This window comes from Halobacillus naozhouensis (assembly GCF_029714185.1).
Classification (GTDB): domain Bacteria; phylum Bacillota; class Bacilli; order Bacillales; family Halobacillaceae; genus Halobacillus_A; species Halobacillus_A naozhouensis.
In genome coordinates, this window is the sequence record NZ_CP121671.1 from 3,920,424 (window position 1) to 3,978,094 (window position 57,671).

Below are 57,671 nucleotides of genomic sequence, written 5' to 3' on the forward strand. Positions count from 1 at the left end.
CGGTAATTTACACTGCTGCATCAGACTTAAAATAAAGTGAACCATGTCTGTTGTAAAAATGAACAGTAAGGACAGGGTAGCAAAAGCGAACATTCGAAACACTAGAGAAAAGGCTGCCACAACATCTTCCTGCGGCAGTTCCCACAAAAGCAAATGAACTGTTTGACCGGGATGATCTGGTGCGTCAGCAAATACTATCGTGGTCCACAGCATTCCTAAAGAAATGATCATGAATGGAAGTAAAAACAGAAGGTAAGATCTTATCTTTACTTTTCCAAACAGAAAAGTAACGGTTATCGTCCATATACTAAATAACAGTGGAGTGATAGGATCAAAGATGAGCGCCAGTCCAATAACCGCAGTAATTATCGTCAAGGCTTTGAGGCTTGGGTTAAGCTTATGAAGATACATACAACCCCTCCTTTTCCATCTGTTGCTGTAATTGAACTCGAACTGGGTATTGAAGCTGCCATTTCGCTAACGAGTGATCTCGCCATAGATGATGAGGATGTCCATCTGCCACCACTTCCCCTTCATGTACAACAAAGGCGCGGTCAGCATATTCATCCACGAGCTCCATATCATGTGTCACCATGACAATCGTGGCGCCGCTTTTCTGTCGTTGAGCCAACAAATTCATTAATTGTTTTGTTGATTGGGCATCCTGGCCAAACGTGGGTTCATCCAGAATCAGCAAATCCTGATGCTCTACTATCATCGTAGCCACACTCAGCCTACGCTTTTGCCCCTGACTTAATGTGTAGGGATGGCGTTCTGCCACCCCTTCAAGCTGGCACATGTTAAGAACTTCCCGCACCTGTTGGTCGATTTTACGTTCATCGATATCTTGAATCCTCAGACTAAAAGCGATCTCCTCAAAAACTGTATCTGCAATCAGCTGATGTTCAGGGTTTTGAAAAACGTAGCCGATGTGCTGTCTTAAGTCTATTTCTTTCCAAGACGATAGCGGTTTTCCATGAAACAAACATTCGCCTTCAGTCGGCATTTGCAGACCTGCCATGACTCTGGAAAGAGAGGTTTTCCCACTGCCATTCCCGCCAATTATAGCTATGAATTCTCCTTTTCTGATTTGCATGGATACGCCGGAAATAATCCTGGTGTTGCTTTTACTCCATGAAATCGATGATAATTGAAGAATGGTTGAAGGAGGTAGACTTTCCTTTGCCAGAGAAGAAAGCATAACCTGCTCTTTCGAACCCTTCCACCCAGTAATAACATCATGAACGGTCAACGGGAAGTATTCACATTGATGGAGCCATCCACTTTCCATAACCAATTCAGTTACAGCCGGCATCGCTATTCCCTGACTCTGTAAGGTACGTGAGTGCATGGCCATCCCGTGTCTTATGGGACCGTCATAAAATATCCCGCCGCTTCGATTTATCATCAATCCCCGTTCAATAAAAGAGACCCATCCATCTAATTGATGTTCAATAACAAGCAGCGCAAAGCCCTTTTCCTTTTGAAGAATTTCGATGGTCTGGATAAAATCACGTGTAGCGATCGGGTCCAGATTAGCGGTTGGTTCATCCAAAATTAACAGCTCAGGCTCCATCGCAAGAACACAGGCTAAAGCAAGCTTTTGTTTTTGCCCGCCTGATAATGTTTGTATCGATCGCTGTCTTACTCCTTTTAAACCTACAAGCTGGAGAGCATAATCAATACGGGCAGAGATCCTCTCAACCGGTGTATTGATATTTTCCAGACCAAATGCCACTTCATCTTCCACTGTGATCATACAGAATTGACTTTCAGGATCTTGAAAAACTACCCCCACATGCTGACTCATTTCCCCAGGGAAATAACTTTCCACAGGAATGTCCCTGAACTTGATTTCACCCGTCATCATTCCGTCCAATTCTCGTGGATAAATGCCATTTAAAGCATACGTTAACGTACTTTTACCGCATCCACTTGGCCCTAATAACAGCAGCCGTTCCCCCTCATCTATTGAAAAGTTTATTTCTGATAAAACATGGTCATTTTCTTGTTCAAACTGGATATTTAGTTGATGAACATCTAATAACCTCATGCCGTCTTCTTCCTTCGCTGTTCTTTTCCAAGAGCAAATCCAGTCAGGACGCCCGTTTTCGCCAGGGCATCACCTATGGCCTTCCCTAACAAACCAGAAAGGAGCGCACCACTTATCATCCGAACGATAAGCATACTAACAAGGTACCCCGTTCCAAATACAGCATACCCGGAACGAAAGTACCCCCATATGAAACTAAACACAGCTGCTCCAACCCCGGCCAACATTAATACAGCTAGATTATATGATTTATACCTTGTTACGGCAAAGGCAGCCTCTGCCCCAAGCCCCTGGATGATCCCTGTTAGGATTAAAATCGGCCCCATTGCATTTCCGAGCAGCATTTCTACAGTTGCTGCAATCGTTTCCGATAAAAACGCTGCTCCTTTTTTCCGTATAATATAGGCAGCTATGACAGAGACGATAAACCAAATTCCGAAGATCACATCATATCCAATTGGACCAAATAGTCCAGCCAGCAGCTTTCCAACAGGCAGAAATGCTAAATAAACAACAGCAAATACTACGGAAAGTACGGACATCACAACAATTTCTTTCAATTTCCAATTTTCCAGTCCCATTTTATTTTCCTCCTTTTTTAGATGGACTGTTTGCAGAGATCGTAACGGTCATCACCGTATGAGAAGAACCTTGCTCATCTGTCTGCTGGAATACTTGCTCCAACCCATTAAACACTCGGTTTCCATCTCCATCTAAACGCGTAGAATAATGAGCCTCACCTACCTCAACTCCCCGCTTCTTCATGTCTTCAATCTGACTATAAATAACATCCATATAGTTTCCGCCACCCATAGGGTATAAGGAAAATTTGGCCGCCACCTCTTGATCGATCAACCCGCTTGTGGAAACATTTTGCGCTAGATTATCCTCAGCCATGTACACATCGCCGGCCGAATCACCTGGACATCCTATTGAATAGGTTGCTTGAAAAACTACATGTTCCCCTGTTTTTGCTGCTTGTAAAAATATCGCTTTTGTTACATCAAACACATGAATCATCCGTCCTCTTACTGTCGTTGTCACATCATCTGTCTTCATCCAGACTTTCGAAGTTTCCACCTCATTTAGCGAGGACTTGATAATCTCTACAAAACGATCAGACATCGGGTAGATCGAAAATGAACTTCCTGCAATTCGATTACTGGATCCACAAACTTCACTCATGTTTAACTTCCTCCTTATTAGTAAGCAAAAGCATAAAAAAACTGCACCCCAGGGGAGTGCAGTTACGAACGTATGTATATGTGTATATCATTACCATTCTACGATCGACTCCACTTCCCCACGCTAGTATTATCTAGTTCGGGTTCTAAGGGTCGGAAACAGTTTCCTCTCAGCCGCGTACGCAGCTCCCCTAGTGTTGTTAGCTCTATGCAATTTTGTCACACTTACATCGTAATCAATGGTTATTAATTTGTAAAGCCTATTCTTTTTCCCTGACAAGCTCCTGAACTTCTTGAACTACCTGCTCAAGTTCATGTAATCCTTGATCTGGGCTCGATAAAAATACACGTTCCATTCTTTTAGTAATATCGGTTGGTTTAATATTCATTTCATCCAAAGTCTGTTGCTGCCATTTGAAGTCAGGGTGATGGACATACATGCAATTTAACCCATATAATATTCCCATCAAATGACGCTGCATCGTTGTCATGACCGAATAAAGCATCAACCAATCTTCTCGTTCTAGTAAAACCCTTCGGTTCTTCCATTGATTCCCAAAATCTGAATATGCATCAATCATCACGTGTCCCAATTGTTCAGGGTACACCTGGACTTTGGCCTTGAAACCATCCATCAATTCAGCGCCTGCTACAGGAACGCCGTAGTGAATCGATGAAATCAAACATTGACCAGCTAAACTAATATCAAATTCTTTTGTTACACGATTGATCACCTTACGAATTGTTTCGGTGAGAAAGCTGCTTATTTCGAACTTAACACCCTCAAACTTAAATGTTTCGGACCATTCATCATCTTCAAATCCATAGAAATCTAGCAGCTCTCCATTCACCTGTTCAATTACTGATAACCTGTCTTGATCTGTCGGCCCCTCAGACCATAGGACGTTCAACTCGATATCTGAGAAACTATCCTCCCAGCCACGTGCAACAGAGCCAGCAATATAAACAGCTTCCACCTTAGCATTTTGCTCATATACCTTTGCCACTTTTCTAGCCAATTCTTCTAGATTCATCACCTAATCACCACCACCTTTTGCTGACTTCCCTCCACGGGTCTTTCAAAGATGAATACATACTAACATAAGCGGAGTTATTAGCTTCTCCTGTAAACGTAAATTTACAAAAGACTTTCCTCATCAGACCAGCCAAGAAACGTGGAGTTTACCCTAACTCCGTTATACTTTAAATTAATCAAGCAAACATGACCTTATGAACACTTTAATGTTACCAAAGATTAGTAGATGAAGCGAAATAGATATATACCCATTAAACACATTCGACGATATCCGATTAATAATCTATCTCATTTTCCTTTTATACAAGTTGCTTCGGTCTACTTCTCTACACCCATTGTAATCAAATACCTTTAGCATTGGTTCGTTTCGGCAGCTGGTCGAGCCAATATAATATTCAGCACCGACTTTATCTCGCAGAACAGATAAGGCTTGGCGGTGCAAAGCCTTGCTTTTCCCTTTCCCCCGCTCGTCGGGAATAAGCCCGAAATAGAACAATCGCCCTTCTACTGCTGTTCCAGGTTCAATATGCGGCATCACTACCCCAATCGGCCTCCCCTTTTCATATACCATTTGACATGTATGCCTAAAGTCAGGGCCGAGTTCTTTTTCTACACTTCTAAATTGTTCATCAATCGTCAAACTCGAGGAACCATTTAATGAACCTTTCATAGATTGAGACCATACTTGTTTAAATGACTCTTCCATTCCTTCTTCCAGTGGTTGTAAGGTAAACGGCCCTTCTGCCCCATTCATTTCTGATAGCTCCCTTTTTACAGAAACTATAACATCATTTAGAATAAACCCATTTTCCTCCAGTCTCTCTTCTACTTCTTTTGAAGGAGAGGGTAACAAAATAGAGAGTGTAGCTACTTTATTAAAGTGATCATCGTGAACAAGATATTCTATCAACTGAAAAAACTGCTGTCGTGATAATGGAGTGATGTTCTCTACCGTTGCGAAATTTTCTCCCTCAACAAACTTTACTTTTTTATACAAATTCGACTTATCAAAGGCGTTTTCCTTCATAGTATCCTCCTCAATAATCAGAATTATCGTTTGATTCAAGCCTATCCTTTTCATCCCACCCTTGGGTTACGATACAATGGGAATGTAAATAATGGAAAGGATGAGGATAATGAACAGGGAAATTCAACTGATTCAAAGACCGGATGGAACTCCCACCCATGAACATTTAGATATTGTCGAGGCTGATGCACAGCAGCCCGAAAATGGCGAAGTACTAGTTCAACTGCTGTATGTATCGGTTGACCCCTATATGAGAGGCCGCATGAATGATGCGAAGTCGTATGTCGCACCATTTCAATTACATGAACCTATCGAAGGCGGAGTAGTGGCACAAGTTGTCGAATCAAAAGCAGAAGCATTTTCCGTCGGTGACATCGTGACAGGATCCCTTCAGTGGAGAGAAGTAACCGTTGCGTCTGCTGATTCAATTAGAAAAGTAGACCCATCTCTAGGTTCTGTAACAACATCATTGGGAATTCTTGGAATGCCTGGGCTTACTGCTTATTTTGGCCTTATCGATATTGGGAAACCAACAGAAGGAGAAACTCTTGTTGTTTCTGGTGCTGCAGGGGCTGTGGGTTCTACTGTTGTCCAAATCGGAAAACTTCTCGGCTGCTACGTAGTGGGGATTGCCGGAAGTGATGATAAGACAAGCTATATTGTAAATGAATTAGGAGCAGATGCAGCTATCAACTATAAAACAGAAGATGTTGCTGAGTCTCTCCAGAACGCCTGCCCAAATGGTGTAGACATTTATTTTGATAACGTCGGAGGACAGATTTCTGATCACGTTTATCCATTGTTAAATAAATTTGCACGTATTACACAATGTGGTGCAATTGCTTCTTACAATGTTCCCAATGATCAAGGGCCGCGGATGCAAATGCATCTGATTAAATCCAGTGCTACGATTAAAGGGTTCGTAGTTGGAGATTACCAGAACCGTTTTAAAGAAGGATTTGAGCACCTTTCTAAGTGGCTGAAAGGTGGAAAACTGACTTATGAAGAGACGATTCATGAAGGATTTGAAAACATTCCGGATGCCTTCTTCGGCCTCTTTAAAGGGGACAATACAGGCAAACAACTCATCAAAGTTAGCAACTCACAATAATCTCTAACTGTTGGAATTCAGCATTTATAAAACAAAGCGCAAGGTGATTTATTCCCTTGCGTTTTGCTTTGTCGTTAGGTAGTCAATTCAAACTGTCTGAAGAGCCTGGGGCATAATGACCTGTGTTTAAACCTAGCCGAGCATCACACTGGGCAAGCCAGATGACCTTTGAATCACTCTTATTATTGGTATCGAGGCTGTTCATATTGACCAAACCATTGATATCGATGCCTGGAAAACCACTTATAAAATGGAGAGCCAAGTCGGTCCATTCCTGGAAGATATAAAATCAGCCCCATCCAGGAAAGTGGGGGTAAAAGTAATAATAGCTCGCGAATTGTGTGAAATCCTGCTTTTAATTCACCTTGTTTCGTGAGCATATGAATCTCGTCCCGTGTATTACGCCCGTTCAAGTAAGGATACTTTCCATTCTCCCTTTCTACCTCTTGAACTGATACCCATTTCAGCTGATTCAACCAGTCAACCTTACGCAAAATCCGTTTTACATTAAAACAAAAAGGACACGTTGCATCATAAAAAACGACATGTTTCATCATTTATCCTCCTCTACTCGGGCTTTTATCCAGCCTCTTAATCCATTGACCATCCATACCTCTTCAAATGAGGCGAGATCATCTTTATATAAAATTTGCTCTTTAACCTGGCCCCGGGCTATCAATTCCTCTCTAAGAGTTCCTGCCAGCAGGCCGCTCGAAATAGGAGGGGTACTATATTCTCCTTTATGCTTCACAACTAAGTTTGCTGTTGTAAACTCGGTCAGCTCCCCTCTTTCGTTCCACAATAGAACTGCGAAACTTCCGTCAGAAGCATTATTCTGGTGTTGCTCATAGATCCTCCGATGGGTCGTTTTATGAAAAAGAAACGGATCAGTATGGTCTACCGGTCTGTGAGCCACTGTACAATAGACCTCTTCAGGAGATACATTGAGGGCATCCGTCTCCAGTTCAACGTCACCCCATTGGTCATTGAGCATTCGTACTTTATATAACCCCTGAGGGTGACTTCGCGCCAGCTGCTGAAGTTTAGCCGAAGCATGTTTTTCATCAAACGAATAGTTAAAGTAACGTGCCGATTGGCCGATCCGATTCAAATGACAGTTCAGGAGTGAATACTTCCCATCGCTAAGCTTCATCGTCTCCAAAAGTTTAAACGAAGGCCTCTCTTCTGTTAACAGCCTGGCTTTCGTATGAAGCTCTTCATATTCACCTTCTGTCGTTGAATCCCACGTTATTCCTCCACCAGCTCCATATACAGCTTTTCCTTGATTCAGCAAAACGGTTCTAATAGGAACATTGAAGACGGCCTCTTGATGTGGCGTCATATAACCAATAGCCCCACAATAGATATCCCTTGGAGACGACTCAAGAGACGCAATGTACTCCATCGTACTTACCTTTGGGGCACCTGTTATAGATCCACAAGGAAATAGGGCTTGGAAAATTTGATACATGCTTGTACCTTTAGGCAATTTCCCCTCTACGGTGGAAGTCATCTGATGGAGAGTGGGATATGTTTCAATATCGAATAACTTTGGTGTTTGAACAGTGCCTGTTACTGCTAGTCTTCCCACATCATTTCGCAATAAATCGACGATCATCAAGTTCTCTGACTGCTCCTTACTGGATCCACTCAATTCTCGTCTGCTTACTTCATCTTCTTCCAGCGTTCTGCCTCTTTTAGCCGTCCCTTTCATGGGCTTTGTGACGAGATGTTCCCCATTTTTACGAAAAAACAACTCTGGCGAGGCTGATAAAATCTTACGTTGATCATCAAGAGACAGATAAGCGCTATACGAAGATTGTTGATTCCCGGCTAACTGTTTATAGAAAGAGAAAGCATCCCCCTCAAAAGCTGTTTCAAGCCTTGTCGTGTAATTAACTTGATAGGTGTCCCCGCGTTCGATGGCTGCTTTAATCTTTTCGATTCCTCCCTGATACTCATCAAAAGTTGCATCCATTTTCCACGATGAAACTGAAAATTCCTCGGATGGAACAGCAGAAGTTTCAAACTGCAGTTCAGGTTCAGTAAACACCCCAAACCAAATTAGCGGCCAATCTCCTTTTGGCTTCACTTCAAGTGCTTCATCAAATGCCGGAGCTGCTTCATAGGAAACACAACCTGCCACATAAAAGCCTTCTGCTAAAGCGGCTTCCACCTGGGCAAAAGCACTTTGGACTTCGTCTAAAACATTCGCTTTTATGATGTGATGAGGATGAGTGAAGAGCATCGGCTGGTTCACCCCATACTGATTGGCAAAATCAAAGAACAGGTGAGGTTCATTCATACGGTCACTCCCTCCCTCTTTGCTTCATGAAACGATAAGGCCTGCTCATAAGCGTTGCTTAACATTTGAAAACCATGTTCTGTCAAAATAGACTCCGGGTGAAACTGAATTCCTTCTACAGGGTGGATATGGTGGCGAACAGCCATGACCACGGAATCCTCCGACATCGCACTAATTTCTAAGGACAATGGGAGATCGTCGGCTGGTGTTTGAAGCGAATGATACCTGGTCACCTGGACTACACACGGAACCCTCTGGAAAATAGACTTTCCATCATGGGTTATCATGGTCACTTTACCATGCATAGGACGTTTTCCATTCGTTATCTTCCCTCCAAAAAAATCAACAATAATCTGGTGGCCCAGACAAATCCCCAGAACCGGGGTCGTTCTGTAAAAATGGTTCAATAGCTCATAGCAAACCCCTGACTCGCAAGGATGTCCCGGACCTGGCGAAATGACAAGCAAATCTGGAGCTAACCGCTCTATCTCCTCAATGGTTACTGCATCATTCCGAAAAACAACTACTTCTTCATCCAGAAGTTGAAAATATTGAGACAGGTTATAAGTAAATGAATCATAGTTATCAATCATTACTATCATAGTAAACTCCTTTTTACGCATAAGTCCCTCTCCTACTATTGTACCTCTTCGCCACTATAAATTCACGAAACAACTGTACAGGTTATGAACCTATGAAAAGAAGAATGGTTGACTTAATCTTTTGATAAGTCTGTCAACTTAATTGAAATTGACTGAAAATTTATAGTATAATACTTATGAAGTGTAAGCGTATACATGCAAAATAGCGCCTACAACTTAAGGAGGGATTTTATGAGTGGTATTTGGCTAGCCATTGCTGGAATTATCATCTTTACACTAGGTTATAAGTACTATTCAAAGTTCATTGCTGAAAAGATCTATCGTTTGGATCCAAACTATGTAACCCCTGCCCATAAGTACGAAGATGGGGTCGATTTTGTCCCTACCAATAAATTTGTCTTATGGGGACATCATTTTACATCCGTTGCCGGAGCAGCCCCCATAGTCGGACCAGCTATAGCTGTTTACTGGGGTTGGCTTCCAGCGATCCTTTGGGTACTGCTCGGAACTGTATTTGCGGCTGGTGTTCACGACTTTGGAACATTGGTTTTATCTGTTCGAAACAAGGGTCAATCCATGGGTACATTAGCAAGCAAGCTGATTGGCGAACGAGCAAAGAAATTATTTTTATTCATTATTTTATTATTAGTACTGATGGTTAACGCTGTTTTTGCCTGGGTAATTGCAAACTTATTCATTTCGTTTCCGGCAAGTGTTGTATCAGTCTTTATTCAAATTCCCCTTGCGATTTGGATTGGATATAGCGTCTATAAGAAAAAAGGCAGTATGTTACTTCCATCGATCGTTGCCCTTGCCGTTATGTACTTAGCGGCTATTGTCGCCAGTTATGTTCCCGTTTTACAAATTGATTTAGTTAAATATTTCGGCGGGGAAGGTGCCACTACGTTCCTTGGGGCAAATGCCACTTCAATGGCCTTCTTTGTTTGGATCATTGTGTTAATGGTGTATGTATATATTGCTTCTACCCTACCTGTTTGGAAGCTCTTGCAGCCGCGAGATTACATTAACTCGCACCAGCTATTGGTCGGTTTAGGACTATTATATCTAGGTTTGCTGTTTACAAACCCGCAAGTAACAGCACCAGTAACAAATGGGCAAGCAGATGTTTCCTGGTTCCCGCTCTTATTTATTACCATTGCCTGCGGAGCCATTTCTGGTTTCCACGGATTGGTGTCATCTGGAACTACCTCCAAGCAGCTGAGCAATGAGAAAGAGGCCCGTTTCGTAGGCTACCTGGGTGCTGTCGGCGAAGGGTCCTTAGCTTTAATAGCGATCATTGCCGTAATTACGTTTTTCCCGTCAGCAGGAGAATTTTCAGCTACGTACAGCAGTTTTACAGAAGCGAGCGGGGCCGGTCTTACCGTGTTTATCCAAGGAGCAGCCCAATTAGCTACAGGTCTTGGTATCCCGTCCGTTGTGGCATCAACGATTGTATCAGTTATCATTGTTAGTTTTGCCGCTACCACCCTGGATTCTTCTGTTCGACTAATGCGCTACATTATTTCGGAATTAGGAACAGAATATAACTTTAAACCTATAACAAAAGTACACGTGGCAACATCAGTGGCCGTTGTTTCCAGTGCAGCCTTAACATTGATCCCGCAAGGACCAAAAGGGTTTGGATCCGGTGGTTACCTGCTTTGGCCCCTGTTCGGTACATCTAACCAACTGCTGGCAGGAATTAGTTTGCTGCTGATCTCTATCTGGTTAAAACGGCTTGGCCGAAACTATTGGCCGACCCTCATCCCTATGCTGTTTATCATGTTTATGACATTATGGGCCATGATTGACCAGGTGATCACAGAATGGGCACCTTGGGCAGCGGGAAGTGATTGGCTGCTGTTCAGCTTTGGTGCGATCATCCTAGTCTTTACCATTTGGATCTTATTAACTGCTGCCTCGGCCCTTCTTAACGGAAAAGATAACGATATTGAGAAAAGTGCTTAAAAATGAAACAAGAGGGTCGCACCCATTATGTGCGGCTTTCTCTTGTTTTAGGAGGTAAATAAATGATAAACCTCATGATTATACGTGCTGAAAAAGAAATTGGAATGGGATGCTGTGGAGGAATATGCGGAGATGGGTTTATCGAAATGACCGAAGAATTCAAACACCATGACCCAGACAGGCTGCTTATGGGTGAATTTTATCGAAATATGAAGAAAAAGTATGGAGAGCACATATCGATTACCTTTCTTGATCCAAGAAATATTCTGGCTATTGGAATGTATTTTCTGCAACGAGTGAGAGACCGACACATTACTGTGATGGAAGCCATGAAACATTTCACTCTTCACATTAAGTACAATGCGGTCTTTATCAATGGTAAATTGACGGAGAACTTAGAAAGCTGTGATACACTAATAAAAAAGATCCTGCATTCATAAGGGGGAAAAGGAATCTATGAGTAACAAAAAACTATCTTTAAAACGACTCGTTCAATTTTATGATGAAGTCTTGAGCCTCCCCCACAAAAATGAAATTGCCAGAGAGCTCAGAGATGAAGACGACTTGTTTCTATTGCTCGTCTATTCTGATATGCTCGGCATCCCCAATCCTGCCTTTTATTACACCCTTGAATTGTATCCTTACATTATTGAGAAGTTCCACGACTGGCACTTAAGAATGGGGATGGAAAAATCACCGCTAGATGGAATACGCTGCTGTTAAGCTGCTAATACTCCAACATACTAAACTGATTGATTTATAAAGGGGTCTTAAAATGAATGATCTACACCATAACAAAATCCTATTTGTCGGCGGTAAAGGTGGGGTCGGAAAGTCAACTTCTTCCGCTGCAATGGCCGTTGCTTTTGCCCGGGCTGGTCATAAAACGTTAGTCGTTTCGACCGATCCCGCTCATAATCTCGGAGATATTTTTCATAAAAAGATCAAGCATGAGAAAACCAGTCTAGAAGAAAATTTATGGGGGATGGAAGTTGATCCAGATCGTGAATCCAAACGCTACATTGAAGGTGTGAAAGATAATCTGCAAGGGTTAGTCAAATCGAAAATGGTTGAAGAGGTTCATAGGCAAATAGATATGGCCAGCGCTTCCCCTGGAGCAGACGAGGCCGCTTTATTCGACCGGCTGATCTCCATCATCCTGGAAGAATCAGACGAGTTTGATAAAATCATATTTGATACCGCCCCCACTGGTCACACGATCAGATTATTAACCTTGCCAGAGTTAATGAGTGTTTGGATAGACGGAATGCTTGAACGCAGGAAGAAAATCAATGACAATTATACAGAGCTTCTTAATGACGGGGAGCCAATAGATGATCCGATCTATGAGATTCTGCAAAAGCGGAAAGAGAAATTTTCAGCCGTTCGAAAGATTATATTAGATGAGAAGCAGACAGGGTTCATTTTTGTTCTCATCCCTGAACGTCTTCCGATTTTAGAAACACAACAGGCCATCAAGCAGTTAGATAAACACCATCTTCACATTAAAACATTGATCGTCAACAAAGTATTGCCTGATCATGCAGACGGAGCATTCTTGCAAAAACGCAGAAAGCAAGAACGAGACTACTTAAACCAAATCGAAGAAGGCTTTTCAAACCAACAATCGATTAACGTGCCATTGTTCGAAGAAGATGTAGCAGATATGGACAAACTTTCTATTTTTGCTGCTCATTTGCAACCACTGACTAAGGAGGAGACGCACAAATGAAAGCCATTGTACATGCAGAGCAAGAAGGATTAACAGGACTATTATTACAAGATATAGACGCCCCGTCTATTCAAAGCAATATGGTAAAAGTGAAACTGAAAACAGCAGGGATGAACCGCAGAGACATTGCTGTCACCTTAAGACACAAAACGGATCAGCCGCCCCTCGTGCTAGGTTCAGACGGGGCTGGGATCATAGAGGAAATGGGTGAACAGGTTCAAGGGTTCGCTAAAGGGGATGAAGTGATTATCAACCCAGGGCTAGGTTGGAAGCATACTAGTGATGCCCCACCTGAAGGATTTGAAATCCTGGGATTACCTGACAACGGAACATTTGGAGAGTATATCTCTGTACCTGCTGACAATATCGTTTCAAAGCCTGATCACTTGTCGTGGGAGGAGGCAGGAGTTCTGCCTCTTGCAGCGTTAACGGCTTACCGTGTCCTGTTTACACGAGGAAAAATTAAACCAGAAGACACGGTCATGCTTCCAGGGATCGGAAGCGGTGTACTCACTTTTGCATTGAAATTCGCGAAGGCTGTTGGAGCGAGAGTCATCGTTACCTCTAGACATGAAGAGAAACTAGAGAAAGCAAAAGATCTGGGAGCTGACATCGCCATCCCGACCAACTCGGACTGGAATGAGGAATTAAAGAATGAGAAAGTGGATTTGCTAATAGAAAGCGTAGGTCGTGCAACGTTTGATCAGTCCCTCTCAATCATTCGAAAAGGTGGTACAATTGTAACGTTTGGAGCCACTACAGAAGATGAAGTCACGATTAATATCCGTAAGTTTTTCTATGGTCAATTCAACTTACTCGGTTCAACGATGGGAAGCGCCGATGAATTCGCTGACATGCTTTCGTTTGTTGAACAATACAACATTAAGCCCGAACTTGATCGGATGTTCAGCTTATCTCAATATAAAGAAGCCTTTGAATACCTCAAGGAGACGAAGAATTTTGGGAAAATAGGTTTTTCAATAGGTTGAAGAAGCAGCCCCGCGGTACTCACCGTGGGGCTGTTTACATATAAAATCTTCCCGTCTATAACTTCAATAGTTTTATATAATTTAACCGTTGCGAGCAACGCCGCTGCATTATACTATTAATAGTATTAATACTTCAACGTAACAATGAGGACCGTTTGGGATTTTCTGAGAGAGGGTGAAATCATGAAAGTCTTGATTGTGGACGATGATCCATTATTAACTACTTTTCTAAGGGAATTATGTGAAAGAGACGGGCTTGAGGCGGCAACTGCACCCAATGGGCGTGAGGGACTCAACCAGCTTAGTAAACACGATTATGATATTATAATCGCGGACTATCATATGCCTATTATTAATGGATTGGAGTTAGTTCAGAAAGTGCGTCTTGAAAATCAGCAAATTCCAATCCTTATCTTAACGGAAGATAACAGTAAAGAAGTTGCTGCATCATTTATAAAAGCTGGTGCTACAGATTTTGCCTTAAAACCTGTAAAGGAACTCGATATTATCTCCCGAATCCACTTACACGCCCAGCTCGCGAATATGAGGAAACAGCTGGAGGCCGATGAAGATGTATACAGCGCAAAAGGAATTAGTAAAGGAACGCTGGAGTCCGTCGCCGATTATCTGAAGGAACATCGTGGGGCGAACTCGGTCGACACCATTTCGAAAGGGATCGGGTTAGCTTACCCTACTGTCTATCGCTACTTGATGTATTTGTTGGAGGAAGGGAAAGTTAAACAAGTTATTGGCCACCAAAAGATTGGACGACCAAAGAAATTATATAGATGGTATACCAATTAGATCATGGTAATATTTGGATGACCTGAGGTGGAACTTTAAGGGAATTCCACTTAATGATAATAGGGGGGCCTATATGGGAAAGGTTACGTTTTCTAACAGCAGGAGGCTGGCTTTAGTTGGTGATTTGTACAGGAATGAGGGGAACCGGATCGTTATTATGTGTCATGGCTTTCTTTCTAATCGTTCTTCTCGTGGTCGCTTTGATTTATTTACCTCAGCTTTCTACAGACTCGGTTATAGTGTACTGCGCTTTGACTTTGGCGGGTGTGGGGAAAGTGATGACACTCCCCTGACATTGTCTAATGAAGTAGATGACCTCACTTCGGCTATGAACTATGCCAGGGGTGCAGGCTTTACTGAAATGGTTCTTTACGGACACAGCTTAGGAGCACGAGTATGTTTAGAGGCTTACGATCCTCAATACGTTAAAACTATGATCTTAACAGGGGCAGGCACAGGACCTGTCCATTACCATTGGCCTGACCACTTTTCCCAGGAGGAACTCGTCACATTACAAAGTAACGGGCACTTTTCAGTAAAAGTTTCGGATCCTCATCGTGACGAAATGGTCATCACAAAAGAAATGCTGCTTGATTTTGAACGCTGTGATCAAAAACACATGCTCTCGAGGATCATTTGCCCAATTCTTCTTATCCATGGAAATAAGGGCGAGGAGAAGCTTTTAATGTCTATAACAAAGCAAGGAATGAAGTGGCTTCACCACCACTCCAAACTAGTAGTAGTAATTGACGGGGCTGCGCATCATTTTATGGACCACCTTGATACTGTTCAAGAAACCTTTTCGAACTGGTTGGCTACCTGCGAGAATGGGGAAGATCAGCACGTTTGAAACTACAGCTGAATCGTCTCTTATCAATCATTCAATTGTTCATATTTCGACCACCATGGCTGCGCCTTCTCCAACTGTGAAGCGAGTCTGAACAAGGTCGCTTCATCCCCAAAACGCCCCATAAAATGTGAGCCCATTGGCAAATTGTGTTCTCCCCAGTAAAGAGGGACACTCATAGCAGGCTGGCCTGTAACATTTGCAATAGGTGTTAGATGAGCATACTCTGCAGATACTGCCAATATTTCTTCAACTGATTTTTCCTCGCCACTATAATGCCCTAAGGGGAGCGGCGGCTTTGAATTCACCGGATGAAGCAGAACGTCATAGCTATCAAAGAATTTATGAATCTTCACACTCTCTGTATGCAAGACCTGGCGTGCTTCCTCATACTCTAGAGCAGTTATGTTAGACCCTTTTTCAAGTAAGGTGAAAAGCAGTCGCTCCATATTACTTTCCTTTAATTCTTTTTGGTTTAACCGTGCCGCTTCTTTCACCGCCAAAGCTCCGCCAACTACCCAGACAGTGACGAAAGCATCCATAAACGAATGTAAATCGAAGTCTGGGTATGCAATTTCGACTTGATGTCCAAGGCTCTCACAAAGCTTAGCAGTTGCTTCTGTTACCTTTTGCACCTCTGGATCTATTTCCATGAGTGAACCAAAGTCTGACATATAGCCAATTTTTAATATGCCTGGTTCGTTTCCTACCTCCTCTAAAAAGGACTCCTTATCAATTGGGGTAGAAAAGGAATCTGTCTTCTGTGGCCCTTTTAATAGATCTAACAGAGCCGCACTGTCCCTTACCGACCTTGTCACAGCATGGTTAACAGAAAAGCTGTTAAAATTCATCGCCAACGGTGTTCTGCCACGAGTAGGCTTCAAACCAAATACCCCGCAGCAGGATGCAGGAATCCGAATAGAGCCTCCTCCGTCATTCGCATGAGCGAATGGAATCATCCCGGAGGCTACAGCTGCTGCCGCTCCCCCACTCGACCCCCCTGGAGAGAAATCTACATTCCACGGGTTTCTGGCAGCCCCGAGATACCCGGATTCCGTAGCAGGCGTAAAGCCAAACTCAGGTGTATTTGTTTTCCCAATTATGGTTAATCCCGCTTGTTTAAAACGTCTGACGTTGATGTCATCTATCTCTGCTATATACCCGTCCATCAGCTTCGAACCACTGCTTAATGGTTCACCTTTAACAGCGTTCAAGTCTTTGATTAAAAATGGCAGACCCTCAAAAGGCCCTTTGTTAATACCCGCATTAAACATCGGATGCACTACTGCATTTAGCTCAAAATTCTTTTCTTTAATCACTCCTACAAAATGCTCTTTCACCTCGCTTGCTTTCAACTGCTTCGTTCGAATTAAGGTTAGAAGGTCCATCCCATCCTTATTTTCTAACTTTACATTCTTCATCTTTATCAGAATCCCTTCACTTACACAGGCTCTAAATTTCTATCAGAGCCTTGATTTCATCCTGCCATTTCGTTCAATCCTAAAAAAATTATAACATGTTACCCACTCTGACATTTCCATAGAAGGGTCAATCTTACTTTATTTTCCTATGTTAAATCATTCAAAAAATGACACACTAATTTATATCTTTAGGAGGTTTAATAAATGGGATCAAGGGAAATTAATTTGCAACATTTCAAGGAGATGATGGCGTGCAGCAAACCGCAATATTTCGCACCGGAAAAATTCTGACCGTGTTATTTGCTGTTTTGTTTGTTGTTGGCATTCTAACGATTAACAGTTTGTTCGTCTACCCTTTGGTTAATACGTCACGAAGTTTAATGGCCTTTCTTATCGCCCCGCTTTGTATTCTCTACGCTAACCAGCACAACCTGTGGTTTCGTAGTTCCCTGCGAATTTTTCTAAAGGGAAGTCATAGGTTAGTTACAAGTATGTCTGTGTTCTTTGTCGGCGTACTGCTCAGCTATGAGGTATTGCGTATGCTTCCTAACGATTTAGGAACCCCTCTTCATCTCATCATTTTGGGGATCTGTTCCATTATTTATTGGGGACCGTTGCTTATAGATTGCTCATTCCATAAACCAATGGCTTACTCGAGCAAATTCGCTTATTTTACAGGAACAACGCTACTCTTCTTTACCTATCATCAACTAACGTTCGTCAATTATCACTCTGCCCCGACGCTCGGATTTATGTGGTCTGGCCTTGCAACGATGCTTACCACACTGATGGTTCTCATCCACCAGTGGTTCCGAGCTGAGAAGAAAACTGATCGTAAGAGAATGGAAGGATATCTTCGTCCCCTTAAAAAAATTTAAGCAGACAAGGGTAGGATTACCCCTGTCTGCTGTAAACTAAAATAGATCAGGACTTATTAGTTCAGGTACATAGAAGGCTACTCCCGGTATAAATGCAATTACGAGAAGTACCACAACAACGATCGTTATATAAGGAATAACGGCTTTAAAGGAACGTTCAATCGGTAATTTCCCTATTTTTGCTGCCAGCAGTAGACATAATCCATACGGCGGTGTAACCAACCCTACCGCTAAGGTCATAATGGTAACAATTCCGAGCAAGGTAGGATCAACACCAAAGCTAATTGCTACTGGTAAAATAACAGGAATGAACAAGATCATCGCTGGAATTGCATCCATAAACGTACCTATAAATAGAAAGAATGCAATAATGATTAACAGGAAGAGCCATCTACTATCGATATTATTGGCAAAGAACTGTTCTGCCCAGCTCGATAGTCGATAATAGCTCATTAGTTCACCTAATGCACTTGCCGCAGCCAATGCAAATAAGGATAACGAGCTAAGTGTAAGTGTATCCACTAATATCTTCGGAAAGTCCTTTAACTTAAGGGTCTTGTAATAAAACATGCCCACAAGCACGGTATAAATAGAAGCAAAAGCAGCTGCTTCCGTTGCTGTGAAAATTCCTGCAATTATTCCCCCAATTAAAATAACAGGCGTCATTAAGGCTGGAATTGTATCAAGAAATTTTTTAATAAAGTTCTTCATCGATGCTCGTTGATAGGTCGGATATTGTTTTTTCAAAGCAAGAAAATAGATGAGGACCATCATCCCGACTCCAACCAGGATCCCTGGAATAATTCCCACTAAAAATAAAGCCCCAACTGAAACATTCGTTAAACCCGCGAAAATAATCATCGGAATGCTGGGAGGGATGATCACACCAATTGTAGAAGAAGCTGCAGTAACACCAACTGCCGTTTCCGTATCATATCCTTGCTTCTTCATGTTTGGAATTAGAATTTTCCCAACTCCTGCTGTATCGGCCTGAGCTGCCCCTGATACCCCGGCGAATAACATAGACACTAAGATATTAGCATGGGCCAGCCCACCACGAATGTGACCGACAATCGAAAGGGAAAAATCAATCAGCTTTTGGGAAATTTGGCCGCTGTTCATTAGATTTGCGGCTAAAATAAATAAGGGTACAGCCAGCAACACGAATGAATCAAGGCCATTAAGCATTTTTACAGGAACCATAGCCTCAGGGATATAAGGGATATTCACAAAACCAAGCAAGGAGACAATTCCTATGACAAACGCAATAGGGATTCCTATAACCATTAAAATGATAAATAAGCCTACTAACACTACACCAATCATTCGATGACCTCCCCTTTTGAGAAGTTTCTAACGTTTTGTATCATATGAGCCAGTGTATAAATAACCATGGTTCCCCCCATAATCGGCACGGAAATCCATACATATCCCATCTTCATTTGTGGTAAGGATACCCAAGTAAAATTCCAGAAGCTTTCGGTGACGATTATGCCAAAGTAAAATAACGCAAAAGTAAACACTAATAAGATAAGGTCGTTTATAAGATAAAGGGTTTTTTTACTTTTTCCTTGTAACTTGTTCAATAGAAGGTCAAATTTGAAATGTTCCCGTCTATTGAGCATAACCGATGCCCCCATAAATACGGACCAAATAAAGGAATACGTGGCTACCTCACCTGTCCAAATTGCAGAAACACCTATATAACGCGTTATCACTTGGATAATAATCGTGATAAAAAAGACTAAAAGAAACAACACGCCGATCGTTAATTGGATTTTTTCAAGCCATTTAATAAACATATCTTCATACTCTCCCTTATCGAAAGGGTTAAAGGGAAGGATCAATAATCCCCTCCTCCTTTATCCTTCTTTTTTCAACTCCCTAATCTTTTTCAATAAGTCCATCACACCTATTTCCTTCGCTCGCTCGTTTTGAATAGGCTTTGCCAGCTCAATGAATGGTTCACGGTCAATTTGGTTTACTTCTGCCCCTTCATCAATGGCTTTCTGCTTGTATTCCTCTTCCTGCTTTTTGACGACTTCTCTCTCTTTTTCAACAGAAGCTTTAGCCGCCTTTAGAACAGCTTCTTGCTGAGCTTCTGTGTACGAGTCAAATTTATTCCCATTGATGAGCAGGAAGCGGGTCGTATAATCATGACCTGTCTCGGTAATATATTTACCATTTTCAGTTTTATGGTGATTTTGCTGAACAAAGTAAGGGTAGGAGTTCTCAGAAGCATCCACGACCCCTTGCTGTAAAGCCTGATACAATTCTCCCCAGGCTACAGATGTTGGCACGGCACCTGTCGCTTCCCAATATTTTGCAATAACCCCAGATGTTTGAGTGCGATACTTCATTCCATCGATATCTTCGATCGATTCCAGCGGCTTTTTGCCGTAATAATGGCGGACTCCGGCACTCCAATAACCTAGTAGTTTAAAATCATTATCGGATTTTTCATTTATAATCTCGGCCATTCGCTCTCCGACTTTTCCGTCAACCACTCTCTCCCAATGATCATAATTCTTAAACACATACGGCATGGCAAACAAATCGATTTCCTTTATACCGGTTTTTGACATAAATCCAGGGGAAACGAGTACGACATCTGCACCGCCTAGTTTAAGCTTTTGTACGAGTTCAGATTCACTGGTACCCAGTGTTCCTGCGTGTACCTCTACCTCAATGCTCTCATTCTTCTCTGCCACCCTTTCAAATTCCTTCATGCCATATTGATAAGGATTCTCTGGTGAGGTTTGGTTATGGGCAGCAATAATTTTTATATCTCCATTATCTTCTGCTCCCCCTGCTACCCGATCTCCACATCCTGTTAGTGAAAGGAGTAACAGAACCATAATAGGCAGCAAGGTCAATAATGTTTTCCTCATGAAAGTCCCCTCCTTTAAATTGATAGCGATTGAATACGCTTACATAAAATAGTTAATTAAACATCTGAAACTAGTTCAACATACTGCTTGGCCAAAGTAGATAAATCATCATAATCTGGTTGTGTCAATAAACGGTCAACCTTGACAAGCTGACTCCCCACCCCAGCCACTTGAGCACCTGCCTTAAAATACTCCAGCATATTGCGCCTATCGATTCCCCCTGTCACCATCAACGGAATATGCGGCAGCGGACCATGGACATTCTTAATATATTCTGCTCCCATTGCGTTAGCTGGAAATACCTTTACCATATCTGCACCTGATTCATATGCCGTTACTATCTCTGTTGGTGTTAATGCTCCTGAAATGCAAGGGATTCCATACCTCTTGGCCATTCTGATCATCTCCGGATTAACAGTTGGGGATACAATAAACTAGGCCCCTGCCATAATAACCGCCCTTGCTGTCTCGGGATCCAATACGGTTCCCGCGCCTACCAGCATGTCTTCGTTATGAACTCTCACTTTGTTTATTAACTGTTCGACTTCCGGTGTTTCAGCAGTAATTTCAATAGCACGAATCCCTCCATAATCTACAGCTGTAGCGATCGGGATAATATTATCCTGATCAGCTTTACGAATAACTGGAAGAATTCTTGCTTCCTGTATCTTCTGAAACGTCCTCATCCCTTCACCTCTATTCTAGATTTGCGTGCCGTTCTGTCATTTCCTCATTGTTCGTCTGCTTTGACTGTTCAATCGTATAAATAATAATGGCATCTAACAGTAAATGTAAGGATTGATCAAATTGGTTGCCTAATGGTTGGATCGTCGCTGGTTCTTCTGAAAGTCTTTTTTTCGTAGCGGCTGGAATGACAAGTACGTCATCACTGATGTCAGCGAGACTCGAATTCGCGTTGGTCGTAACGGCCGTGACCTGTGCTTCCTGCTCCTTGGCTTTCTTTGCGAACTGACAGATTGACTGTGTGGAGCCTGAACCGGAAATGGCAAGCAATCGATCACCCTTTTGGATATTAGGTGTGATAGTTTCCCCCGTTACATAAACGTTGTAGCCGGCATGCATTAATCTCATAGCAAAAGCTTTTCCCATCATTCCCGATCTACCCTCACCTGCAACGAAAATCCGTTTTGCTTTCTCTATAGATCTTGATAACTGAATTGCTTGTTCCTCGCTAACATTAGAAAGAACCTGGCTGATTTCATAGGCTACGGTGTGAATGGTTTGCTTCATAATTTTTCATGGCCTCCTTGATTTGGGCTGCAGCTTGCTTATGATTTTCTTGTTTCGTAATGGCGCCTCCGACAATCAATGTGTCGGGTTGGTGTGGAAGAATTCCAGGTAGCGTGTCGAGGCCGATACCCCCGGCCACTGCTACCTCAAGATCCGGATAATGGCTTACCAAATCAAACAATTGACTGTCCATGCTGCCGTTTTTCTGCATGTCTTTGCCAAAATGAAGACTTACGAGGTTTATCCCTAATTGACGAAGCTGTTGAATTCGTGTGCTATCGCTAACTCCTAGCAAATCTACCATCACTCTGCTTTGATAAGTTCTGGCAACGTCCAACATATCTGTAATCGTTTGGTCAGCTGAAAAAGCCATCACTGTTGTAATATCAGCCCCAGCTTCAAAAGCCTGGATGGCCTCATGCTTGCCTGCATCACATGTTTTCATATCTGCTACAATCACCTTATTGGGATAAGCTTCCCTTATAGTTCTTACAATCGCAAGGCCGTACTCCTTTATGACTCCTGTCCCGACTTCAATCCAGTCGAGCGACTCATTCGTATCGGTTAAAATATCCAGACACTCTTGTTCTGTCAGTCTATCCAATGCTAGTTGTAGATTCATTGTCTCACCTCTCGATAAACTCGCGTTCTCCAAGCTTCACCAGTACATCTTCAAGCTCAGGTAATCCTTCGTTATCTCCGTAAACACTTACCACCATCGAACCAATAATATTGGCAAATTGAAGTGTCCGTTTCAGCGGCCACCCTTTTAATAAACCGTAAACGAACCCTGCATCAAAACCATCTCCTGCCCCTACTGTATCAACGACTTTTTTAGGGGATACGGCTTCGACCTGAATCATTTCACCATGTTGATAAGCAGTCGCACCCTCTTCCCCCTTTTTTATCGCAACGGTTGAAATTCCGTAAGGCTTGCAGGATTGAACAAGTGCATCTGGGTTATGCGTATCAAACAACAGATCAGCTTCTTCCTCGCCTGTCAACAAAACATCTACATAGGGAAGAAGTTCTGTTAACCCCTCTTTGGCTTGTTTTCGACTCCACAGTTTGAGACGGATATTTGGGTCGAGCGATATGGCTGCACCATGATCCTTTGCAATCGTTATCGCCCGTTTCAGCAGCGGGATATTTTTATCAGGATCAATCGCGGCAAACACCCCGGTAATATGGAGCAGTTTACAATGCCTTAGCGGCTCTTCATCAAGGGTACTCTCTGTTAACGCCTCGGTTGGCGAGCGATCCCGGTAATAGAAGGTTCTCCCGCTTCCATCTTCCCGAATTTCTTTAAAGTTGAGTGACGTGGAATAGTCATCCAGCAAGTGAACACGCGAAACATCAATGCCTTCGCCTCTAGCAAAATTACGAATGAATTTCCCGAACTCATCATTGCCTAACCTGCTAATCCATCCAGTTGATAAGCCAAGTCTTGAACAGCCTATCGCAAAGTTAAATTCTGCTCCTCCTGCCTTTCTTTCAAACGAGGAGGCATACCTCATCGGTCCATTGTGTGAAGGATCAAAGGTGATCATCGCATCCCCTATTGTGATTACATCTTTCCTCATTGCTAGTCCTCCTTGTTATCCTTAACAGATTCTCGAACCATTAATGTCGGTTCAAAGTGATAATCTGGTCGTTGATCAGCGGTAGATTTTTTGTTTATTTTGTCCAGTAAGAGCTCTCCTGCCATTTTTCCCATTTTGAACGTAGGCTGAGCTATAGTGGTGATGGACGGTGAGTAGAAACTGGCATAAGGTACGTCATCAATTCCAATCACAGACAAATCCTCACCGATTTTGAAATGATGAAGTTTTGAAAATGTCAGCACTTCTTTTAAAATAAGGTCATTCCCAGCCAAAATTGCTTGCGGAGGCTGATCAAGAGCCAGCATTTCCTCAAGAATTCCTTCAACCTGATCAGGATCGATGCTTCGCATATAATCCTCCCTTACATCTAATCCATGTGACTGCAGTGCACGTTGATATCCTTCTAGCCGCTCCACACGGGAGGATACATTCTCATTCATCGGTGTAGTAATCATCGCGATTCGTTCGTGCCCTTTTTTGGCAAAATAATCAACTGCCAACTCAGAAGCCTTTTCATTCTCAAGCATAATAGAAGAAATAGGGATATCTGGAACAGATCGATCCACAAAAACAACGGGATAATTCTGATCAAGCATCTTCCTGTAAAGGTCTCGATTATTCCCAGTCGGGAAAATAATTAATCCGTCCACTTGTTTGGCTCTTAACATTTCAATGTACTTTTTTTCCTTATCTGGATCATCATCTGCGTTGCATATAATCGTGTGGAAGTCTGCCTTATGACAGACATCTTCTATTGCTCTGCTAACCTCAGTAGAGAAGTTGTGGAGAATGTTGGCAACTATTACACCAATTGTTTTCGTGGACTTTTGCTTTAAACTTCTGGCAACAATATTAGGCTGGTAGCCAAGTTCTTTAATGGCCTGCTCAATTCTTGCCTTTGTCTTCTCCCCCATATAGTCATAGCGTTTATTTAAATATTGCGATACTGTACTTTTTGATACATTTGCCTGTTTTGCAACATCGGCCATAGTCACTGTTTTCATAACAAATCTCCGTATTCTACAAATTAGATAAACCGATTTAGTAAACCGGTTTAGTTAAGTATAGAATCTATGTAAGCGTTTTACAACCTTTTTTTAAAATTTTTCTTCTGCCGGACTGAAAATCACCAATAAAAAAAGACAAACCCTCATCGTGAGAGTCTGTCTCTTCTATACTTTCTATCTAGGGTTCATAAATAGCTGTGTCCAATACGTACCATACGAACCGCCTTCCACATATCCTACACCGATATGGGTGAAGTGTTCATTCATAATGTTTGCGCGGTGTCCTGGAGAGTTCATCCAGCCTTCTACAACCTCTTGTGGCGTTCGCTGGCCAGCAGCTATATTCTCACCGGCTGCTGAATAGCTGAAGTTATATTGCTGCATCATGTCAAATGGAGAGCCATAGGTAGGAGACGTATGACTAAAATAGCCTTTATCAGCCATATCCTGTGACTTCATCCGCGCTAGATCACTTAGGCGATCATGCATTTTAAGAGGGGAAAGCCCTTCTTTTGCGCGCTCTTCATTTACCAGCTGAACCACTTTTTCTTCATAGCTGGAGGTGGCCTGCTCTATTACCTCTGCAGGAACTTGAGAAGGTTCTGAAGCGGGCTGCTCAGCTGGTTGTTCCTTCCCAGTCTGTTGTGGCTGCTGGTTCATGGGTATTTGTTCAGGGTTAAAGAGGATTTTAAAGTTTTGCTCAAATCTCTCTTTACTGAATTCAAAATTCTGCTCAGACAGCCACCTCTGTAATTGGTTCGTCCATTCCTCAAAAGAATCAACCTGCTCTATCGTCCATGTTTTTTGCTCAGAAGCAAAAGAAGGAGCAGTAAAGGAAACTATAGCTAAAACAGTAACTAAAATGATAGAGAGTCTCTTAAACAACTCTCTCACTCCTTTATTTTAATATTTATTCACAATGGGTTAACATGCCTTTATACATCTCTTTTTTCTCTAAACGAAAGTTAAAGTCTCTTGCGTATTTTTTCAGACGCTTTTCTTCTACCGGGTTTACAAGAGAGACAACTGTCCCTGAATGTGACCCTAACCGCCCTGTACGCCCAGCTCTATGAATGTAATCAGAAGGGACTTTAGGAACATTCAGGTTTACAATATGGGTGATATCTTTAATATCTAACCCCCGAGCAGCTACATCTGTAGCTAACAAAAGAGTAATATCCCCATTTCGAAATCTTTTTAAAGCCCTGGCACGTTCTTCTTTTTTTGCATCACTATGCAGGATTTCTAAATCTAATCCTTTATATCTAATTTTCTCAGCATAAACACTCAGATTGCCAATATCCCCTACAAAAGCCAGTCCTTTAAACGATTCCATGCGAGCTAATTTCCTAAGGGTTTCCAGCTTATCTCTATCCTGCGTAGAAATATATGCGTGTGCAGCATCCGGCCTTAAAGCTTCCTTCTTGATACGCACAATTTCCGGTTCTTTCATGAATTCCTGGGCTGACGTTTCTACTTCTTCAGGCAAGGTTGCTGAAAAAAGAAGAATCTGGCGTTCCTTAAGGGTTGCTTTGACTATGTTCTGTACAGTCTCTATATGTTCAGAGACAAGAAGTTGATCTGCTTCGTCCAAAACAATCGTATTAATCTCATGTGCTTTCAGTTTCTTTTGTTTCATTAATTCATATACCCTGCCCGGAGTACCGATAACCATTTGTGGTTTTTTCTTAAGCTTTTCTATTTGGCGTTTTACGTTCGCGCCGCCGATTAGAGTGGTACTTGTTATCCCACTGTTTTTTGACCATGTCTGAACCTCCTGATGGATTTGCATCACCAGTTCATGGGAAGAAGCCAGTACAAGTACTTGCGCATGCTTCTTTACTGGATCAATTTGTCCAAGCAGCGGCCACAGATAAGCAAGCGTCTTTCCACTCCCTGTTGGTGCTTCAGCTATGACGTCTTGTCCAGCTTTTATAAAAGGAATGGCATTTAGCTGAACAGATGTTGGCTGCTTGAAACTTGACCGCTCCCATGCTTCCTTTAAAAAAGGAGCCATGTTTTGAAACCAGCTTGGTTCTGACGATTCATTCATAATTGCTTGTCTCTCCTTTATAGTGCCGCAACATTTTTCACTCACAAAAAACAGGTCCCTATTGTCGATGAGAGACCTTTTTCGTACGGCTTCTAATTTGGTTTATTATATCACATTGAGCTTAGTTATTTTCTAGCAGTGTCTTCATTTTATCTAAATGGTCAGCGTCCTCTTTTTTAATGATCATTTTAATAAGTGGTTTCATAAGAGTATTCCGCAAACCTTTCGTATCCAGTTCTCCTATGAACTCTATTCTCGTCCCTTCCGTTGTTTCTGCAAACGTGTAGTGATAACGTAAATCAATCCCATGCTGGTCACTTCGAACAGAATAACACTTATTATGCTCATACTCAGTCACCTTAATAATCGATGCCGATTTTCGTCCACGAATTTCACGTACTTCCTTAAATTGATAACCCTCCCGTACTGGTCCTTCAGTTAAAGGCTCCACCTCCACCACGGTCTCCATCATTTCCGGACTCTTTGAAAAATCAGTCGCTGCAGCAAATACTTCGTCTATCGGCTTATGTATTAGAACATCCCGCTCTAAGAACGCCATGTACATCCCTCCAAACCTCAATATCTCTTGAGTATTTCTTTCGACATTGTTCCGTTAATCCCCTTTAATGTCTACCATCACGGTTCGTGACTTCCTCTATAAGAAAAAGTACACTAGTAACCATACTAAAGGTTACGAAGGGTGAAAGGAAGGCGATAGAACGATGATTGAACTTCGGTATTTTTCAGAAAAAGATTTTCCCCAACTGATAGATTGGATGACGTCACCAGAATTCCTGCTTCAATGGGGCGGTCCTAAGTTTCATTATCCACTGAATTATGAACAATTAAAAGAATATGTAGTAGATTCGAATTCCGATCATTCGAGCCAGCTCATCTATAGCGTAGTCGATAAACAGACAGATGCAACAATTGGGCATATTGCTCTAAGGAATATTGACAGAGGAAATCAATCGGCTCGGATTGGAAAGGTGATCGTCAGTGATGAAGCACGTGGCAAAGGAATAGGGACCTTGATGATGAAAGAAGTGCTGAAAGTGGCCTTTGATCAGCTGCAGCTGCATAAAGTCAGTCTTGGCGTGTTCGATTTCAATCAACCTGCTATTCGCTGCTATGAAAAGGTCGGCTTTAAGAAAGATGGGCTGCTTCGTGATCACCGAAAAATGAATGATGAGTACTGGAGCCTCTACGAGATGAGCATACTAGATTCTGAATGGAATAGTTAGAAGTGGGAAAGGTCCACCGATCGTGGACCTTTCTAAATTATGGCTCTATCCAAAATCTTCTTACTACATTTCCATCTTCCTCAATACAGTTCTCAGCTTTTCTAAATCCAACGTTGGTTTGATTAGCATAGCTGATACATTGTCTATTATCCTTTCTGCGAATGTTTATTTCTTACCTTCTTCATAATTAAAAATACTACCAGACCGATGATGGCCAGGAAAATCAATACAGGCAGACTGCCAATTACGAATACAATCAAACCCGAGAAAATCGAGATAAGGAAATTAATACTTTTTAAAAACTGCTGCTTGGTCTGATCCCACGTATTTAATTCATCGCTGTTCACTCCAGAGATTCGAACATTGTCTTCCTGAATATGAACCGTCACGGTCGCCAGGTCTGTTTTATTCTGCAAATAATTCATGCGTCCCTGAATATCTTCTATTTCCCCCTGGACCTTGGCCAAATCCTCAGAAATCTTTAGCAGATCCTCTGTCTTCTCAGCTTGTTCCATAAAAGATAGCAGACGCTTCTCTACTACCTGTTTGGATTTCAAACGAGACTCAAGATCTACGTATTCCTCCGTCACATCCTGACCTGAAATCGAACTTTCAAGCACCTTGCCGCTGCCTTCTTCCACTAACTTGATGAACTCGCGGAACTTCCCTTGAGGGATCCGTGCAGTGACATACCCGTTGACTGATCCCTCTCCAGTCTCCCCGGACATATTTGACTCCACTATATAGCCCCCGCGTTCGGCGACTTGTGTTTGAATGTCGGCGACGGTTTGCTGGTAATCCTTTACTTCTATCCTAAGGTTTGCCGTATAAATCACTTTTCGATCAGACTGGTTGACCTTTGCCGTTTCGGTTGAAGTCTTTTCTCCTTGAGAAGAGCCATCCTTCTGAGCAACTCCTGATTCATTTGGTGCAGGAGCAAATTTCCCGCTTTCTCCGCTACTCCCCTCGTTCATCAAAGCAGCTTCATTACCCGCTTCACTACTTTGAGAATCACTGCTGCAGGCTGTGGCTAGAATAAAGAAGCTAAGTACCAACACGATATAAAACCATTTCTTCATGTGTGCCCCCTATAGCTTTATTTTTATTTCTTTGTTATGTATAGACGTCAGTTACAAGAAAAGGTTTCCTTTATTAAAATAATTTTGACTCACTGTTATAAGACTGCTCGGCTCCGAGATAACGAAAAACGATACGTCTTAACACAGTACTATTTACTTCTTTCACATTAGGCGTGGAATAATCATCAACCCTTCATTTTGGTAAACTCTTCCTTCAAAACACCCATTAATACAGAGTCATGATATTCCCCATCATAGTAAAGATCATCTCGAATGACTCCTTCTTGCTTAAATCCTAGCTTTTGATACGATTTCATCGCCCTTTCATTATATGAAAAGACATCCAGGCCTACTCGGCGTAAATTTAAATGATTAAATCCGAATTCTAACAGCAGCGACATAGCCTCCGTACCATATCCATGACCCCAGTATGCTTTATTAAATATGGAAATTCGGACCACAGCTTTTCGATTTTGATGATCAATCTCAAGCATCGCCAAATCGCCAATAAGCTGGTTGTTTTTCTGCAGGCAAACCACCAAGTCAATTCTGCTGCTATCTGTTGAATTCCTTTCAAACCAGTTTTGAACACCCGCACGGCTAAATACAGCTTGTGTCCCTGTCAGTCTTCTTCCCTCTTCATCCCATAAAGCTTTCCTATAGAATAAGTCCAAGTCCTCCTGCTCAATCGGCCTTAAATAGAGTCTGTTCCCTTCCAAGAATTTAATGTTACAAGATTGATCTATTCTGCTCATCATTTCCCCTCCTAAAAAAACTGTTCTTTAAGCGTTATCATACTTCAATATGAACTCTTTCTCTACTCCGTTTGATAATTTGCCATCTTTTGTGGAAAATTAGAGGAATGGCTCATTTCTTATTAGTTTCTCTCAGGCCCAAAATGGGATAAAATTTGTTGTAAAGATAATCCCTTTTAAATCTATGTATGTTTAAGGAGTGTTTCCGCTTTGTTCACTTTTGAAAACGTTACATATCTTGATATTTTGCATGTACCGTCGTTAACTATTCACGAACATCAGAAAACCTGTATTGTGGGTGAAAGCGGCAGTGGAAAGTCTACATTTTTAAAGCTGTTGAACCATATGATTTCACCTGGTGATGGCCAAATTTTTTTTCGCGGAAAAAATGTCACCGAACTGGAGCCCATTGCCCATCGAAGAGAAGTAGCAATGCTGACACAACATCCCGTATTGTTTGGCGAAAGCGTCAAAGAGAATCTTTTGGCCGGTGTGCGTTTCGCTGACCAGGAGGAGCCTGACGAAGCAACCTGTAAGCAAGCCATTGAACGGTTTCGTTTACACAAAAACCTCGATGATGAGGCGGAAAGGCTATCCGGCGGGGAGCAGCAGCGCTTAGCTTTGGCACGAATCACATTGATGGACAGCCCTGTATATTTACTAGATGAACCTACCTCTTCTCTTGATGAAGAGCTGGAGCATGAAGTGATGAAGAACTTCATGGCATTTGCTGAAGAGCAGGAGAGAACAGTCATTTTCGTCACCCACTCCAGCTCCATTGCGTCTGCATTCTCCGATATAACGATTGATTTTCACGAATACACGTTAAAAGGAAAGGGTCCCTCATGAGAGAAGAAATGATCAACTTGACCCTCTGGCAGTTGGGAGCCGCTTATGTATTTATCCTTATTTTATTAGCAATTGTTCGCTGGCGTAAGATCCCAAGGGAAAAGCAGATTTTAATTGCAACGATACGAATGACACTGCAACTGCTCATCGTTGGTTATATTCTAATGCTATTGTTTGATAACCCTCACCCGTTACTTACAATTCTTATTGTTGCCATTATGGTGGCCTTCTCGGTACGGAATATTTCAAGCAGGGTACGAGGGGAACTGGGCAAACCGTTAAAGCGTGCGATATTGATCTCTATGGTTGCTGGGTCAGTAGTTAGCTTACTTTACTTCAACTTTATCGTGATCCAGCTTTCCCCATGGTATGACCCACAGTATTTTATTCCCATTGCCGGCATGATTATCGGCAATTCCATGACCGGGGTGACGCTTGGTGTACAAACCTTGCTTGATGGGATGAATGATCAGCGTCAGAAAGTGGAAGCAGCCTTAATGCTTGGTGCAAGTCCTCAGGCGGCCACTAAAAAATGGGTGAATCGTGCCTTTGACTCTGCGATTCTGCCGACAATTAATAAAATGGTCGGTATGGGGATTGTGTTTTTACCTGGTATGATGACAGGACAGATTTTGGCTGGAGCAAGTCCATTTATCGCTGTTGAATATCAAATTGCCATTTTGTTAGGTATTATTGGAGCCGTTTCCCTGACGGTCATTTTATTTGTTAATCTAGCTTATAAAGTATTTTTCAATGAACGGAGTCAATTGCTTCATAACGCGATGAATGGAAAAAGTTGATTTGAATTTTTTCAGTTCTTTTATTAAACAAGATATAATTGTTTTATAATGAAAATTTCCTTTGGAGGGATTGGTATGGAATTTACTTTTGACTCAACCTTTAAGCTAAGAGACTTCGTGGAAGAGAATAACCAGATTTTTGAAAGTACACTATTATCAGAAGCAGTAAATGTCAAAGATAAAATTAGCAAAATCCTTGAGATAGGTAATATTGATCTTGTCAATAATGCGCATAAACTAGTTGTTTATATTATAAATGGTGAAGAGAAGGAACTTAATAAGTTTGCCAAACAAGAAGGTATCGCCTGGGCTACTCACTCCATAGAATTATCATTTAAGTTGGAGTGGGTACAAGCTATCCGAAGAACCTTATGGAATTTTATAGAACGATATTATAAATTAGCACAGAAAAGGAATATTGAGGAGTTCTTTGAATTGGAACTAGAAATAAATGACCGAGTGGATGGATTTTTAAATTCATTCTTTATTAGTTACTCTACATACAAGGATTCATTAATTCATGCCCAAAGAGAGTTAGTAGAAAATTTATCGGTTCCGATTATCCCCATCAATCAATCTGTTTCTATTTTGCCATTAATCGGTTCTGTAGACTCCTCTCGAGCTGATATTCTTAAAGAGAAGGTATTGACAGAAGTTTCAAGGTTAGGAATGCAAACATTAATTATAGATTTATCGGGAATTGCATCTATGGATAGGGAAATTATTTTCGACTTAATGAAGATTATTGATGGCATATCTATGATGGGATGCAAGACTGTTATTACAGGGTTAAGAAAGGAAATTGTAACAGAGATGACAGACCCGGGACTTTCATTTAATCAAAATACGAAAACTTTAGCGACTTTACAACAGGCATTAAGTGAACACTTTATCGTCAAAGAATAGAAACCAGCTTCCAACAATATTTATAACCACTTAATTAGAAAGTGCCTCGCGGGCGGATACACGCGAGGCACTTCAGTGATTATGCGATAAATTATTTATTCGAAAGTAACAGCCTTGTTTCCGTCTACTATTGGCAAGATGACCTTACTACGCTTCGGATCAATTGTAATCTTAGTACCCGCTTCCGGGCGAATCGTATAGTTATGGTCGGAAGCAAGCAGCACCACACCTAGTTGATGACCTTCTTCAAAGATATAATCATCGGGCTGCATCCCCCAAGTAAACTTATATTCTTTCCCTGGTACAAGGGAGTGCGATTCAGAGATCGAATGGCGGTTTTGTGGATCTATCCATCCCCTTGTAACAATTTCAAAAGTCTCCCCATCTGGAGCATAATCTACTAACAATGCAGTGAGATTAGCGGCACGGGCATCAATGCTTGCCCGAATAGAAACTTCCGGGGTTCCACTAATCCGCAATGGAGACTCAAGCTTCGGGGTTTGGTAAACGAGACGATTCTCATGCTCGCTGTTTGGATTTTCCGCAAGCGTCTTGGCTGTTATAGACGGATTGTCTACAAACGCGGCTGTCGTCTTGTTTTTTCCTGACATTGGCTTAGGATCAAGGCTGGTTCCTTCCTGCTGGAAATAAAGCGATACACCATTGGCATCTTTGGCAGGCCATGAGTCATACGTTTTCCAATCCCCATCTTCACGCTGAATATCTACCATAGGCTCTTCCATTATATTATTGTCAATATCATACAACCAATGATCAAACCATTTATTCAGTGTATCAAGCCATTCTTCATTACGAAGGTAATAGGGATTGGCATGTCCGCTCTGATGGAGCCAAAGTTTACGCTCTACATTGTTTTCCCCAAGGGCATCCCACCATTGAGATAAGTGTTTCATCTTAACATTCCAATCATTAAGACCATGTACGGCCAACACACTGGCTTCAACTTTATTAGCATCTTTTACATAATTCCGTTCATCCCAATACTCATTGTAGTCGCCTGTTTCGCGATCCTGTAATCTCTCCAGCTTCTTCAGCACGTCATTACATTCTTCAGGATTCGCTCGTGTCGTAACGGCCTGGGCCAGCACGTCTGTGTCTTCCCCTTGATAACCTCCTGGTGCTACTACTGCACCATTCGCACGATAATAGTCATACCAGCTGCTGATTGCAGCAATTGGGACGATCGTCTCTAAGCCTTCCACACCTGTGGTGGAGACAGCATTCGGCAGAGTCCCATTATATGAAATGCCGATCATTCCTGTACTGCCTGTCGTCCAATCAGCTTTAACCAGATTCCCTTCACTGTCATAAGCTTTTGTTCTTCCGTTTAACCAATCAATTACAGCTTTTGTTCCAAGTGTTTCGTTTTTGCCGCCAGAAGTTGCACACCCATTAGAAAGTCCGCTGCCCAAACTTTCCGCCAGGACTACTGCATATCCGCGCGGAACGAAATAATCATCATAGTAGCCAGGAAAAGAGGGTTCAGACGCACCGGCCACCGTCGCGCTGGTTGCGCCTTGATTCTCAGTAAGACTTACTGCCTCCTGCTTATTTTTACCTTTCTTCACAGGCTTCCTATGATCCACTGGATTTAAAGGCACATCGACATCATGAAAGTTAATCGGGTTAAGTCCAGCACGATACGGGCTCATTTCATAGATAACGGGGACTTTCAAACCCTGTTCCGTTTCCTTCGGTCGAATGATATCTGCATGAACACGATCGAGTTCGCCGTCCCCGTCACTATCTACGGATGTTTCAATAAAGACGGTTTCCCTGATGGCTTCTTCGTGGGAATAAACCGGTTGAGTTTTTCCATCCACCACTTCAATTTGTTGAACATCTGAAGACTTTGCATTCCCTTCTTCAGCGGCCGCTGGCTGAACGGCAGCTACTGTGGATAACATCAATAATAAAAACGTAGTATGTAAGAATATTCTTTTCCTCACACATAATCCCCTCCTTGATAGAATTCCATAACTTTTACATTCGATGAAAATCTAGACAATTCCTTGTTTTGCACATGAAAAACGTAAAATCAATAGAAAGGACGCAGGTCTTATGCACCAGGAGGAAATGTACAGACCGATATGTAGACATGCCCTGCTCAATGAGCTAAATTTTAGAGTAATTTAGCAGATGGCCGATCCAAAAAACAGAAAAGCCGATCCTAGATTCCCTCTAGCATCAGCTTCTCTGGGTTATTAATTTGAAGTGTTCTTTAATTCCTCTGTCATATTTTCTGCTAAATCCGGCCTGCCATGATATTGTGCAGGCGTATTTTGAAAAAGTTCCACTTTCCACTCATGATTTATTTTCACTGCCATAAGTGTTTGATGTGCGTTAAGCTCTGGATTGAGTTCTGATTTACCAGGTGGGACCATCCCTACGATAGCACGCAGTACTGCACTTTCCTCTCCTAATAGCCGAACCTCCTTTACTTTACTAGTAAAAGGTGGAGTAGGATGCTGGGCAAAAATTTCACTAAGGTGGGTGGATATCTCGTCGGGTCCCGCTAACAAACTACCATCAAATCCAATTTGTTCCCCTGTTTCTGTATATAAGTCAGCCATTCCTTTTGCACTGCGATTATTCCACGCACGAATTAACTTTTGATAAAGGTCAGTCACTTCTTCTTTTATTCTAGTGTTATCCAACTGATTTGCCTCCTCTTATAAGATTCTAGTTACATTGAATGTATCATATCTGCCACTAGAAAACTTCTTTACAGCCATTATCACACAACCTGCCTCAAATAAGGGATTTATATCCATTTCGAAAGACCTCTTCTTAACGCCAACTTTCATAAACAGTAGGTATACGGAATTATTTTCCTTTTATTAACAGGAATTACCCTATTCCTAAGAGAAATAGTTTGTAGATTAATCTCGAGGAGGATATCTATGAAAAGTAAAGTACTAACAGCAATAGTAAGCGGTGTCTTACTGTTATCGGGAACATTCTTAACAGGAAATACCGTTCTAGCAGGGGATAACGGCCCTAGTGGACCGAACTACGGTGGAAATGAAACAATTAAAAATGAGCGTCTCCACTCCTATGATGAAATGGTGGAATTCTTAGAAAAAGCTGATAAGCGTTCGGAAGCATTAGAGCTTGAAGTGTATGGCCAGTCCGTACAAGGCAGGGATTTATACTTGGCCAACTTCGGCATCGATGAAGATAACCCTACCATATTATTTTTAACTCAGCAGCACGGGAATGAAACGCTGACAACAGAAGGCGCCCTTCAAGTCATTAAACACTTAACTTCTAACGGAAAACAAGTGCAGGAAATCCTTAATAATGTAAATGTACTAATCGCTCCACGGCTAAATGTTGACGGGGCAGAAGGTGATGTCAATTTCTCCTTGGAGGATTATGTTGCCGGCACTCACACTCGTTACAACGCAAATGGTGTTGACCTCAACCGTGACCATGTAGAGCGTAATCAGCCGGAAACAAAAGCATTACATCAAAATGTACTACAAAAATATCAGCCAGATTATATGATTGACCTGCATCATCAGGGGACTCAAACGACTTTAGGGGATACTGGGGAGCTTGTATCCGGATCTATCCTCTATCCAACTAACGAAAATGTAGATCCAGAAGTTCGGGAACAATCAAAACAGCTTGGTGCAGTCGTTTACAATGCAATTGACTCTAAAGGGTATGGTCTTATTTCCAAATACCCTGGCAGTAACAAACCAACGATCAGCAGAAACGGGTTGGCCCTAGAGTATGGAATCGCAACCTTACTACTGGAAGTGCGTGGAATGGCAGACCATTGGTACGAGGATTACGTCTTGGGACAGAAGAGTAACGGTTACCTCATACAACAGGTGGTAACAGCTATGGAAGCGAGCTTGAAGGCGCTTGCTGACGGCTCGATCCAATCCGCCGACACTTCATTCTGGGAAACCCTGCCTGAAAGTAACTACTCTGGTGAATAACCGCCAAAAGCCTTAAACCCCGATAGCCAATTCATGAGAAGTTCTATGGTATAATAGAGTAGTAAATAACTCATTAAGGGGTTTTGAGCGTCACTATTTCATTTTCTGTTGTGACTGCTTTAGTAGAATTCCGGGGCGCGATGCCAGCGGATGAATCTACTAAATTTCATTAACTATATCCTAATTATTCTTAACTTGTAATCCTAACCCCTCTAGTGCTCTGTTTTGGCACTTAGGGGGTTTTTTTCTAGACGGAGTTGCGAAAGGCGGATGAACAAATGTTTCAAGATGTCACTTTGAATGAATTATCTACTTTAAGAAACAATGGGGAGATTACCTTAATCGACGTCCGCTCCCCCTCAGAATATTACGATGCAACAATTCCCGGCAGCCTAAATATACCCGTATTTAATAACGATGAAAGAGCCGAAGTGGGGACACTGTATAAGCAAGTCAGCTCCGAGGCTGCAAAGGAGCGCGGGCTTGAAATTTTTTCTGCTAAGCTCCCCGGTTTTATTAAGAGGTTCAGTCAGATTGATACGGAGAAAGCTGTTTTCTGCTGGAGAGGCGGAATGCGTAGTGAGACTGCAGCCACTGTACTTGATTTAATGGGAATTCATGTATACCGATTACAAGGAGGTATCCGCAGTTATCGCCAGTGGGTCATTCAGACATTGGATCAGTTGGAATTCAAACCGCGGACTTATGTTCTTAACGGATATACGGGGTCTGGAAAAACTACTATCTTACGACAACTTCAAAAAGAAGGATATCCCGTTCTTGATTTAGAAAAATTGGCCAATCACAGAGGATCTATATTCGGGCAGATCGGACTTGAACCCAATAATCAAAAGAAATTTGAGTCACTTCTTGTGCAAGATCTGTTGCGTTTACAACAATCACCGTACACCCTTCTTGAAGGAGAGAGCAAGCGGATCGGCAAGGCCGTTCTGCCAGACTTTTTATTTAATAAAAAGGAGCAAGGCACCCAGCTCTTTATTGACTTGCCTTTGAACGAAAGGATACTGAACATTTTAGATGAGTATCAGCCATGGGATCACCAGGAGCAATGTATCGAAGCTTTTCGGATTATCAAAAAGCGAATCCATACACCGATTGCTAAACAAATTGAGAGTCACCTTGAAAATGGGGAGTTTTACTCAGCTGTTCAATTGCTGCTCGAGTATTATTATGACCCTCTCTATGATCGCACGGCTGAGCAATATTTGGACAAAATCACCATTCAAGCAAACAATATCACTGAAGCAATAAAAGGTGTTAAAACTATCGTGCATGAAATACCAGTAAGATAAGGATAACTTCCTTTTTTGACAGGTCACCCTTTGGCGGGTGGTGCCTGTCAAACTAATTATATGAAGTAGTACAGATGGGGTTGCATCCTCGCTAGTTTCAGCTACCTCTACCCTCTCATTTCAAAGTTACTTTCAGAAAGGTCCCCCAATTAACAGTAACTTCACAATTATTAAACACTTTATTAAAAGAACTTTGCTAGTTTATTAATAGATACCTTATGAAGGTTCTTTTAATAATTAAAGGGGGCATCTTTCATGAACGGCAAATCTAACATAAATAGACGTGACTTTTTTAAGATTAGCGGAATGAGTACTGCGGCGATAGCACTTGGAACTTCAGGCATCCTTTCCCTTGGCAGCAAGAACGCCTCAGCAGCACCTGGGAAGCCAAAAGCGGTGGGCGGCTATGGACCTTTGGTAAAAGATCCTGGCGGCATTCTTGATCTGCCTCGAGGATTCCAATACCGTATTATCTCTGAGGAAGGCGGTAAGCTTTCGGACGGCCGCCCTATACCGGAGAACTTTGATGGGATGGCCGCCTTCAATGGTCCCCACAATTCCACGGTACTAGTTCGTAACCACGAATTGAGCGGGAATCCCAAGTATCCTGTTATTGGTAAAAACCCATATCACAAAGATAATACGGGCGGTACTACAGCTTTAGTAGTAGATCCAAATCGCAAAGTAAGCAGTGAATATGTATCATCTGCAGGAACCATTCGAAACTGCGCCGGTGGGGCAACTCCATGGGGAACTTGGCTGACTTGTGAGGAAACACTTGAGGAAGGTCACGGCTATGTTTTTGAGGTCGATCCTCATGACCCGGAAAATAAAATGTCCAAAACCCCGATCAGAGAAATGGGCGCCTTTTCACACGAAGCAACGGCCATAGACCCTGCTACAGGGGTTGTTTATCTGACTGAAGACGGTGGTCCAAGCTATCTCTATCGGTTCCTGCCAAATGATCGGAGTCAAAAGGTTGGTGCCCTTCAAAAAGGTGGTACATTACAGGCTGCTGCTATGGAAGAGATGAGCTCAGCTAGTACTAGCGACTTTTATACAGGGCAAAAGTTTGGAATCGTTTGGAAGGATGTTGATCCGGAAAAACCTACATTCGATGCAGGTCAAAAAGGCTGTATTCCTTTCAGCCGTCTGGAAGGGGCTTATTTTGAAGGAGGTGTATTCTGGTTTGACGATACATCGGCAGGTGATAAAAATTTAGGCCGTGTTTACCGTTATATACCGGCTACTAATACATTAGAACTTTTTTACGAATCAACGGCAGCCAATGACTTAGAAATGCCCGATAACATCTGTATTACTCCATGGGGAGATTTGTGGATTTCGGAAGACGGCGGCGGGGTTGATCGAATCATCGGAATTACTCCTGAGGGAGAGTCCTACATCTTTGCAGAAAATAAGATCAACGGTTCAGAATTGGCCGGGCCAACCTTCTCGACGAAGGGCAACACATTCTTCGTAAACATACAAAATCCTGGACTGACCTTTGCTATTTGGGGACCTTTTGCCCGTAAAAATGCTGGACGCAGAAGGCAAATGGGACACGCAGCACCACCATCTCAATATGCACCACAAGTTTCCGACAAACTCTCTGCATTTGCTGAAGTGCAAGGAATGTCTGATTTAGAAGCTGCTGCATTCCAGCGTCACGGCATGCCAATTTTATAAGAAACGATTGAAAACTAACCAACATAAGAAAAGTGTGAGCAGGTAAATCAACTGCTCACACTTTTCTTTGTCTAAATGTTCTTGGCAACATCCCTGTTTCCATTTAAAATTCCTCTATTGAACCTTATTTACCTATTTCGTTTACGTGCTTGTTCTGCGTCTTCAAGCTGAGTAGCACCAGGATAATCTAAACTTTGATCACGGTCAGATTCTACCCTCCCAGACTTCTTAAGCTTCTTTTCTTGTCGATCTCTGCCCACTATAATTCCTCCCTTCCTTGTTATTATAAAGAGAAGCCTGGGTTGTCATACTTCCTTGAACCAATTCATTAATTCCAGATTTTAATAAGCGTGAGGAGTCCTTTTAAAATCAACCTGATGCCATAAAGGAGTAGTTCGGGAAAAGAAAATAACACGTCTGGTAACCAGCCCCATTTGCTTTCTTTGTGGGTTCTTTTATCCACCACACTCATCCTTTTAATAATCAGATTGAATCTTACCAAAGAGAAATTTGCCAATCACGAATGTCTTCTACCACTTATACGAGTGATCACCTAGAAAGTTTCAACACTTCTTCATCGATAGTTGGTTATTATCGTTCCTCCTCATAAGCAAGGATTTTCCTATGTTAAAATGGAGGCAGAAATGAGCAAGGAGAGTAGATCCAGATGGATAAACAATTAGACCATATCGGCGTTGCGGTTCGACAACTTCAGGAAAGCATAGATTTTTATCAAAATATATTAGGGGCTACGATGATCGACCGATACCGCAGTGAGACACCGGGTGTTGAAAGCGAGATTGCGATAATGGATATAAACGGGGCTCGAACTGAATTGTTGTGTCCTACGAACAACACCACCTCCCCGATTGCCCGTTTCATCAAGCAAAAAGGAAAAGGTGTTCACCACGTGGCCTACCGGGTTGAAAACCTTGATGAGGCCATAAAGTTCCTGAAAAATGATCACATTCGGGTAATGGAGGACACGAGAAGGACGAATAAACATGGACGGCAGCTGATATATTTAAATCCTGCCGATACGGAAGGAACCATCATCGAATTTTGTGATTATCCTGATGAAAAATAAGCATTACCTGCACAGCTGGGAGTGTCTTTTTCAGAAGATGCTTCCAGCTGGTTTTATGAGTCAGGAACCCCTTTCTTTCTTGCAGGATTCTCTGAGCTAATATGAAATGATTACGACTTAATCAAAAATTCTTCTATCCAAATCCTCCACGCCCGACTAAAGTAAAGAACTTTCATATGTTTGCGAGGTTCTCCTCATTCTTTAATTTTCATGCATACAAAACGGCTTCTACACCCATGCTAAAAAAATGATCTATCAACGGAAAGAGGTGCCACAATGGGTTGGTTATCGATTATTCCTTTTGTTGTCGTCATTGCTGCGGCAATTTGGACAAAGCAGGTAGTTCCAAGCTTACTATTTGCCGTGATTGTTGCCGGATATTTAGCAGAACCTCACTGGTTAAATGGCATGCTTACTGCTGTCCAATTCATTATTCAAGGGCTTCAAGATGAAAATAATTTGAAAATCATCATCTTCCTATACGCTTTTTCCGCCATGATTGGAATCGTACGCATGTCGGGGGGAATAAAGGGATTTGTTAAGGCAGCTACAGAAAAAGTAGAGAATAAGCGAGGGGCTTTTATTTTATCGTGGTTGTCTGCGTTGGGAACGTTTAGTACACCGAGTTTTCGTATTGTGACAATCGCCCCTGTAATGAAAGCAATGCGCAGAAAGATTCCCATGTCAAAACAGGAGATCGGCTTTGTTATTGAAACGACGGCCTCGCCACTCGTGGCTGTTATACCTGTGGCGACAGCATTTGTGGGCTACATGACCTCAGTTGTTGAACTTTCCATTCATCAGGCCGGGACACCCGGAGACCCCTATACCCTTTTTCTACAAAGTATTCCCTTTAACTTCTTTGCCTTTGCGATGCTGCTTCTCGGATTTTATTTAAGTTTCTTTCATCGTTCGAAAAAAAAAGCAACAGATGCGGAAAAGAAAAATAATCAAGGGAACGATCAGCAGGATGATGACCAGTGGGAGGATTGCCACCCCTCTGTGAAAAAAGACCTTCCGGCTAAACCATGGAATTTAATTTTACCGCTTGCCAGTGTCATTATCCTTACGTTTGCCTTCATGTATGCGATTGGTATCGAAAAGGGGAAATCTGGATTCCAGGCCTTAATTAATGACAATGTGCTGGGAGCCATGGTGTTAGCGGTTGTTTTAACACTGATTTGGTTTGTCGTTTACTTGAAGTTTTCTAAAGAACCACTCCGCAAACAGATGAAAGAACTGATTGAGGGCGGTAATGAGATGATGGGAGTAATCTTGCTGCTTGCGATGGTGTGGGGGTTGAGTAAGGGCACAGCCGCACTTGGCTTTGCCGAAACGATTTCCTCCTGGTTTAATTGGATTCCATCTGGATATGTAGCGGTTGTTATTTTTGTTCTAGGTTGTGGACTTGCCTATTTCATTGGATCAGCGTGGGGCGCCTGGGGAATTCTGATGCCTGTTGCTCTTTCTATTGCAGTAACGGCAGGAAGCTTTCTCCCCATTGTGATTGGAGCCGTGTTCGCGAGTGGGACATTCGGGGCCTTTGCTTCCCCTCTAAGTGATGATACAAATACGACGGCAGGAATATTGAATTTAAATACGATCGAGTATGCCAAATTTAAGCTCAAGCCTGGACTAATGGCAGCTGGTGTAGCAGCTTTAGGTTACCTAGCGTTAGCGATATTTATGTAAAAATCCTCACCTGTACAGGTGAGGATTTTGATCGCTTAAAAGGTTTTTAGAGCGTATGAGCTCTTGATCGTTATAATCAATAAGCGAGCGCTTCGGAAATAATATTGAGCGATCATGAATTATTAACCGATCACAGCCTGAAGGATGGCTTTTTGTACGTGTAAACGATTTTCGGCTTGCTGAAATACTGCCGAGCAAGGTCCGTCAATGACGCTTGTGGTCACTTCCTCTTCACGGTGTGCTGGTAGGCAATGCAAGAAATGAACATCCGCTTTAGCTTCCCCAAGCATTTGTTGATTAACTTGGAACCCCTCAAATGCTTTCAAACGTTCTTCCGCTTCTTCCTCTTGCCCCATGCTTGCCCAGACGTCCGTATAAACGACATCAGCTTTTTTTACGGCTTGCATGGGATCATGTTCGACAACAACAGACCCTTTATTTTCTAATGCAATTTGCTCAGCTTTTGCCAGAATTTCCGCATCAGGTTCATATCCTTTTGGAGAAGCGATCACAATCTCCAAGCCCATCATCGCTCCAAGAATCATAAAGGAGTGAGCCACATTATTTCCATCTCCAATATACACAGCCTTGACACCCGTCAGTCTTCCTTTTAACTCAAGGATGGTGAAAATGTCTGCAAGAGCCTGACAGGGATGATATCGATCACACAGGCCATTAATAACAGGTATGGAAGCGTGTTGGGCAAGCTCCTGCAACTTTTCATGTGACGTCGTGCGATACATAATGGCATCCACATACCCTGACAGCACCTTTGCCGTGTCCGAAATGCTTTCACCGCGGCCAACTTGAATATCACGTGTGTTTAAATAGAGGGCATGCCCTCCCATCTGAATCATCCCCACCTCAAAGGAGACACGAGTTCGAGTGGATGACTTCTCAAAAATCATGCCTAGTGTTTTTCCTGACAAAATATTGTTATGAGGGCTTTCCTTTAGATGTTGGGCTTGAGCCAGCAAGCTGGATACATCAGACTGGGAGAAATCGAACCAGGTGCTGATATCTCTCCCTTTCAGTGAGTGTGTGGGGCTGATCATTTGGTGCGTTAAGTTCATCCTAATCTCACTCCTTCATTTAAACTCCCGGGCAGCGGGGTAGGTAGATATGGACATAAATGTAGTGAAGCAAGGTAAGCTTCAAACGTCTCTTTTTGACTAAACACCGTGACACCATATTTCAATGCTTGAATTCTTCTTTCCTTAGCCTCAGTGGTCTGCTGATCATTCACATAAATGCTTGCTTCTTTCGTCTGTATCCATTCTGAAAAAGGAAGTTGACTTGGTAAGTCTACATAAGCATATCCCGCTTCAACAAAGCTTACATTTTCCTCATAAAAATGAGGCAGGTGCTCGAATACTTTGGCCAGTGCTTCCTGGACTGTTCCACCCAGGCACATGCCTTCCCCTGTTGACTTCATGTTCGCATTAAGCTTATGATCAAGCTCTGGTAAAGCGTGAGAAGAAAATAGCGGATATTTCACGGCTACATGTTCAAATTCGGGCGGCTTCACTTGATCTAAATGACAAGAAACATCACCCGCCAGGACGCGTGTCGCCAGATCAATCAATGAACGGCTGGACACCTTGCTCACGATCGGAACGGTACGGCTTGCCCGCGGGTTCACTTCAAGTACATAGACTACGTCCTCTTTCAGTAGGAATTGAATATTCATAATACCTTTATAAGATGTATGCTGAACAATTTTGCTCGCATATTCCTTAATCGTTATCTTCACATTTTCCTGTAAAGTGGATGGAAAAATCGCCATACTGTCACCGGAGTGAACCCCGGCAGGTTCCACATGCTCCATGATTTCGGGGATACATATATGCTCCCCGTCAGCGACAAGATCCACCTCTGCTTCCTGACCTGTTATAAATTCGTCCAGCACGATCGGATAATGACGAGCATCTGTGCCTGCAAGTGCAGCCTTAAGTTCATGCTCGCTGCTTACTTTTACCATTCCTTGACCGCCAATAACGTAAGAGGGGCGGCAGAGGAGTGGATACGTATAAGTACTTGCAGCGAGTAAAGCTTCCTCAAAGGTGTGGCAGACTGCTCCAGGAATGTGCGGGACTTCCAAGCGTTTTAACATTGAATAAAATTGTTCACGGTCTTCAAGCTGGGCGATCGTATCAACAGGTACGCCGGCCAGGGGAATGCCCGCCCCTTCTAATTGAGCAGCCAGGTTGATAGCAGTTTGACCGCCGAATTGTGTGTAGACCTGGTCAATTTGTTCGTGTTCTACGACGGCCTCGATGATTTCTTTTGTGATCGGTTCAAAGTATAGACGATCGGCTGTTTCGTAATCGGTGCTGACAGTTTCTGGGTTATTGTTGATCATGATCGTTGTCCATCCCAGTCCCTTTAATGTTTCGATAGCCTTGACAGCACTGTAGTCGAATTCAACGCCTTGACCGATCCGAATCGGGCCTGCTCCAACAATCAATGCTTTCTTAGTTGAGGGAAGTGGATCTATTTCGTTTACACCAGAATAGGTCGCATAGACATAGTTTGTAGCTGCTTCAAATTCAGCTGCACATGTGTCGACCATTTTATAGCTTGGATAAAGGCGGTAACTTTTTCTCAGCTGTGTGATGGCCGCTTCTGATGTTTGCAGCAGTTTCGCGATGCTTGCGTCTGTGTACCCGTAAACTTTAGCTACATTTAACAACGGCTCAGGCAACGTCTCGGTCGTGCAGACTTGCAGTTTATTCTCAACCTCCACAATGTTTTGTAAAATACTTAGGAAAAATAGATCGATGGCCGTTTCTTTATGAATTTGTTCAATCGTTTCTCCTTGTCTCAGCAAATCCAGAATTGCAAAGTAGCGTAGGTCTGTCGGCTGTGTAAGATGTGTTTTTAACTGAGCAGGATCAAGTTCAGGAATAGACTGGTCGAGTGACGCTACAGCCTTTTGAAAAGCACCCTCGAGTGTACGATCAATGGCCATCACCTCACCGGTGGCTTTCATTTTCGTTCCCAGTTTACGGTCAGCTTCTGAAAATTTATCGAATGGCCACCTTGGAAATTTAACGACTACATAATCCAATGCCGGTTCAAAACTCGCATACGTTGTGCCTGTGAGCGGATTTTTCAATTCATCAAGTGTATAACTCAGTGCTAGCTTGGTCGCCATTTTAGCTATAGGATAGCCAGTCGCCTTCGATGCAAGGGCGGAAGAGCGGCTTACCCTTGGGTTGACTTCAATGACATAATATTGATTACTGTTTGGATCAAGGGCAAATTGGACATTACAGCCGCCAACCACCTCGAGTTCCGAAATAATAGTAAAAGCCGCTGTCCGAAGCATTTGGTATTCTTGATCTGTCAGCGTCTGCGACGGTGCAATAACGATGGAATCGCCTGTATGAACGCCAACCGGATCGAAGTTCTCCATATTACATACAGAAATACACGTACCTTTTTGATCACGCATGACTTCATATTCAACTTCTTTAAATCCAGCAATACTCTTCTCTAAAATAACCTGACCAATGGGGCTGGCCTTTAAGCCGTTGTGAATGAGTTCCTCAAGTTCTGATTCGCTATCAGCAATCCCGCCGCCGCGTCCGCCAAGAGTGTAGGCCGGGCGACTAATAACAGGGTAGCCAACTTGTTTGGCGAAGACTTTCGCACTCTGCACAGTTTCGATCACTTCACTCTCAGGGACTGGTTGATTAAGTTGACTCATTAGTTTACGAAATAGTTCACGGTCTTCCCCTTTTTGTATCGATGCCACACTTGTTCCTAAAAGTTTTATATTATATTTCGTTAAAATACCTTGTTGATCGAGTTCAACAGCCAAATTTAGAGCTGTTTGGCCGCCAAGTCCAGCCAGCAGGGCGTCCGGCTGTTCCTTCTGGATGATGGCCTCAATGCTGTTCACTGTGAGCGGTTCGCAATAAACGGTATCGGCCATCGTCGTATCTGTCATAATGGTCGCTGGGTTATTATTGACGAGGACGACGCTAAATCCTTCCTCCTTCAGGGCAAGACATCCTTGTGTCCCGGAGTAATCGAATTCTGCGGCCTGCCCGATCAGGATCGGTCCAGACCCGATGACGAGAATCTTCTTAGACATAAGCTTTCTCCCCTTTCTTCGCCCTCACCATATTAAGAAAATCATCAAACAACCATAAGGCATCCTCAGGCCCAGGATTTGCTTCCGGATGAAATTGTGCGGATAAAACAGGTAAATGACCATGCTTCAGCCCTTCCAGTGACTGATCATTTACGTGAATGAAGCACGGGTGAAGTTCCGTACTCGCCAAGCTTTCTTCATCAACAACGTAATTATGATTTTGCGAAGTGAGGAAAACTCTCCCGGTCTCGAGATCTTTCACAGGATGGTTCGCACCACGGTGCCCGAACGAAAGCTTCTCCGTGTTCGCCCCAAACGCAAGCGCAATTACCTGATGGCCGAGACAAATTCCAAGGGACGGGCAGGATTCCAGCACGTGTTTTATTTTTGATAAATAGGGTGCTGCATCTTTAGGGTCACCAGGGCCATTGGAAAGAACGACACCATCTGGCTTGAGTTCATCTATGGCATGGAGTTCAGTGAAGGGAACAACGGTCACGCGAACACCTTTTTCCAAAAGATGACGTAAAATGGAATGCTTGGAGCCGAAGTCAATTAAGACGATATGTTCAGCTCCGTGACCATGGGAGGTCAGATTCGCCCCCTTAACTTGATAAATTTGATTGGTAATTTGGGTGCTCACAGGCTTGCTTGGTTTGGCTGCCAATACCGCCTGACGTGTACCTCCTGTTCGAATCGCTTTCGTCACTTCACGAGTATCTACTGCTGTTAAAAAAGGGACCCTTTTATCGTGAAGGTAGTCCTTGAGTGATGTTGTGGCCTTATAGTGCGAGGCTGTGTCAGCACAATGCAGCATCACAACCCCTTTCACTTGTGGCAGCTCACTTTCAAAATCCTCTTCGTTGATCCCGTAGTTTCCAATGAGCGGGTATGTGAAAACAACGATTTGACCTTGATAGGAGGGATCGGTGAGTACTTCCTGATAACCGGTCATGCCGGTGAAAAAGACAATTTCGCCTTCGATGGGGTCTGCCCAGTCTTCAGACGCTATGCCTTGAAATTGTTGGCCGTCTTGTAAGGTAAGAAATCCTTGTTGCATGCCTAACACCTCGCTGTATGGTATAGATTATCAATGCGTGTTTAATTTATCTTCGTCTGCTGCTTTGGTTTGTTTGAGAACGGACTCTAGTCGCTGAACTGCAGTCTGTATTTCGTCATAGGAAACATTCAGAGGCGGAAGCAGACGAATGACATTGACTCCTGCAGGAACTGCCAGTAAGCCTTGCCCTCTTAATTCTTCAATGATCGATGGAACTGAAGCTTTCACTTCTACCCCAATCATCAGCCCCTGCCCGCGAACTTCCTGAACGGTTAATAAAGGAAGCAGACGCGTTTGTAATTCCTTTTGAAGAAAAGCGCCCTTCTCTTTCACTTCCTGCAAAAAATGGTAGTTAAAAATGGCTTCAAGTGTCGCTTTTACAGCTGCCATAGCTAACGGGTTTCCTCCAAATGTTGTGCCGTGTGAACCTGGGTTAAAGGAGTCTGCTAATGGTTCTTTACCGATCATGGCTCCGACTGGAAAGCCGCTTCCCAATCCCTTAGCTGCTGTCACAATATCGGGGTCGAGTTCAGCATGCTGATAGGCAAAAGGGGCACCAGTGCGGCCAATCCCTGTTTGCACTTCGTCAACAATGAGCAGGGCTCCCAATTCCCAGGATTTTTCTTGTGCAGCTTCAAGAAATGCTGCTGACCCTTCTACAAGACCTCCCTCCCCTTGAATCACCTCAACCATGATGGCCGCTATATCTTCACCGTGAAGATTTTCCAAAGCTTTCGTATCGTTATAAGGAAGATATTCAAACGTAGGCAGCATAGTTCCATAACCTTCTTGAACCTTCCCCTGTCCAGTGGCGCTCATAGTTGCGAACGTTCGGCCATGGAAAGAATTCTTAAAGGTTATAATTTTTTCCTTCCCTGTATGTTTTCTCGCCAGCTTGATTGCCGCCTCATTTGCCTCTGCCCCACTATTACAAAAGAAGACGTAATCCAAATTAGTCACGTTTGTCAAAAGCTCAGCAGCTTCCTGTTGTAGTGGAATGTGATACAAGTTCGACACATGCCACAGCTTATCAAGCTGTTCCGCAATGGCTTGCTGTACGGTGGGAGGGCGATGACCCAAATTGCATACCGCAATGCCTGAAACAAAATCTAAATATTCATTCCCTTGATTATCCACGACGGTTGTGCCGTTCCCTGACTCAACCGTCAACGGAAATCGTTTATAGGTTGGAAATAAATTCATTTGACTCCTTCCTTTCGTCTTGCTTGAATCCTTGTTCCCTTCAATTGATTATGCTTGATCAATGGCTGTTCCCCGCTTACAATCATGACTTCCTGCAGCTGATCCGATAAAGCTTCTACTGCTGCATTCACTTTTGGAATCATACCGCCGTATATCAAACCCGTTTCAATAAGAGAAGCAACTTCTTCAGGGGTGGTATCTTCAATGGCTTTGCCCCCACGCAAAATGCCTGGTACATCTGTCACAAAAAGCAATTTCTCCGCATTCATCGACTTCGCCACTGCCGCGGCTGCCAGATCAGCGTTGATATTGACAGTTTGCCCTCCAGTCGTTTTGCCAAGCGGGGCGATGACAGGCATATAATCCGCATGGAGGCAGCGAAGAAGCAGATCTGTTTCTACATGTTCAATCGTTCCTACGTAGCCCCACTTCTCCTGATCTATGAACTTTGCTGTCAACAGCCTGGCATCTGAACCCTTTAAACCGATCGCACGAATCGACTGCCTCGCAAGTTCAGCTGTGATCTGCGCATTTACCTTTCCACTCAGGGCCATCTCCACAACCTCAAGGGTTTCTTTCGTTGTCTTTCTAAAGCCCTCGTAGAACTCGGTTTCTATATTTAACCGCTTCAGCATCAGCGTAATCGCCGGTCCACCGCCATGGACAATGATACAGTGGTAATGCTCACGCAATTCCGTAAAGCTTTGGTAAAATTCCTCTGACAGTCGATCCAGCATACTTCCCCCAAGCTTTACGACTACTACAGGCTTCTGATCAGATTCACGTTCGATAGCTGGCGTTAATTTTGACATAATCATACGTCAAGTCGCACCCCCAAGCCGTTCCTGACCCATCTCCTTCATGGAGCTCAATCGCGATCGTCACTTCCTCTTTACTCAAGTCTTGTTTTGCTTGCTCCTCAGAAAAAACACATGGCGTGCCATTGCTGAATACAAGTTGACCTTCGATAGAAATACTGCATCTATCCGCATTAACCTTAGCCTGACTATAGCCAATGGCCCCGACGATCCGGCCCCAGTTAGCATCCGTTCCATAGATCGCTGTTTTGACAAGGTTTGAGCCGACGACGTTCTTAGCAATGATTCTCGCTTCTTCATCCGAGTTAGCTCCTATAACATTAACTTCTATTAACTTAGTAGCGCCTTCCCCATCTTTAGCAATTTGTTTGGCCAAGTCCTCACATACTTGCTGAAGAGCTTGCTGGAAGGCTGGCCATTCCGGATGCTGTGGTGTAAGGGAATCATGAATTTTTCCACCATTTGCAAGCGCCAGCACCATATCATTAGTGGATGTTTCCCCATCCACTGTTATTTGATTAAATGATTTCTCGATCGAATGGCTTAATGCTGTTTGCAAGTGATCCGATTCAATGGTTGCATCTGTCGTAATAAAGCCGAGCATCGTTGCCATGTTTGGATGAATCATCCCAGAACCTTTGGCTGCTCCTGCAATCGTTACCTTCTGCCCATCAATTTCAAGCTGGTAACACGCCTTCTTTTCACAAGTATCCGTTGTCAAAATCGCTTGCTGAAAATCACTGGCTCCATTCTTAGTTGCTTGCACATTTTGAGTGCCATACTCAATTTTTTCCATTTGGAGCTGTTCCCCGATGACCCCTGTCGAAGCAACGGCAATGTAGCTTTTTGAAATAGACAGCTGTTGTGATAAAAGCTCCCTCATTTTATAGGCGTTCGCTAACCCTTGTTCACCTGTACAAGCGTTAGCAATAGCACTGTTGACGACAATCGCCTGAATTTGATTGGCATTCGCAATACTTTCCTTTGTGACTTGAAGCGGAGGGGCTTGAAAATGGCTCTGCGTATAAACAGCTGCGACGGAGGCAGGCTGGTCACTCATCAGCAATCCGAAATCTTTTTTAGCTCTCCTGAGACCACTATGTACACCTCCTGCTTTAAACCCGACAGGTGTAGAAATCGTCCCCTCTTCAACTCTTTCAATCTTGTATGCCTCCGTACTCTGCATCAATTTCTCTCCTCCCTCTCACTTATTATGGATAAACAGGTATGTGAAGCAGTCCCGTTGTTTCCTCAATCCCTGCTGCTAGATTCATATTTTGGATAGCCTGACTTGCTGCCCCTTTCATTAAATTGTCAATGACGGATACGATCGTCACCCGCTGCGTCCGCTCATCAATCGTTATTCCAATATCGCAGTAGTTCGATGCATAAACATCCTTTGTACCTGGATAGTGACCCGGCTTACGCAATCTTATAAATGGCTGCTCTCCATAATAGGCTGTCAAACAGTCGTACAATTGCTCAATCGAATGAGTGCTTGTCAATTCACCATATATCGTTGCCATAATTCCCCTCGTCATCGGGATCAAGTGGGTGGAAAACGTTACGGGCGCCATTGATTCCTCCCAGACGGTGAGCTGCTGCTCTATTTCCGGAATATGTTGATGTTGATTAACTTTGTAAATCTGGACATTTTCCTGTGTATGAGCAAAATGTGTCAAGGGATTCGGGTTTTTCCCTGCCCCGGATACACCAGTTTTGGCGTCAATGACGATTCGGCCTGGGTCCAGCAGTTTCTCTTTTACTAACGGACCTAACCCGAGCAGTGCCGCCGTTGGAAAACAACCAGGATTGGCAATGAGCTTTGCTGACTGAATTGCTTCCCTATTCCATTCCGGTAATCCATAGACAGCTTGCTTGAGAACCGATTCAGGTGCTGGCTCTTTCTTATACCACTTTGTATAGGCGTTCGGATCCGTGAGACGAAGATCACCGGATAAGTCAATCACCTTAGCTTTTCCGCCAATGAGATCCGGAGTAAGTTTTCTGGATACTCCTGCAGGTGTGGCTAAAAAAATGACATCAAGCTCAGCCTTCATGGCTGTTGGTTTCAATGGTCGCAGTTGATCTTGTGCTGTATTCAAGTGACTATATGATTCACTTATCCCTTCTCCCGATTGAGTGGAGGAATATAGTGTGATCGATTCAATATGCGAATGTGAGGATAGCAGCCTGGATAATTCAACACCGCCATAGCCAGTAGCTCCAACGATTCCTGCCTTCAATCTTCATTCTCCTTTCGTATATTAATGTATATTTATTAATAATACCGTATAATTATGCTATTATTCCTTTTAATGTGGAAATTGTCAATAGGTTGAGGAGAAATTTCTGAATTTTTTATGGAACATGAGGGATCTATTAGGAGTAAAAATGTGCAATTATCGCTAGTTACAGGTAAATAATCGCCGGGGTTCAGCATAGACAGCCATAAAAAAAGAAGGCCAGCCGTAGCTGACCTTCTTACAGTCCAAAGTTCTGAAAAATACTTCTTTCTGGCAGCGAGTAAATGCCGCGACCCATCAAATGGTTAATAATCACTTTATTTCGGTGAACAGAGAGCCCGAGATTAGTTGAGCCAACACCGTGTGTATGCGAGATGCCACTGTGGACATAAATCTCATTGCTGGACTCTTCAGCTTTCTTCAATCGATAATCGTGCTCAACTTTATAGCGGCCCTCATCGTCCCATTCGAGAAAATCACCAAGGTGATGGACGAAATCGGGTACATTCGGCTTGTACCCGGTTGCTGTAACTACGACCTCACTTTCACGCGTGAATTCTTCCTTCTTTTGCGTGTGATAACAAGTGATTTCATATCCATCACCCGCCTGCTTCGGCATAATATCCCTCACTTCGCTAAGCACTTGAAGACCGACATCAAGCTCGTCCCCGCCAATCGAGTGCTCATATAAAAGATTATAAATGTCATCAATAGTGTGATTGCTGATCCCTTTATAATACAAGCCCTGGTTAGCAAAAATTTCATCTTTTTGCTTTTGAGGCAATTGGTAAAAGTAGTTCACATAATCGGGAGAAAAGTGCTCAAGACTCAGCTTAGATTCTTCCATCGAAGCGAATCCTGGTGAGCGGGTAATCCACTCGAGACGATATCCATAATCCCGCTGTTCCTTTAATAACTCGCGAAACGTTTCGGCGGCGCTCTGGCCTGAGCCAACGACTGTGATAGACTTAGCGTTTCGACAACGATCTTGATTAGGGAGGAAATCTGCGGTGTGGAACACATCTGCAGCAGGTAAATTCCTTAACGACTTTGGCATAACAGGAACGGTGCCAGTCCCCATGACGAGGTGCCGCGCCTTAAATTGACTCGTTTGGTTGGTAGCAAGGTTAAGGACCTCTATTTGAAAGTATTCCTCGTTATCCTTAATATGACGTACGTCGGTGACACGTTGTCCGAATTGACAGCTGGGAAGTCTTCTTGAGACCCACTGGCAGTATTCGTTGTATTCACGGCGTGGTATGTCGAGTCGCTGCAAGAAATAAAATTGATACATGCGGTCGTTCTGGCTAATGTAGTTGAGAAAGCTGTGTTTGTTGGTTGGGTCAGCCATTGTGACGAGGTCTGCGAGGAACGGTACCTGCATTTTCGTACCTTCTATGAGCATGCCTGGGTGCCAATCAAAGTGATCATTCTGTTCGAAGAAGACACTTTCGATGTCCTCAATTTCATCGAGAAGTGCGGCCAGGCTTAGATTAAAGGGACCTACTCCTACCCCGATGAGATCGTACATTTTGTCTTGTTGTTCCATTTTCACTACTCCTTTTTCTGAAAAAATTCCATTTCAGAACACTACTACCATGGTACCATATTGGTAGGAAAACGGTAACATGGAGGAAAGGATGGGGGGCCGGACAATAGCCCTGGTTACGACAGAAGCTTTCCTTACTAGGTTTGCAATTTTATACATCTTTATGCATGCATTATTATTTAAGGAGTTAGCAATTTATCGTAATTCTTTCCCCATCACCAGCAGTGGGGGAACATCGTGTATAACAACAGCATGCCCGTTCACCACTTGCCAGCCGCTCTGTCTATACAATTCGATCGCTGGGTCATTATTTACTGAAGTAGTAAGAATGGATGTGGCATGGTTGACTGTCTTCACTAATTCATCATGCAGGAGTCGGCCAATTCCCTTTTTCCTGTTAGCAGGATCGACAGCTAACTCGACAAACTCGAAACAATCAGCCAGCCATGTATCGATTTCCTCACTAGTCATCTGTGCTGCCAGTTTTTCACGGTAATATTGCCCGGGCAATGAAGTATACCCGTAGGCAAATCCCAGAACATCTTATTCTCGCTCACATATTTCACACCAAAAAAACCTTTATATGTAGAATGCTTTGTTATTTTTTGCAAAGCTTGTCCTGGATTTGCATCCTGAAATGAATGATTGTAAATGTCAATAATCGCATGTAAATCCTCATCTGTTTGGTTCCATGATTTAACCCCCATGTTCATCTCTCCTTTTTTAAAATTCATGGACTAATTTTTTCTTTATGTTATCAAGCCTGAAATGTAGAGGATGCGGAAGAAACGGGATGATGGAAACGTCTCAACGGTTTCAATTTATGAAGTGGGTGAAATAAAATTGGGGAGAGCATGATCGATGAATGAAGTAATTGAGCAAGGCTGGAGCAGTTGATTTTAAAAACTTCCTAAGATGACATGGAGCTCCTCCGTAATGACGAGACTGCCCAACCGTAGAACTCGTACCATCTAACTTCCATAGAGGACGTACAAAAGATGCAATCGGCTTTTCAAAAGGTAGTATTTATGTTGGAAGATCGGGTTTACACAGTTACTCCATTTGCTGGTCTTTCATCTTCATTATTCCCGAGATGAGCAATAATACAGCCCCTATACCTACAAGCACGGAGTCAATATCAACAAAAGGCAGGCTTACATCCGCTATCCAAAAACATGCACCAATAAAGAACAATAACCACCCTGCAATGGAGACCTTCTTTTGCATCACACATACTCCTCTCCCTGTTCGATTCTAACCCTATTAAAGCACTTAGATAAATTCCCCTTTCTGTTTATTCTAACACTTCTGAAACTAATTTCCTCCTTTATTCGTATAGTAGGAGGACGATGACTTTTCAGAAAAAGCAGTCCACTTACTCAAATTATATGCTGTAGAAAGGAAAGGTTGATTGGTTGGATAATCAAGTTTCTATGAAATTTTCGAGTCAAAAGCTTTTAGGTTCGATATGGCTCGCTGTCGCTGTAATGAATATCGTTTTAATAGGATTCGATATGTATTTGACAGATAGTTCGACCTTCATTTTCATTCTCCATATTATTACAGCCGGGAGTAGCATTTACTTGGCAGCAGCCTTCATGAACATCCACAAATTCTCATGCGTTAGAAGCAACGATAACCACCTGTTCATCCGTTCTGGCCTCTATCCCCGTGAAAAGAAAATCCCTCTATCTCATATAAGCAAAGTGGTGGAAAAAGAGGTCTACTTACAGATTTATTGCGGTGATAAGAAAACTGCAAAAATTCATCGTCGTGTACTAAGTGATTAAGATTTCGGTCAACTAAGAGAAAAAATATCTGGATAGGGAGATTCTTATGGAAAGTCCAATTAAATTGTTACTCGTTCAAGCGAGACAAGACTATTTGCCGTACCTTCTTTTAGCGGATGAGACGGTGGAAATTATTAATGAATATATCAATGATGGAGAATTGTACGCGATCGTATATAACCAACAAACAATAGGGGTCTGCCTGTTCACATTCCCCACTCCCTACACTGTGGAAGTGAAAAACTTTGCTATCCAGCCTGAGAATCAAGGGCAAGGCTTAGGGAAGCGAGTCATGAGTTGTGCTTTCCAGCTGTACAAAGAAAGAGGGTTCGAAGACATGGTTGTTGGCACGGCTAATTCGAGCATTGCCAACCTTGCTTTCTATCAAAAGACGGGGTTTCGTATGGATGGAATAATTAAGGACTTCTTTGCCCGATACCCTGAACCCCTTTATGAGGATGGCATACGGGCACTAGACATGATCAGATTCAGAAGAAAGCTCATCTACGAGAGGAAGCTCGATCGATCCATTAAGTAATCATGTAATGTCATTTTCCAACTGGTGGTGTAGAGATGAAATTCGTTGCTAAATTGTTTAGCCAATACCTTTTGGGGTTAGTCGGGATCATACTAATCAGTTCTATTCCTGCATTTTTTCAAAGTGTATGGGATGTTGTCTATAAAATTTTCACCCCATCAGAATGGTCATTTCGACTTTATTTAAATTATGAATACGTTGAAAGACCATTATTTACGTATGTCTACGATCACTATACCTATTCCATGACTATTCTTTTCTCTGCCCTGTTCATCGCCTTTGTAGTCGGATTTCTACTGGCTCTATCAACCTTCCAACTTCCATCCACAGCCAAAAAAGTTACCCACCGTTTGTTAAACAGTTTAGAGGCATTTCCAGATATATTGTTTATTTTCATGCTGCAAATATTAGTCGTATGGTTTTACAAAAATTCCGGAATTCTTCTATTTGAATTTGTTTATTTAGGAGAGGAAAAAATTTATTTATCCCCCATTCTTTCTCTCTGTATTTTGCCTACCATTTTATTCTATAAAGTCATCTTATTGTTACTAGAAGAAGAATGGAGCAAAAACTATGTCCAGCTAGCCAAAAGCAGAGGATTCAGCAGAATGTATATTCTTCTTCAGCATTGTGTACGCAACATAAAAAGAAACCTCGTCATCCAATCAAAGCCGATTATTTGGGCTACCCTGTCCAGCTTATTAGTCGTTGAATACTTGCATAACTTCTATGGAATTGTTCGGCTCATCTTTTTTGACAGCAGACCATTTACGATTACAGTAGCGCTCGTCATGATCTTTACACCTTTTTATATACTCTTTCAACTTCTTGAGTGGGGTCTTAAAATGAATTATCCTTCCCCATTTGAAGATAACGCCAGGTTGTTTAGAGGGAAAAAATTATTCTCCGGGAAGTCTTTTTTAAGACGCCTAACTTTCAATAAGGTAAGCTCACAGATTCATTCTTTCTGGGGTGGATTGTTAAAACTACTTCGAAAACCCAAGTTTGTCTTAGGGATGCTTTACGTTGGAGGATTAGCTATAACAAGCCTTTTATATAGTTACTTCAAAGATCCTCCCGTAGAGAGACTTGGTGTGTTCCAGGATGAAAGCGGATTCTACCATGCTCCACCTCACCCGCCTGGAGTTCTAGTGCTGGGCTCGGACACCTATGGCTATCCTATTTTTGAGATGCTGGCTAGCGGGGCTAAATACACGATTCTGTTTTCATTATTAATTGCCTTTTTAAGAATTCTTTCCGGCTATATACTAACGATCCCCTATATATTTTGGCTGGGAGAACGTTCAAGGAATGTTATAAGCAAAGTAGCTGACGGGATGCAGTTCTTACCTCTTTCTCTTATTGCTTACGTAATATTGGTGAATGTAGTTATTTTTGACGAAGACAAAAGGAGGTTAGCCGAGTCCCAAATTGTCCCAAACACCGTATTAGAAGTTATGGTTCTTGTTGTATTTGTAATTCCTGTAATGTTGAACACGATTGGTAAAGAGTCAAACGCTCATCTAAAGAGTGAGTATGTTCAATCAGCCCTTATATTAGGAGCCAGTAAAAGTCGAATATTCTTTAACCATATTTCTATTTCACTATTTCCAAAAATCGTCTATTTATTTGGTCAGCAAATAATTCAGGTGCTGCAAGTATTTGTTCACTTGGGCGTTTTTGGTATTTTCTTAGGTGGAGGGTTAAAGGGACAGCCGGATCAATCTTTGATCTATGAATGGACTGCAATGTTCGAAAATATGAGGATAGGAATCATGACGGGACAGTATTGGTTAATTATCCCTGTGCTTATTCTTTACATCTTTCTGATCTTATCTATTCAGGCGATCACGAGAAGTGTGATAGAAGTACAACAACGTAAGATCGGCATCGATTCAGCAAAGCCAAAGAAAAAGACGGAAAGGACGAGAACAGACTCCTCTCCCTCTAAAGATACAACCGACAAAAAACTATTTACCTTTTTATAAATAATGTAGCGAAAAAATTAACCACCTCAGGTCATCCAAATATTGGATGACCTGAGGTGGTTATAATTGGATATTACTCTAAAAACTTATCTAATTCATTTTTTACAGTGGTTGCTTCTGAGCCAATAACAATTTGAATACTTTGCTTATCAATCTTAATTACACCATGGGCGCCTGTTTGTTTGATGCTTTTTTCATCAACCAGATCTGTATCTTTTAACTCCAG

Annotated in this window: 58 protein-coding genes, 1 pseudogene and 1 riboswitch (2 of these 60 cut by a window edge); of the genes and pseudogenes, 21 read left to right on the plus strand and 38 right to left on the minus strand. The window is 42.6% G+C overall.

What is annotated here, in order from left to right; genetic code table 11:
• From P9989_RS20025 to P9989_RS20050, 6 genes are all read right to left on the minus strand, one after another.
• On the minus strand, window positions 1-411 hold the 5' portion of the coding sequence (locus P9989_RS20025; protein WP_283076606.1) for an energy-coupling factor transporter transmembrane component T family protein. It extends 369 nt beyond the left edge of the window; only the first 411 of its 780 coding nucleotides appear in the window; it begins with the start codon at window positions 409-411; its stop codon lies beyond the left edge, outside the window.
• Window positions 398-2,053: an ABC transporter ATP-binding protein gene (locus P9989_RS20030; protein WP_283076607.1), complete on the minus strand. Its 1,656-nt coding sequence runs from the start codon at window positions 2,051-2,053 to the stop codon at window positions 398-400. The genes P9989_RS20025 and P9989_RS20030 overlap by 14 nt, the downstream gene beginning before the upstream one ends.
• Window positions 2,050-2,628: an ECF transporter S component gene (locus P9989_RS20035; RefSeq protein ID WP_283078993.1), complete on the minus strand. Its 579-nt coding sequence runs from the start codon at window positions 2,626-2,628 to the stop codon at window positions 2,050-2,052. The genes P9989_RS20030 and P9989_RS20035 overlap by 4 nt, the downstream gene beginning before the upstream one ends.
• Window positions 2,629-2,635: 7 nt before the next feature.
• Window positions 2,636-3,238, minus strand: a complete 603-nt coding sequence (locus tag P9989_RS20040) for a YkoF family thiamine/hydroxymethylpyrimidine-binding protein (RefSeq protein ID WP_283076608.1) — start codon at window positions 3,236-3,238, stop codon at window positions 2,636-2,638.
• Between the two features lie 98 nt (window positions 3,239-3,336).
• Window positions 3,337-3,440, minus strand: a riboswitch (TPP riboswitch).
• 57 nt (window positions 3,441-3,497) lie between these two features.
• Window positions 3,498-4,271 (minus strand): DUF4037 domain-containing protein, encoded by a 774-nt coding sequence (locus P9989_RS20045; RefSeq protein ID WP_283078994.1) that lies wholly within the window; start codon window positions 4,269-4,271, stop codon window positions 3,498-3,500.
• A 285-nt stretch (window positions 4,272-4,556) separates the two neighbouring features.
• Window positions 4,557-5,300, minus strand: coding sequence for a GNAT family N-acetyltransferase (locus P9989_RS20050; protein WP_283076609.1), 744 nt, complete (start codon window positions 5,298-5,300; stop codon window positions 4,557-4,559).
• 109 nt (window positions 5,301-5,409) lie between these two features.
• On the opposite strand from P9989_RS20050, the gene P9989_RS20055 reads away from it, so the two are divergent.
• Entirely contained in the window at window positions 5,410-6,411 is a 1,002-nt protein-coding gene (locus P9989_RS20055; RefSeq protein WP_283076610.1) for an NADP-dependent oxidoreductase, read from the plus strand.
• 182 nt (window positions 6,412-6,593) lie between these two features.
• On the opposite strand, the gene P9989_RS20060 is transcribed toward P9989_RS20055, so the two are convergent.
• Genes P9989_RS20060 through P9989_RS20070 form a run of 3 tightly spaced genes read right to left on the minus strand, consistent with a single transcriptional unit; the run spans window position 6,594 to window position 9,318 of the window.
• Window positions 6,594-6,968, minus strand: a complete 375-nt coding sequence (locus P9989_RS20060) for a thiol-disulfide oxidoreductase DCC family protein (RefSeq protein ID WP_283076611.1) — start codon at window positions 6,966-6,968, stop codon at window positions 6,594-6,596.
• Window positions 6,965-8,716 carry an aminodeoxychorismate synthase component I gene (pabB, locus tag P9989_RS20065; protein WP_283076612.1) on the minus strand — a complete coding sequence of 584 codons (1,752 nt, stop codon included), beginning with the start codon at window positions 8,714-8,716 and terminating at the stop codon, window positions 6,965-6,967. The genes P9989_RS20060 and pabB overlap by 4 nt, the downstream gene beginning before the upstream one ends.
• Window positions 8,713-9,318: an anthranilate synthase component II gene (locus P9989_RS20070; protein WP_283078995.1), complete on the minus strand. Its 606-nt coding sequence runs from the start codon at window positions 9,316-9,318 to the stop codon at window positions 8,713-8,715. The genes pabB and P9989_RS20070 overlap by 4 nt, the downstream gene beginning before the upstream one ends.
• A 231-nt stretch (window positions 9,319-9,549) precedes the next feature.
• On the opposite strand from P9989_RS20070, the gene P9989_RS20075 reads away from it, so the two are divergent.
• From P9989_RS20075 to P9989_RS20105, 7 genes are all read left to right on the plus strand, one after another.
• A complete protein-coding gene (locus tag P9989_RS20075; protein ID WP_283076613.1) occupies window positions 9,550-11,286 on the plus strand; it encodes a carbon starvation CstA family protein in 1,737 nt (578 codons plus the stop codon).
• A 62-nt stretch (window positions 11,287-11,348) separates the two neighbouring features.
• A complete protein-coding gene (locus P9989_RS20080) occupies window positions 11,349-11,726 on the plus strand; it encodes a hypothetical protein (protein WP_283076614.1) in 378 nt (125 codons plus the stop codon).
• 16 nt (window positions 11,727-11,742) lie between these two features.
• On the plus strand, window positions 11,743-12,009 hold the full coding sequence (locus tag P9989_RS20085; RefSeq protein WP_283076615.1) for a cory-CC-star protein: 267 nt from the start codon (window positions 11,743-11,745) through the stop codon (window positions 12,007-12,009).
• Between the two features lie 52 nt (window positions 12,010-12,061).
• The gene (locus P9989_RS20090; protein WP_283076616.1) at window positions 12,062-13,018 is read left to right on the plus strand and encodes an ArsA family ATPase; all 957 of its coding nucleotides are present in this window, start codon (window positions 12,062-12,064) and stop codon (window positions 13,016-13,018) included.
• Window positions 13,015-14,007 carry a zinc-binding dehydrogenase gene (locus P9989_RS20095; protein WP_283076617.1) on the plus strand — a complete coding sequence of 331 codons (993 nt, stop codon included), beginning with the start codon at window positions 13,015-13,017 and terminating at the stop codon, window positions 14,005-14,007. Before P9989_RS20090 ends, P9989_RS20095 begins: the two co-directional genes overlap by 4 nt.
• A gap of 183 nt (window positions 14,008-14,190) precedes the next feature.
• On the plus strand, window positions 14,191-14,811 hold the full coding sequence (locus P9989_RS20100; RefSeq protein WP_283076618.1) for a response regulator: 621 nt from the start codon (window positions 14,191-14,193) through the stop codon (window positions 14,809-14,811).
• A 73-nt stretch (window positions 14,812-14,884) separates the two neighbouring features.
• Complete coding sequence (locus P9989_RS20105; protein WP_283076619.1) at window positions 14,885-15,661, plus strand: alpha/beta hydrolase; 777 nt, start codon at window positions 14,885-14,887, stop codon at window positions 15,659-15,661.
• A 23-nt stretch (window positions 15,662-15,684) separates the two neighbouring features.
• Here P9989_RS20105 and P9989_RS20110 read toward each other — a convergent pair whose 3' ends face one another.
• A complete protein-coding gene (locus tag P9989_RS20110) occupies window positions 15,685-17,079 on the minus strand; it encodes an amidase (protein ID WP_283076620.1) in 1,395 nt (464 codons plus the stop codon).
• Between the two features lie 251 nt (window positions 17,080-17,330).
• On the opposite strand from P9989_RS20110, the gene P9989_RS20115 reads away from it, so the two are divergent.
• The gene (locus P9989_RS20115; RefSeq protein WP_283076621.1) at window positions 17,331-17,957 is read left to right on the plus strand and encodes a hypothetical protein; all 627 of its coding nucleotides are present in this window, start codon (window positions 17,331-17,333) and stop codon (window positions 17,955-17,957) included.
• 36 nt (window positions 17,958-17,993) lie between these two features.
• On the opposite strand, the gene P9989_RS20120 is transcribed toward P9989_RS20115, so the two are convergent.
• The 11 genes and pseudogenes from P9989_RS20120 to P9989_RS20170 form a co-directional block, all read right to left on the minus strand.
• Window positions 17,994-19,283: a TRAP transporter large permease gene (locus tag P9989_RS20120; RefSeq protein WP_283076622.1), complete on the minus strand. Its 1,290-nt coding sequence runs from the start codon at window positions 19,281-19,283 to the stop codon at window positions 17,994-17,996.
• Window positions 19,280-19,759, minus strand: coding sequence for a TRAP transporter small permease (locus P9989_RS20125; protein ID WP_283076623.1), 480 nt, complete (start codon window positions 19,757-19,759; stop codon window positions 19,280-19,282). Before P9989_RS20125 ends, P9989_RS20120 begins: the two co-directional genes overlap by 4 nt.
• A gap of 60 nt (window positions 19,760-19,819) precedes the next feature.
• Window positions 19,820-20,848, minus strand: a complete 1,029-nt coding sequence (locus P9989_RS20130; protein ID WP_283076624.1) for a TRAP transporter substrate-binding protein — start codon at window positions 20,846-20,848, stop codon at window positions 19,820-19,822.
• A 56-nt stretch (window positions 20,849-20,904) separates the two neighbouring features.
• Window positions 20,905-21,534 (minus strand): annotated as a pseudogene (locus tag P9989_RS20135) (bifunctional 4-hydroxy-2-oxoglutarate aldolase/2-dehydro-3-deoxy-phosphogluconate aldolase).
• 10 nt (window positions 21,535-21,544) lie between these two features.
• The gene (gene hxlB / locus P9989_RS20140) at window positions 21,545-22,099 is read right to left on the minus strand and encodes a 6-phospho-3-hexuloisomerase (protein ID WP_283076625.1); all 555 of its coding nucleotides are present in this window, start codon (window positions 22,097-22,099) and stop codon (window positions 21,545-21,547) included.
• On the minus strand, window positions 22,068-22,721 hold the full coding sequence (gene hxlA / locus P9989_RS20145) for a 3-hexulose-6-phosphate synthase (protein WP_283076626.1): 654 nt from the start codon (window positions 22,719-22,721) through the stop codon (window positions 22,068-22,070). The genes hxlB and hxlA overlap by 32 nt, the downstream gene beginning before the upstream one ends.
• A 4-nt stretch (window positions 22,722-22,725) precedes the next feature.
• The gene (locus P9989_RS20150) at window positions 22,726-23,682 is read right to left on the minus strand and encodes a sugar kinase (protein ID WP_283076627.1); all 957 of its coding nucleotides are present in this window, start codon (window positions 23,680-23,682) and stop codon (window positions 22,726-22,728) included.
• 2 nt (window positions 23,683-23,684) lie between these two features.
• Window positions 23,685-24,707, minus strand: a complete 1,023-nt coding sequence (locus tag P9989_RS20155; protein ID WP_283076628.1) for a LacI family DNA-binding transcriptional regulator — start codon at window positions 24,705-24,707, stop codon at window positions 23,685-23,687.
• Between the two features lie 177 nt (window positions 24,708-24,884).
• A complete protein-coding gene (locus tag P9989_RS20160; RefSeq protein WP_283076629.1) occupies window positions 24,885-25,595 on the minus strand; it encodes a CAP domain-containing protein in 711 nt (236 codons plus the stop codon).
• Between the two features lie 25 nt (window positions 25,596-25,620).
• Window positions 25,621-26,763 (minus strand): DEAD/DEAH box helicase, encoded by a 1,143-nt coding sequence (locus tag P9989_RS20165; RefSeq protein ID WP_283076630.1) that lies wholly within the window; start codon window positions 26,761-26,763, stop codon window positions 25,621-25,623.
• Between the two features lie 121 nt (window positions 26,764-26,884).
• Window positions 26,885-27,322, minus strand: a complete 438-nt coding sequence (locus P9989_RS20170) for an SRPBCC family protein (RefSeq protein WP_283076631.1) — start codon at window positions 27,320-27,322, stop codon at window positions 26,885-26,887.
• A 163-nt stretch (window positions 27,323-27,485) separates the two neighbouring features.
• On the opposite strand from P9989_RS20170, the gene P9989_RS20175 reads away from it, so the two are divergent.
• Window positions 27,486-28,007 carry a GNAT family N-acetyltransferase gene (locus P9989_RS20175; protein ID WP_283076632.1) on the plus strand — a complete coding sequence of 174 codons (522 nt, stop codon included), beginning with the start codon at window positions 27,486-27,488 and terminating at the stop codon, window positions 28,005-28,007.
• Window positions 28,008-28,153: 146 nt separating this feature from the next.
• Here the strand turns inward: P9989_RS20175 and P9989_RS20180 are convergent, their stop codons facing one another.
• Complete coding sequence (locus tag P9989_RS20180) at window positions 28,154-29,086, minus strand: DUF4349 domain-containing protein (protein ID WP_283076633.1); 933 nt, start codon at window positions 29,084-29,086, stop codon at window positions 28,154-28,156.
• 185 nt (window positions 29,087-29,271) lie between these two features.
• Window positions 29,272-29,841 carry a GNAT family N-acetyltransferase gene (locus P9989_RS20185; protein WP_283076634.1) on the minus strand — a complete coding sequence of 190 codons (570 nt, stop codon included), beginning with the start codon at window positions 29,839-29,841 and terminating at the stop codon, window positions 29,272-29,274.
• Window positions 29,842-30,051: 210 nt separating this feature from the next.
• Here P9989_RS20185 and P9989_RS20190 point away from each other — a divergent pair, with 210 nt between their 5' ends.
• From P9989_RS20190 to P9989_RS20200, 3 genes are all read left to right on the plus strand, one after another.
• A complete protein-coding gene (locus P9989_RS20190; protein WP_283076635.1) occupies window positions 30,052-30,690 on the plus strand; it encodes an ABC transporter ATP-binding protein in 639 nt (212 codons plus the stop codon).
• Window positions 30,687-31,490 carry an ABC transporter permease gene (locus tag P9989_RS20195; RefSeq protein WP_283076636.1) on the plus strand — a complete coding sequence of 268 codons (804 nt, stop codon included), beginning with the start codon at window positions 30,687-30,689 and terminating at the stop codon, window positions 31,488-31,490. Before P9989_RS20190 ends, P9989_RS20195 begins: the two co-directional genes overlap by 4 nt.
• 75 nt (window positions 31,491-31,565) lie before the next feature.
• Window positions 31,566-32,396, plus strand: coding sequence for an STAS domain-containing protein (locus P9989_RS20200; RefSeq protein WP_283076637.1), 831 nt, complete (start codon window positions 31,566-31,568; stop codon window positions 32,394-32,396).
• Window positions 32,397-32,491: 95 nt separating this feature from the next.
• On the opposite strand, the gene P9989_RS20205 is transcribed toward P9989_RS20200, so the two are convergent.
• Both P9989_RS20205 and P9989_RS20210 read right to left on the minus strand, forming a co-directional pair.
• Window positions 32,492-34,366 (minus strand): Xaa-Pro dipeptidyl-peptidase, encoded by a 1,875-nt coding sequence (locus tag P9989_RS20205; protein WP_283076638.1) that lies wholly within the window; start codon window positions 34,364-34,366, stop codon window positions 32,492-32,494.
• Between the two features lie 255 nt (window positions 34,367-34,621).
• Window positions 34,622-35,074: an SgcJ/EcaC family oxidoreductase gene (locus tag P9989_RS20210; protein WP_283076639.1), complete on the minus strand. Its 453-nt coding sequence runs from the start codon at window positions 35,072-35,074 to the stop codon at window positions 34,622-34,624.
• Window positions 35,075-35,320: 246 nt separating this feature from the next.
• Between P9989_RS20210 and P9989_RS20215 the strand changes: the two genes are divergently transcribed.
• The 3 genes from P9989_RS20215 to P9989_RS20225 all read left to right on the plus strand — a co-directional run bounded on the left by P9989_RS20215 (window position 35,321) and on the right by P9989_RS20225 (window position 39,372).
• The gene (locus P9989_RS20215) at window positions 35,321-36,370 is read left to right on the plus strand and encodes a M14 family metallopeptidase (protein ID WP_283076640.1); all 1,050 of its coding nucleotides are present in this window, start codon (window positions 35,321-35,323) and stop codon (window positions 36,368-36,370) included.
• Window positions 36,371-36,648: 278 nt separating this feature from the next.
• Entirely contained in the window at window positions 36,649-37,683 is a 1,035-nt protein-coding gene (gene mnmH, locus P9989_RS20220) for a tRNA 2-selenouridine(34) synthase MnmH (RefSeq protein WP_283076641.1), read from the plus strand.
• Window positions 37,684-37,938: 255 nt separating this feature from the next.
• Window positions 37,939-39,372, plus strand: coding sequence for an alkaline phosphatase PhoX (locus tag P9989_RS20225; protein ID WP_283076642.1), 1,434 nt, complete (start codon window positions 37,939-37,941; stop codon window positions 39,370-39,372).
• A gap of 128 nt (window positions 39,373-39,500) precedes the next feature.
• Here P9989_RS20225 and P9989_RS20230 read toward each other — a convergent pair whose 3' ends face one another.
• Window positions 39,501-39,632: a YpzI family protein gene (locus P9989_RS20230; RefSeq protein WP_283076643.1), complete on the minus strand. Its 132-nt coding sequence runs from the start codon at window positions 39,630-39,632 to the stop codon at window positions 39,501-39,503.
• Between the two features lie 407 nt (window positions 39,633-40,039).
• Here P9989_RS20230 and P9989_RS20235 point away from each other — a divergent pair, with 407 nt between their 5' ends.
• Together P9989_RS20235 and P9989_RS20240 are read left to right on the plus strand one after the other, a co-directional pair.
• On the plus strand, window positions 40,040-40,459 hold the full coding sequence (locus tag P9989_RS20235) for a VOC family protein (RefSeq protein WP_283076644.1): 420 nt from the start codon (window positions 40,040-40,042) through the stop codon (window positions 40,457-40,459).
• A 276-nt stretch (window positions 40,460-40,735) separates the two neighbouring features.
• Window positions 40,736-42,151, plus strand: a complete 1,416-nt coding sequence (locus tag P9989_RS20240; protein WP_283076645.1) for a Na+/H+ antiporter NhaC family protein — start codon at window positions 40,736-40,738, stop codon at window positions 42,149-42,151.
• 122 nt (window positions 42,152-42,273) lie between these two features.
• On the opposite strand, the gene argF is transcribed toward P9989_RS20240, so the two are convergent.
• The 11 genes from argF to P9989_RS20295 form a co-directional block, all read right to left on the minus strand.
• Window positions 42,274-43,224 (minus strand): ornithine carbamoyltransferase, encoded by a 951-nt coding sequence (argF, locus tag P9989_RS20245; RefSeq protein WP_390305644.1) that lies wholly within the window; start codon window positions 43,222-43,224, stop codon window positions 42,274-42,276.
• A complete protein-coding gene (gene carB / locus P9989_RS20250) occupies window positions 43,221-46,253 on the minus strand; it encodes a carbamoyl-phosphate synthase (glutamine-hydrolyzing) large subunit (protein ID WP_283076646.1) in 3,033 nt (1,010 codons plus the stop codon). The genes argF and carB overlap by 4 nt, the downstream gene beginning before the upstream one ends.
• Window positions 46,246-47,313 (minus strand): carbamoyl phosphate synthase small subunit, encoded by a 1,068-nt coding sequence (locus P9989_RS20255; RefSeq protein ID WP_283076647.1) that lies wholly within the window; start codon window positions 47,311-47,313, stop codon window positions 46,246-46,248. Before P9989_RS20255 ends, carB begins: the two co-directional genes overlap by 8 nt.
• Before the next feature lie 30 nt (window positions 47,314-47,343).
• Complete coding sequence (argD, locus tag P9989_RS20260; RefSeq protein WP_283076648.1) at window positions 47,344-48,516, minus strand: acetylornithine transaminase; 1,173 nt, start codon at window positions 48,514-48,516, stop codon at window positions 47,344-47,346.
• Window positions 48,513-49,328, minus strand: a complete 816-nt coding sequence (argB, locus tag P9989_RS20265) for an acetylglutamate kinase (protein ID WP_283076649.1) — start codon at window positions 49,326-49,328, stop codon at window positions 48,513-48,515. Before argB ends, argD begins: the two co-directional genes overlap by 4 nt.
• Window positions 49,297-50,520 (minus strand): bifunctional ornithine acetyltransferase/N-acetylglutamate synthase, encoded by a 1,224-nt coding sequence (argJ, locus tag P9989_RS20270; RefSeq protein WP_283078997.1) that lies wholly within the window; start codon window positions 50,518-50,520, stop codon window positions 49,297-49,299. Before argJ ends, argB begins: the two co-directional genes overlap by 32 nt.
• A 25-nt stretch (window positions 50,521-50,545) precedes the next feature.
• The gene (gene argC, locus P9989_RS20275) at window positions 50,546-51,580 is read right to left on the minus strand and encodes an N-acetyl-gamma-glutamyl-phosphate reductase (RefSeq protein ID WP_283076650.1); all 1,035 of its coding nucleotides are present in this window, start codon (window positions 51,578-51,580) and stop codon (window positions 50,546-50,548) included.
• Window positions 51,581-51,818: 238 nt separating this feature from the next.
• A complete protein-coding gene (locus P9989_RS20280) occupies window positions 51,819-53,129 on the minus strand; it encodes a lysine N(6)-hydroxylase/L-ornithine N(5)-oxygenase family protein (protein ID WP_283076651.1) in 1,311 nt (436 codons plus the stop codon).
• A 195-nt stretch (window positions 53,130-53,324) separates the two neighbouring features.
• Window positions 53,325-53,639, minus strand: coding sequence for a GNAT family N-acetyltransferase (locus P9989_RS20285; RefSeq protein WP_283076652.1), 315 nt, complete (start codon window positions 53,637-53,639; stop codon window positions 53,325-53,327).
• Complete coding sequence (locus tag P9989_RS20290) at window positions 53,597-53,863, minus strand: hypothetical protein (RefSeq protein WP_283076653.1); 267 nt, start codon at window positions 53,861-53,863, stop codon at window positions 53,597-53,599. Before P9989_RS20290 ends, P9989_RS20285 begins: the two co-directional genes overlap by 43 nt.
• Window positions 53,864-54,182: 319 nt before the next feature.
• Complete coding sequence (locus P9989_RS20295) at window positions 54,183-54,356, minus strand: hypothetical protein (RefSeq protein ID WP_283076654.1); 174 nt, start codon at window positions 54,354-54,356, stop codon at window positions 54,183-54,185.
• A 206-nt stretch (window positions 54,357-54,562) separates the two neighbouring features.
• Here P9989_RS20295 and P9989_RS20300 point away from each other — a divergent pair, with 206 nt between their 5' ends.
• The 3 genes from P9989_RS20300 to P9989_RS20310 are packed head-to-tail and all read left to right on the plus strand — an operon-like array spanning window position 54,563 to window position 57,445.
• Window positions 54,563-54,919 (plus strand): hypothetical protein, encoded by a 357-nt coding sequence (locus tag P9989_RS20300; RefSeq protein WP_283076655.1) that lies wholly within the window; start codon window positions 54,563-54,565, stop codon window positions 54,917-54,919.
• A gap of 46 nt (window positions 54,920-54,965) precedes the next feature.
• Entirely contained in the window at window positions 54,966-55,457 is a 492-nt protein-coding gene (locus P9989_RS20305) for a GNAT family N-acetyltransferase (protein WP_283076656.1), read from the plus strand.
• Window positions 55,458-55,492: 35 nt separating this feature from the next.
• Entirely contained in the window at window positions 55,493-57,445 is a 1,953-nt protein-coding gene (locus tag P9989_RS20310) for an ABC transporter permease subunit (protein ID WP_283076657.1), read from the plus strand.
• 73 nt (window positions 57,446-57,518) lie between these two features.
• Here P9989_RS20310 and P9989_RS20315 read toward each other — a convergent pair whose 3' ends face one another.
• Window positions 57,519-57,671, minus strand: the 3' portion of a protein-coding gene (locus P9989_RS20315; protein ID WP_283076658.1) for a PTS transporter subunit EIIC. Its footprint extends 1,245 nt past the window's final position; 153 of the gene's 1,398 nt are visible here — the last part of the coding sequence; its start codon lies off the right edge, out of view; it ends in the stop codon at window positions 57,519-57,521.

Coding starts and splice junctions, on each gene's coding strand:
- P9989_RS20030 (WP_283076607.1), bottom strand. CDS start 2,053: ATGAGGTTATTAGATGTTCATCAACTAAATATCCAGTTTGAACAAGAA.
- P9989_RS20040 (WP_283076608.1), bottom strand. CDS start 3,238: ATGAGTGAAGTTTGTGGATCCAGTAATCGAATTGCAGGAAGTTCATTT.
- P9989_RS20045 (WP_283078994.1), bottom strand. CDS start 4,271: ATGAATCTAGAAGAATTGGCTAGAAAAGTGGCAAAGGTATATGAGCAA.
- P9989_RS20050 (WP_283076609.1), bottom strand. CDS start 5,300: ATGAAGGAAAACGCCTTTGATAAGTCGAATTTGTATAAAAAAGTAAAG.
- P9989_RS20055 (WP_283076610.1), top strand. CDS start 5,410: ATGAACAGGGAAATTCAACTGATTCAAAGACCGGATGGAACTCCCACC.
- P9989_RS20060 (WP_283076611.1), bottom strand. CDS start 6,968: ATGATGAAACATGTCGTTTTTTATGATGCAACGTGTCCTTTTTGTTTT.
- pabB (WP_283076612.1), bottom strand. CDS start 8,716: ATGAATGAACCTCACCTGTTCTTTGATTTTGCCAATCAGTATGGGGTG.
- P9989_RS20070 (WP_283078995.1), bottom strand. CDS start 9,318: ATGATAGTAATGATTGATAACTATGATTCATTTACTTATAACCTGTCT.
- P9989_RS20075 (WP_283076613.1), top strand. CDS start 9,550: ATGAGTGGTATTTGGCTAGCCATTGCTGGAATTATCATCTTTACACTA.
- P9989_RS20080 (WP_283076614.1), top strand. CDS start 11,349: ATGATAAACCTCATGATTATACGTGCTGAAAAAGAAATTGGAATGGGA.
- P9989_RS20085 (WP_283076615.1), top strand. CDS start 11,743: ATGAGTAACAAAAAACTATCTTTAAAACGACTCGTTCAATTTTATGAT.
- P9989_RS20090 (WP_283076616.1), top strand. CDS start 12,062: ATGAATGATCTACACCATAACAAAATCCTATTTGTCGGCGGTAAAGGT.
- P9989_RS20095 (WP_283076617.1), top strand. CDS start 13,015: ATGAAAGCCATTGTACATGCAGAGCAAGAAGGATTAACAGGACTATTA.
- P9989_RS20100 (WP_283076618.1), top strand. CDS start 14,191: ATGAAAGTCTTGATTGTGGACGATGATCCATTATTAACTACTTTTCTA.
- P9989_RS20105 (WP_283076619.1), top strand. CDS start 14,885: ATGGGAAAGGTTACGTTTTCTAACAGCAGGAGGCTGGCTTTAGTTGGT.
- P9989_RS20110 (WP_283076620.1), bottom strand. CDS start 17,079: ATGAAGAATGTAAAGTTAGAAAATAAGGATGGGATGGACCTTCTAACC.
- P9989_RS20120 (WP_283076622.1), bottom strand. CDS start 19,283: ATGATTGGTGTAGTGTTAGTAGGCTTATTTATCATTTTAATGGTTATA.
- P9989_RS20125 (WP_283076623.1), bottom strand. CDS start 19,759: ATGTTTATTAAATGGCTTGAAAAAATCCAATTAACGATCGGCGTGTTG.
- P9989_RS20130 (WP_283076624.1), bottom strand. CDS start 20,848: ATGAGGAAAACATTATTGACCTTGCTGCCTATTATGGTTCTGTTACTC.
- hxlB (WP_283076625.1), bottom strand. CDS start 22,099: ATGAAGCAAACCATTCACACCGTAGCCTATGAAATCAGCCAGGTTCTT.
- hxlA (WP_283076626.1), bottom strand. CDS start 22,721: ATGAATCTACAACTAGCATTGGATAGACTGACAGAACAAGAGTGTCTG.
- P9989_RS20150 (WP_283076627.1), bottom strand. CDS start 23,682: ATGAGGAAAGATGTAATCACAATAGGGGATGCGATGATCACCTTTGAT.
- P9989_RS20155 (WP_283076628.1), bottom strand. CDS start 24,707: ATGAAAACAGTGACTATGGCCGATGTTGCAAAACAGGCAAATGTATCA.
- P9989_RS20165 (WP_283076630.1), bottom strand. CDS start 26,763: ATGAATGAATCGTCAGAACCAAGCTGGTTTCAAAACATGGCTCCTTTT.
- P9989_RS20170 (WP_283076631.1), bottom strand. CDS start 27,322: ATGGCGTTCTTAGAGCGGGATGTTCTAATACATAAGCCGATAGACGAA.
- P9989_RS20175 (WP_283076632.1), top strand. CDS start 27,486: ATGATTGAACTTCGGTATTTTTCAGAAAAAGATTTTCCCCAACTGATA.
- P9989_RS20180 (WP_283076633.1), bottom strand. CDS start 29,086: ATGAAGAAATGGTTTTATATCGTGTTGGTACTTAGCTTCTTTATTCTA.
- P9989_RS20185 (WP_283076634.1), bottom strand. CDS start 29,841: ATGAGCAGAATAGATCAATCTTGTAACATTAAATTCTTGGAAGGGAAC.
- P9989_RS20195 (WP_283076636.1), top strand. CDS start 30,687: ATGAGAGAAGAAATGATCAACTTGACCCTCTGGCAGTTGGGAGCCGCT.
- P9989_RS20200 (WP_283076637.1), top strand. CDS start 31,566: ATGGAATTTACTTTTGACTCAACCTTTAAGCTAAGAGACTTCGTGGAA.
- P9989_RS20215 (WP_283076640.1), top strand. CDS start 35,321: ATGAAAAGTAAAGTACTAACAGCAATAGTAAGCGGTGTCTTACTGTTA.
- mnmH (WP_283076641.1), top strand. CDS start 36,649: ATGTTTCAAGATGTCACTTTGAATGAATTATCTACTTTAAGAAACAAT.
- P9989_RS20225 (WP_283076642.1), top strand. CDS start 37,939: ATGAACGGCAAATCTAACATAAATAGACGTGACTTTTTTAAGATTAGC.
- P9989_RS20235 (WP_283076644.1), top strand. CDS start 40,040: ATGGATAAACAATTAGACCATATCGGCGTTGCGGTTCGACAACTTCAG.
- P9989_RS20240 (WP_283076645.1), top strand. CDS start 40,736: ATGGGTTGGTTATCGATTATTCCTTTTGTTGTCGTCATTGCTGCGGCA.
- argF (WP_390305644.1), bottom strand. CDS start 43,224: ATGAACTTAACGCACCAAATGATCAGCCCCACACACTCACTGAAAGGG.
- carB (WP_283076646.1), bottom strand. CDS start 46,253: ATGTCTAAGAAGATTCTCGTCATCGGGTCTGGACCGATCCTGATCGGG.
- P9989_RS20255 (WP_283076647.1), bottom strand. CDS start 47,313: ATGCAACAAGGATTTCTTACCTTACAAGACGGCCAACAATTTCAAGGC.
- argD (WP_283076648.1), bottom strand. CDS start 48,516: ATGAATTTATTTCCAACCTATAAACGATTTCCGTTGACGGTTGAGTCA.
- argB (WP_283076649.1), bottom strand. CDS start 49,328: ATGTCAAAATTAACGCCAGCTATCGAACGTGAATCTGATCAGAAGCCT.
- argJ (WP_283078997.1), bottom strand. CDS start 50,520: ATGCAGAGTACGGAGGCATACAAGATTGAAAGAGTTGAAGAGGGGACG.
- P9989_RS20280 (WP_283076651.1), bottom strand. CDS start 53,129: ATGGAACAACAAGACAAAATGTACGATCTCATCGGGGTAGGAGTAGGT.
- P9989_RS20290 (WP_283076653.1), bottom strand. CDS start 53,863: ATGAATTTTAAAAAAGGAGAGATGAACATGGGGGTTAAATCATGGAAC.
- P9989_RS20295 (WP_283076654.1), bottom strand. CDS start 54,356: ATGCAAAAGAAGGTCTCCATTGCAGGGTGGTTATTGTTCTTTATTGGT.
- P9989_RS20300 (WP_283076655.1), top strand. CDS start 54,563: ATGAAATTTTCGAGTCAAAAGCTTTTAGGTTCGATATGGCTCGCTGTC.
- P9989_RS20305 (WP_283076656.1), top strand. CDS start 54,966: ATGGAAAGTCCAATTAAATTGTTACTCGTTCAAGCGAGACAAGACTAT.
- P9989_RS20310 (WP_283076657.1), top strand. CDS start 55,493: ATGAAATTCGTTGCTAAATTGTTTAGCCAATACCTTTTGGGGTTAGTC.